Source organism: Kitasatospora sp. NPDC088861 (genome assembly GCF_044750105.1).
In the GTDB taxonomy this organism is placed as follows: domain Bacteria; phylum Actinomycetota; class Actinomycetes; order Streptomycetales; family Streptomycetaceae; genus Kitasatospora.
This window is the reverse complement of the sequence record NZ_JBIVJF010000002.1, coordinates 339,061-396,731: the sequence shown is the minus strand read 5'-3', so window position 1 is coordinate 396,731 and position 57,671 is coordinate 339,061. Positions and strand designations below refer to the sequence as shown.

Sequence of the window (57,671 nt, the reverse complement as noted above, 5' to 3'; positions counted from 1 at the left end):
CTACGCCCACCGCGCCAGCCGGCCGTTCCTCGCCTGGATCCTCAACCGCGAGCCGTACCGCAAGTTCCACGAGTGGCTGGGCCACGGCGAACTCCTCGCCGAGACCCACCGCCTCTGGGCGGCCGGCGACCCGGAGGGCGCCCAGAAGGCGCTGCCCGACGAGGTCGTCGACGGGCTGTTCATCAGCGGCTCGCCGGAGGAGTGCCGGGAGCGCATCCTCGCCTACCACCGCCCCGGCGTCACCACCATCCAGCTGTACGTGTCGCTGCCGCCCGAGGTGTTCGTCAGCCGCGCCAAGCTGCTCGACACCCTGGCCCGGCTCGGGCCGGCCGCCCTCTGACCGTCGCGCCCCACCCGTCCCCATCCCCTGCCACCCTCACGACGCTCACGACCGGAGGAGAGCCGTGCCACTCGAAATCCGCGGCGGGGTCCGCGCCGCACCCGTTCCCGGCCACACCGCGCAGGAACGCCAGGCCCTGCGCTGGGCCCCCGACGGCCGCGACCGCACCGCCGACCCCGCGTACGTCGCCCGCACCGCGCGGGAGAACGAGGAGGACGGGCTGGACAGCGCCCTGGTGGTGCAGTCCAGTTCGTGGCCCGACCCGTGGCTGGTGGCCTCCTGGGCCCTGGCCGCCACCACACGGCTCCGCATCGCGGTCGCCCACCGGGTCGGCACCACCGCGCCGACCGTCGCCGCCCGCTCCCTCGCGACCCTGGACCGCCTCTCCGGCGGGCGGGCGGCGGCCCACGTCATCATCGGCTCCAGCGACCACGACACGGCCCGCGACGGCGACCTCCTGGACAAGCAGGAGCGCTACCGCAGGGCCGACGAGTACCTCGACCTGTTCACCCGCTACCTCGCCGCCGACCAGGACATCGACCACAAGGGCGAGTTCTACACCGTGTCCGCCGCCCGGCCCGGCCTGCACCCCAGACCCGGCGGCGAGCTGCTCTCCTTCGGCGGCTCGTCACCGCAGGGCCTCGACCTGGCGGCCCGCTACGCGGAGGTCTACGCCGTCAGCCCGCTGCCGCTGCCGGACACCCGTCGGCGGATAGCCCAGGTCCGCACCGCCGCCGCCGCGCACGGCCGGACCCTGCGGATCTGGCGGCACGTCACCGTCGTCCTCGCCGACACCGACGAGGCGGCCCGCGACCGCGTCCGCCGGCTGCGCCGCGACGCCCTCCGCCTCACCTCCGGCGGCGGCGGACCCTGGACGGAAGCCGTCCAGCTCGACCGCGACCGCGAGCGCGGCCGCTCCGACCCCTCCCGGGGCGACGAGCAGGTCGCCGCCTACATCCGCCGCTCGCTCACCGCCGCCTACGCCGGCTCCCCCGCCACCGTCGCCGCCCGCATCGGCCTGCTCCGCTCGGCCGGCGTGGACATCGTCCAGCTCGACCTCCCCGTCGAGACCGACCAGGACCGCGAGCTGCGGCGCAGCCTCGTCCGCCACCTCCGCACCGGCCTGGGCACCCCCGCCGACCGCCGCGTCTGGTGACCGGCGCCCCCCGTTCGGCCGGGGCCGAGGCGATCACCGCCTCGACCCCGGCCACGCCGGTCCCCGGACAGGGCCCAGATGTCTAGATGTTGGGGTTGATCGGACGGTCGCTGTCGGAGTGGTGCCAGTCGAACTCCTGGGTCTGCCCCATGCTCGCGTTCCGCCCCAGCGTCCAGAGTCCGTAGGAGTTCCGCGGGCCCTGGTTGCCGACGTAGGTCAGGCAGGCACCGACGGCGTTGCACACGCCGCGGTCGGTGCCGAACGTCCAACGCTGCTTCGGGTCGCCCCCGTTGCACCCCACCGCCGTGGCGCCCGGGCTGTCGGACGGGCCGCTCGGGACGTGGCCCGACAGACAGCGGCCGTCGTTGGTGCTGTGGATGAGGCCGTCCTCCGAGACGAACCAGAACTGGTTCCAGGAGCCGTCGCACGGGCGCAGGACGACCGGCCGGCCGTCGCCGTTGGTCTGCCGGTACTCGTCCATGCAGTAGTAGGTGCCGTTGGGGCCGCCGCTGGCCGGGCGGGCGAGCGCGGCGAGGTAACCGTAGGCGTAGGGCTGCGGATTGGCGGGGTCGGCCTGCGCGGCGGCGACGGGCAACGAGACGCTCAGGCCGATCGCGAGTGCCAGGGCTGAGACGATCTTTCGGGCGGACTTCATGAGGTCCGACACCTCCCTCTCTGACGTCGTGTCACTGCGGAATGCGGCCATCCTGGCAGCGGAGTTGAGGGCCTGGGCAGCTTTCCGAACGATCCCGAACAAACGGGAGTGTATGGATTTCGCCATTTGATTCACCTCAGTTGACAGGAACCCCCGGCGCGAAGAGGCTGTTCACGCAGGCCCGGCGGGGGGAGGACAGAGCGTTGACCTGGTCACCTATGCGCACCACGGCGGCCCCGTGCTCCTGCCGGGCCGCCGAGGTCAACTCCGCTGCGACGCTAGCCCGTTCGCACTCCTTGGACGCGCTCGCCGAGTCCCTCACCCTGCTCAGGCAGGAGGCCGGCAGCCCCTCCTACTCGACCATCGTCCGGCGGATCAGCTCCGTCCGGGCAGCCCGCGGCGTCCCGGCCGGGGAACGCACACCCGGGCGGATCACCGTCTACGACTGCTTCCGCAGCGGACGCCAACGCCTGGACGTCGAACTGCTCTCCGACATCGTCCAGGCCCTCGGCGCGGACCCGGACCCCTGGCGCCGCGCCTACCGCGCCGCCTCCCGGTGACCGCCGGCTATCCGCGGTCCGGACGCGGAGCGGCCGGTCCCGACGGGGTCGCCTCGGGCTTCGCGTGGAGGATCTCGCGGGCCTGCTCCGCCGCGCGGACGATGCTCTCGGAGACGAAGTCGACGAAACGAGCGATGTTCTCCAGGCGGGTGGCGGCCGGGGTCTGCGGGCCGAGGACGCCGACGCCCTGCCGCGCGACCTCGACGAGGTGGGCGGTGGCGCGGGCACTGGCCATCATCGACTGGTACCAGACGTCGTCGTCGACGACGTAGCGCTCGCGGCGGCGCTCGTCGCGCTCCCGGCGGACGAGGCCCTGACCGTCGAGGAACGCGATCGCCTTGGAGATCGACGGCGGGCTGACCTGGAGGTGCCGGGCGAGTTCGGACGCGGTGAGGCTGCCGCTGTCGGTGAGGGTGAGGCAGGCCAGCACCCGGGCCGTCATCTTGGGCATGCCGGAGGCCATCAGGACGGTGGTGTACGTCTCCTGGTACTCGCGCACGGCCTCGGCATCGCGCCCGTGGGCCTGCGGGGGCGCCTCCGGCCCCCGGGGCGCGGCCGGCCTGCGCCGCTGGGCGCGGCGGCGTTCGGTCGCCCGGTGGGCCAGGTCGGCACGGTAGGCAGTGGGGCCGCCGTTGCGCATCACCTCGCGCGTGACCGTCGAGGTGGGGCGGTCGAGACGCCTGGCGATCTCCGCGTAGGCGAGGCCGTCGGCCATCCCCAGCGCGATCTGCTGGCGTTCCTGCTGAGTGAGCCTGCCTCCCGGCACCGCGATTCTCCCTTCACGCTTCCCCGAATGCCCTCACCATAGCGTTCACTCCCATTCCAGTGCAACGAACACGGTGGCTGACGTTGCGTTAAATTCAAGGCCACTGCAACGATAATCGCGTCTTCACCTGCACCAATGCTGATTACGAGCAACGAACTGGTTGCCGCCATCCGTGAAGGCAACGTAGCGTTTCCATCATCAGAAACAACGAACCGCAGCAGAGCGGCCCTCGGCAACCCGCCACCCCCGCATCCGCACCCGGAAGAAGGCACACCATGACCATCGAGCAGCCCGCCTGGACCGGCATGGTCTCCGTCGACGACACCGCCCTGGCCGTGACCGACACCGGCGGGCCCGGCCGTCCCGTGGTCTACCTCAACGGCTCCTACGCCGACCAGTCGCACTGGCGGCGCGTCATCGCCGACCTCGGCGACGACTACCGGCACATCACCTTCGACGAGCGCGCCCGTGGCAAGTCGAAGCGCTCGGCGGACTACTCGTTCGAAGCGTGCCTGCGCGACGTCGACGCCGTCCTCGCCGCGAGGGGCGTGGACCGGCCGATCCTGGTGGGCTGGTCCTACGGCGCGATGCTCGCGGTGCACTGGGCCGCCCGGCACCCGGACCGCGTCCTCGGGGCGGTGTCCGTGGACGGCGCGTTCCCGCACGAGTGGCTCGACGACGCCACCCGGGAGCAGGTCCGCAAGCTGTTCCGCCGGCTGAGCCCGCTGTTCCCGATCGCCCGCCGACTCGGCATGGCCGCGCGGATGAGCGCCGAGCAGCACGCCGAGATCAACCTCGAAATCAACGAGCTCTGCGCGCCCGCCGCCCTCGACCCGGTCTTCGACCGGGTGACCGCACCGGTCCGGTACGTGGTCGCCTCGGGCGGCAACCTGGGCGGCGAGGCGAAGCTGATGGAACAGATCCGCACCAACCTCGACCCGGTGCTCGCCCGCAACCCGAACATCCGGGTCAGCACGAAGGTCGCGAGCAACCACTCCAAGATCCTGCGCAAGGACTTCCACGCCATCGCCGACACGGTCCGCGACCTCGCCGCCACCCCCGCGAGCGTGACCGGCTGAGCCTCGCACCGACCCTGCGGGGTCACCGCCCCTGCGGGGTCACCGCGACGCGCTCGCACGGCGGGGCGGCCGTTCGGGCGAACTTCCCTCGGAATTACCGCATTCGGGTGACTCGCGGCCGGCCTCGCCCGCCGGGGTCGTTAGCGTGACTGACCGTCATCGGCCGTCCGGTCGGGCGGAGCTGCGCGCAGCTCGGGGGTTCAGGGAAAGCCGGGGGCGCAGGCCTTCGCGGATTCCCTATGCGCCTCCACGCGCCGCTCGCCGTCCGGGGCCGATCCCGACACCGTGCTCCACCAGCTGGGAGGTTCTCCGCCATGCCCGTGTCGAGTCGGTACCTGAACGCCTGGGAGGGCTTCTGGCGCGACGCACCGGCGGAGGCCGGCGCGGTGATCTGGGACGCGGAGCCGGCGCTCACCGCGAGCGTGCACCTCGCGCTGTTCGACCCCTACCTCGCCGACCCGGCGCTGCCCGTCGTCGACGTCGGCTGCGGCAACGGCACCCAGACCCGCTTCCTCGCCGAGCGCTTCGGCCGCGTCCTCGGGGTCGACCTGTCCACCGCCGCCGTGGAGCTCGCCCGCACCCAGCATCCGGACGGGCGGGCCGAGTTCACCCAGCTCGATGCCACCGACGGGCCGGGCGTCCGGGAGCTGCACGCCCGGCTCGGCGATGCCAACGTGTATGTGCGCGGCCTGATCCACCAGTCCGAACCGGCCGACCGCCAGCCGGTCGCCGACGCCATCGCCACCCTGGTCGGGGATCGCGGCCGGGCGTTCGTCGTCGAGCTGTCCGCGTCGGCGAAGGCCGTCCTGGCCGGCCTCGCCCAGAGCCCGCAGGGCCCTCCCCCGAAGCTGCGCCCCGTCTTCGAGCACGGCCTCGCCCCCGCCGAGGTCGTCGACTCGGATTTCGGCGAGCTGTTCCGCACCGCCGGGCTCACCGTCCTCGCCTCCGGCGAACTGCCCTTGTTCCTCACCGAGTTCGCGCCCGACGGCAGCCGGATCGACCTTCCGTCCCACTGGCTGGTGGTGGGCGCGGACGGCGCCGCACCCCAAAGGTGACCTGGTGGGGGCGGTCGGTGGAGTTCCACCGACCGCCCCCACCAGGCGGTGTCAGCCGGCGATCCGGGCGCTTTCGGCCGCCTTGTACAGCGGCTTCGTGATCGCGGAGGTGAACTGCGGGCCGACCAGGTGCCGGGTGCAGGAGGTGTCGCCGAAGTCGCAGACCCGGCCCGAGGAGTCGAAGGACGGGCCCTGGGTGTTGTCGCCCACCACGGTGCCGATCCCCGAGGACGGGTCGAAGTCGGCGATCCGGGGGCCGCCGCTGGAACCGCCGCCCATCACGCAGGGGGCGCCCCACTCACCCGGGGGCACCGGGTGGCCAGGGAAGCCGGGGTGCTCGCGGGTCTGCCCCGCGCAGTAGGCGAGCCGGGCCCCGGTGTATTCGGGCAGGCCCTGGCGCGCCGGATCGCCCGACGCCGCACGCGGGTAGCCGAACTCGTGGACCTTCGCGCTGCCCGGCCGGTCGAAGCCGATGCGCTGCGCGGCGCCGACGGCGTCCTGGACCCGCTTGCCCTCGGCGTTGCCGTTCAGGACCAGGAACGCCTGGTCGTAGGCGGAGTACTTGCCGTCCTGCTGGTCGTTGAGGAGCCAGGTGGCGTGGACGACCCCGGTGCGGGCGACGAACGTGCCGTACGGGGCGGTGCCGTCGTGGTAGCCGGGGACGAACATCGAGTTCGTCAGCCACTCGTTGTTCTCACCGAGCAGGTCGGTGTTGTTGACGCAGTGCGCCGCCGTGACGACGGTGCTGCGGTTGGCGCTGCCGACGACGGTCGCGGTGCAGCTCCCGTCCTCGCCGTGGTCGGTGAAGAAGAGCCGGCCCACCGTCTTGCTCAGGGTGGCGGAGCCGGTCCACGGAGCCCCATCGGGGCCGCTCTTGGGTGGGTTGCCGGAGGACGGCTGGGTCAGGGCGGCCATCCGCTCCGGGGTCCAGTAGTCCAGGACGGCCTGCTGCTGCGCGGGCGTGACCGCCTCCGGGTGGACGGCCACCTGGCTGGTGGCGGCCCCGTCCTGCGGCGCGGCCCCTGCGGGCGCCGCCAGCGCGAGGCCGGCGGCCACCACGAGGGCGGTCAGGAGGACTCGGCCGCGCGCTCGGCCGCGGGCCCGGTCGTGGTTCCGGTTGTGCTGACTGCTGGTCTGGCCATAGGTAGGTGGCATGCGTCGCACGGTAGGAGCGGGATGTCAGGTTCCTGTCGAGGAGGCGTTTCATCCGTCCATCGGTCACGTCAGGTTCCCGTGTGGAGCGCGTCTCATCCGTGTATCGGCCATGAGGATCTCAGGCCCCGTCACCGCTGGGCGGGGTGGAATCATCGCTGGGCCCGGCGGAAGTCGCCCGGGGTGCGGCCGGTCTCGCGGGCGAAGAACTTGCCGAAGTTGGTGGCCTCGGTGAAACCGAGCGCGCGACCGATCGCGGCCACGGGCAGGTCGGTGTGGGCGAGCAGCCGCTGTGCCTGTAGGGCGACGCGGGCGTCGGCGAGTTGCTTGGCGCTGCGGCCGGTGGCGGCCAGGCAGGCGCGGGTCAGGGTGCGCGGGGAGTAGCCGAGCCGCGCGGCGTAGTCCTCGACGGAGCGGGTGGCGGCGAAGGAGCGTTCCAGTTCGCGGCGGAAGGCGGGGTAGACCCCGGCACCGGGTGGGGAGAGGGCGGGGCGTCCGGCCGGGTCCGGGAGGCGCACCATGCGGATGAGCAGCGCGCCGAGGAGCTGGCGCAGCAGCACTCCGGTCAGCTCGGCATCGACATCAGCATCGGCATCGGCATCGGCATCGGCATCGGCATCGACGGGCGCTGTCGGGCCGGGGGCCTGCCCGTCCCGCAGCCTCCGGTACTCCGTGTCCAGTTCCGTCACGGCGCGGTCGAAGGCGTCGAGCTCGGCCGGCGGCAGGAGCCGTGCGACGGGGCCGAACCCGTCGAGCATCTGCTGCGTCGCGGGCAGCGGCGGCGGGAAGTCGGCGGTGAACAGCAGCAGGACGGCGTCAAGGTCCGCGGGGCGGCCGTTCGCGTCCGAGGGCAGGCGCTGCACCTGGCCGGGCCGCAGGTGCAGCAGTGTGCCGCGGGTGCACGGGTAGGTGACGAAATCGACCATGGCGGTGCCCTCGCCTCCGCGCACCAGGATGAGCTGGTGGAAGTCCAGGCGGCTCGGCCGGCGGGCGACCGCGCTCTTCAGGCGCGGTTTCAGCGCGTCGAAGGTCAGCACCTCGATGCCGGTCCGCAAGCGGTCGGGGTTGTCGTAGGCGATGTCGACGACGTCGCGCTGTCCACTTTCGACCATGTCGAGTCCCGACTCTACCTCGCCCGAGGGGTGGCTGCGGCGGCATCGTGGAGTCACGGCCGAACGGCGGGCACCGCAGCGAACACCGCAGCGGGCGCCGCACCGGGCGCACGCCCGGCAGCACAGCGAGCACCACACCGGGCGCCGCGCCGAAGGGCCGTCACCACCACCCGTTCCCGACCTGAGGACCCCTCACCATGCTCCCTGTCATCACCGACCCCACGCAGCTGCCGACCGTGTTCCAGGACGCGCTGAACGCCGGCGACGTCGACCACGTGCTGGCCCTGTTCGCCGAAGGTGCCGCCATGCGCACGGTGGCCGGCGAGCTCCTCACCGGCGTCGAGGCACTGCGTGCGGAGATCGGCGGAACCGTCGCCGCCCGCGGCAGGCTGACGAACGTCCCGCGGCACAAGGTCATCGGCGCGGACACGGCCCTCCTGGTCACCGACTGGACCCTGGAGATCGACGGCCCCGACGGCGATCGGATCGCCCCCACCGGCACCACCGCCAACATCGCCCGCCGCGACGCCGACGGCGGCTGGCGCTTCACCGTCCTCAACCCGCGCGGCATCGCCTGAGCCGTGCCGCCCCGCAACCTGGCGGCCCCCGGCGCCGGGTGAGCGCTTCGGGGGGCGGCAGGCCCGCCGCCCCCCGACCTGTGGGTGCGTCAGTTCCGTGGTGGGGCGGTCTGCCAGACTCCGGGAATGAGACATCAGCGAATCCTGGACCAGTTCGCGGCTCGGGGGCCCGTCCGAGGGCAGGCGGGATGACCGGCGCCGGACCGGACCTGCCCGCGGGTGCGCGCCGGGTCCCCTACCGCGATCCCGGGGTGCCGGACCACCGGAGTCCGCTGCGCTTCCTCTGGTGGCTGGTGCGCAGGCAGCGCGGCCGCGTACTGCTCGGCGCGACCTGGGGCAGCCTGTGGATGTGCGCCCTGATGCTGCCGCCCTACCTGATGTCCAGGACGATCGACGAGGGCCTCCGGGCCCGCGACAGCGGCGCGCTGGTCTTCTGGGTGTCGGCCGTCCTCGCGGTCGGCGCGCTCATCGCCGTCCTCGGGATCCTGCGGCACCGCACCATGACCTTCATCCGGGTGGACGCCGCGTACCGCACCGTCCAGGTCATCGCCCGGCACGTCAACCGGCTGGGGACGACGCTGCCGCGCCAGGTGTCGGCCGGCGAGCTGACCCACCTCCAGGCCGGCGACATCGGCCGGATCGCGCAGACACTGACCATCACCGGGCCCGGCGTCGGCGCGGTCATCGCCTACCTCGCCACCGCCGTCCTGCTGGTCCGGATCTCCGTCCTGCTCGCGGCGGTGATCCTCCTCGGGGTGCCGCTGCTGGCCCTCACCGTCGGCCCGCTGCTGGGGAAGCTGCACGGCGCCGAGGGAAGCTACCGCGAGCAGCAGGGGGAGCTGACGGCCCTGGCCGGCGACCTGGTCGCCGGGCTGGGCGTGCTGAACGGCATCGGCGGCAAGCCGATGTTCGCCCGGCGCTACCGGGAGCGCTCGCAGGCCCTCGTGCCGCTCGGCTACCGGGTGGCCTCGTTCACCAGTTGGGTGCAGGCGCTCGGCGCCTGCCTGCCGGTGGTCTTCCTGGCCGTGGTGACCTGGCTCAGCGCCCGGATGGCGGCCGCCGGTTCGATCACGGTCGGTGAACTCGTCTCCGTCTACGGCTACGTGGCGGCCCTGCTGGTGCCCGTCTCCGCCTTCATCGAGGGCGCGGACGACCTGCCGCGCGGGCTGGTCTCCGCCCGCCGGGTCACCGACATCCTGGCGCTGCGGCCGGATTCGACGCGCAGCCGGACACTGACGGACCCGCCGGAAGCGCCGGCGGTGCTGAGCGACCCCGACTCCGGCCTGCTGCTGCGGCCCGGGCGGCTCACCGCGCTGGCCGCCGCCCGGCCCGAGGAGGCCCGGGCCGTCGTCGAACGGCTGGCCGGCTACACCGACTCGGACGCCACCTGGGGCGACACCAGGCTGTCCGACTGGGTGCCCGCCGAGCTGCGGCGCCACGTCCTGGTGTCGGACGACGACGCGTACCTGTTCGGCGGCACGCTCCGTTCCGCGGTGTCGATCCGCGGCGACCGCATCGAGGAGGAACTGCGGCGCGCCCTGCACGCCGCCGCGGCCGAGGACATCGTCGACGCCCTGCCGGGCGGCCTGGACGCGCCGCTCGACGACCGCGCCGGCAACGTCTCGGGCGGGCAGCGCCAACGGCTGCGGCTGGCCCGCGCGCTGCTGGCCGATCCCGAGATACTGCTGCTGGTCGAGCCCACCTCGGCGCTGGACGCGCTCACCGAGGCGGCTGTGGCGGCCCGGATCGGCGCCGTACGCGGCGGCCGGACCACCCTGGTCGTCAGCACCTCCCCCCTGGTACTCGGCCGCGCCGACGAGGTGGTCCACCTGGTGGACGGCAAGGTCCGGGCCACCGGCACCCACGGCGAGCTGCTGGCCCGCGACCCCGGCTACGCGGCGCTGGTGTTCCGCGGCAGCACCGGCGCCCGCCCGGCGGGCGCCGCGACCGACGACCGCCCGCGGACCATCCCGGCAGGCGCCGACCGCCCCGCGAGCGTCACGACCGACGACCACCCGCGGAGCGTCGCCGCGGGCACCGAGGAAGGACTGGCCCGATGAGCGACCCCGACGGCCCCGACGGCCCCGACGACCGCCACGCCCCCCACCGCCTCCCGGTCGCCGACACCGCGACGGTGCGCCGGGCCAGTTGGCGCCTGCTGGCGGACGACGGCCGGGCGATGGGCGCGATCGTCGCCCTCACCTGCCTCGCCGCCCTCGCGGGCGTCGCCGGGCCGTGGCTGCTGGGCCGCATCGTCACCCGGGTCGAGAACGGCGAGCTGACGGTCGGCCAGGTGGACGGCTTCGCCGCGGCGGTCCTGGGGTTCGCCCTCGCCCAGCTGGTGCTCACCCGCTACGCCCGCCGCCTCTCCCACCGGTTCGGCGAACGCGCCCTGGCCCGGCTCCGCGAGGAGGTCGTCGAGCGGACGCTCGCGCTGCCCGGGCGGTACGCGGAACGGGTCGGCGCCGGTGACCTGGTGACCCGCTCCTCGCTGGACGTGGGCACCGTGGCCGCCACCCTGCGCAACGCGGCCCCGGACGTCTTCATCGCCGTCGTCCAGGTGCTGGTCATCCTCACCGCGACGTTCCTGCTCGACCCGCTGATCGGGCTCTGCGCCCTGGTGGGCCTGCCGATCGTCTGGGCGGTGAGCCGCTGGTACCTGTCCCGGGCCCGGGAGGCCTACCTCGCCGAGGGGGCCGCGGCGGGCGGGGTCACCGAGGTCCTCAACTCCACCGCCCACGGCGCCCGGACCATCGAGGCGTACGGGGTCGGGGCGCGCCAGGACGGCGTGGTCGACCGGGCCGTCGACACCGCCTACCGGGCCCGGGTGCGCACCCTGTTCCTGCGGACCGTGCTGTTCCCGGTCACCGAGTTCGCGCACGCGCTGCCGACGGCCCTCATCCTGCTGGTGGGCGGCCTCGGCTACCTCCACGGCTCGGTGACGCTGGGCGCGGTGGTGGCGGGCGGCCTCTACATGTGGCAGCTCGTCGACCCGCTGGACCGGGCGCTCAACTGGGTCGAGCAACTGCAGAGCAGCGGTGCGTCGTTCGCCCGCATCAAGGGCGTCGGCCTGGTGTCGCAGGAGCCGCCGGCCACCGGCCCGCGCCCCGCCGACGACCGGATCGAGGCCGTCGGCGTGCGGTACTCCTACACCGGCTCGCACGACGTGCTGACGGACGTCGACCTGGTGGTCCGGCCGGGCGAGCGGCTGGCCGTGGTCGGCCCGTCCGGCGCCGGCAAGTCGACCCTCGGCAAGCTGCTCGCCGGCGTCGACGCCCCGGACGCGGGGCGGATCCTGGTCGGCGGCGTGCCGGTCGCGGACCTCGCCGCGGCGGGCGAGCTGGGCAACCGCGTCGTCCTCATCACCCAGCAGCACCACGTCTTCATGGGAACGCTCCGGGAGAACATGACGCTGGCCGCCCCGGACGCCGAGGACGCGGCGGTCCTGGCCGCGCTCGCCCTGGTGGAGGCGGACTGGGTGCGCGACCTCCCGGACGGGCTGGACTCGCTCCTGGGCACCGGCGGGACCGAACTCGGCGCCGCGCAGGCCCAGCAGCTCACCCTGGCCCGGGTCCAGCTGGCCGATCCGCACACCCTGATCCTGGACGAGGCGACCTCCCTGCTCGACCCGACCACGGCCCGGCAGGCGGAGCGGGCGATGGCGGCCGTGCGCTCCGACCGCACGGTCATCTCCATCGCCCACCGGCTCCAGACCGCGCACGACGCGGACCGGGTCGCCGTCATGGAGGCGGGCCGCATCGTCGAGCTGGGCACCCACGACGAGCTGGTCGCCGCCGGCGGGCGGTACGCGGCGCTCTGGCGGTCGTGGAGCGGGGAGTCCTGACCGGCCCGGCGGCGGTGCCACCGGGCCGCGCCCGCGGTCAGGGGGTATCGGTGCGCTTTTCGAGCCGGGTGCCGTGGCGCAGGGTGAGCGACATCAGGTCGCTGGGGCCGTCGAGTTCGAGGCGGTGCCAGCGGCCCCGGGGGACGACCACGGCGCTGCCGGCGGGCAGCGGCACCATCTCGTCGGCACCTCCCCCCGCGCCGCGCCCGTCCCCGTCCGCGGGGCGGAGGTGGAGCTGCGCGCCGCCGGTGAGGCAGCACACCGCCTCGTCGGCCTCCGGGTGCATCTCCCAGTGGTCGGCGTGGACGTCGGCGTCGGTCTCCACGTGGAAGGCGCCGAGGTGCCAGATGCCCGGCGCGCCGCCGGCCATCTGCCGCCCGGCGGCTCGGACTTCGCCGTCGGGGTGGAAGTGCAGGGCCGAGGCGAACAGGTCGACGACGGTGGGCGTCATGGTGGCGTTCCTTCCGGTCAGCAATTTCTATACGCGTAAGAAAACTAACCCCGCACGACCGCCGCTGTCGACCCCTGGGGAATGATGGACCCATGCCGACCGCACCGCGCAGGACCTCGGGCCGACCGCCCCGCATCTCCCGTGAGCAGGTCGTCGAGGCGGCCCGCCGGATCGTGGCCGAGGAGGGCGTGGACCGGCTGACCATGCGCCGCCTCGCCTCCGAGGTCGGCAGTACGCCGATGGCGCTCTACCACCACGTGCGCGACAAGGAGGAACTGCTCGTCCTGCTGCTGGACGACTACGCGGCGCGGACACTGCGCCGGCCCGAGCTGCCCACCGACCCGCGCGACCGCGTCGTCGGGTCAGCCGCCGCGATCCACGAGGCGCTGGCCGGCTGCCCCTGGATCGTCGAGGTGCTGACCGCCGACGACCTGATGTCCGCGTCCGCGCTGTGGTTCGTCGAGCAGATCGTCGACGGCCTCACCGCGTGCGGCCTCACACCGGAACGCGCCGTCCAGGGGTACCGCACGATCTGGTACTACACCGCCGGCGAGCTGGTGGTCCGGGCGGCGGCGGCCCGGCGGCGCGCGGACGACGAGCGCGCCACCTACCGGGAGCAGGTTTTCGGCGGCCTCGACCCGGACGAACTCCCCCGCCTCGCACAGGTCGCGGACCGCTGGGCCCCGCTGACCACCGACGACACCTACCTGGACGGCCTGCGGGCCCTGGTGGACGGCCTCGTCGCCGCCCGTTGACGCCCCGGCCCGCAGGCCCCGGCGCGCCTCAGGTCCGTTCCGGGAAGCGGGGCTTGGACTTGCCGTCGCCGAACGGGCCGGTCGAGTGCTGGAGCGAGTGCAGGATGGCGAGGCCCTGGCTGACGATGCCCGCCGCCATCTGGTTGACCCCGTCGCTGCCGTTGAGGACGGTGAGCTCCGCTCCCGACATGCCACGGGCCGCCGCGTCGGCGAGGGCCGGCAGGTTCTCCACGATCCGGTTGGCCGCGATGAGCTCCTGGTTGCCGCCGCGCAGGGAGTCGGCCCGGGCGGTGTTGGCGTCCGCCTGCGCCTGGGCGAGCGCCCGCTCGCTGTAGGCGCTGCCGTCCGCCTCGAACTTCACCCGGTCACGGGCGGCCTCGGCCAGCGTCCGCTGCCGGTAGGCCTCGGCGTCCGCCGGGCGCCGCACCTCGGCCTCCAGTTGCTGGGCGGCCAGCGCGGCCCGGCGCTGGGCGAGCGAGGTCTGCTCCTCGATGACGTCCTGGGAGGCCCGGGCCTCGGCGAGCGGCCCGGCCTGGGCGGCCCGGGCCCTGGACTGCTCGGTCTCGGCGAGGAACCCGGCCCGTTTGATCGCGGTGTTCCGCTCGTACTCGGCCTTCAGCGCGGCCGCCTGCTGCTCCCGCTCGGTGGCCTCCTGGTCCGCCTTGGCCTGGGCGATCCGGGCCTGGCTGGCGACCGCCGCCGCGTGCGGCGCGGCCAGGTTGTCGATGTACCCGGTCGAGTCCTCGATCTCCTGGATCTGCAGCGCGTCGACCACGATGCCGAGCTTCTCCATCTCGCCGTGGCTGCCCGCCATCACCTCCTGGGCGACCCGGCTGCGCTCCCGGATGATCTGCTCGACGGTCAGCCCGCCGATGATCGAGCGCAGGTGGCCGGCGAAGATCCGGCCGACGAGCTCCTCCATCTGGTCCTGTTCCGAGAGGAAGCGGCGGGCCGCGTTGGCGATCGACACGGCGTCGTCCCCGACCTTGAACACGCAGACCGCGCGCACGGTGAGCCGGATCCCCTGCTGGGTCACGCAGTCCTCGGCGATCTCCGCCTCCCGCAGGGCCAGGGAGAGCATGCGGACCTTCTGCTTGACCGGCAGGACGAGGCTGCCGTGCCCGGTGACGATGCGGAACTGGGTGTCCTGCGCCTGGTGCTTGGACCCGGAGATGAGCATCGCCTCGTTGGGTGCGGGAACGTGCCAGAAGAACATGACCGACCACCTGACCAGCTGGGATCCGAAACCGCGGTTAGGGCGGCAGCAGCTCGACGATCACCGAGCGGGCCGAGATCGCGTCCACCACGACCACCCGGACGTCCCGGCCGACCGGCTCCGAGCACCAAGCCGCGAACACCTCCGAACCACCCCGGAGGGCGACCAGGACCTCGCCCGGGCCGCCCGCCGGAATGGGCACCGTCACCTTGCCGACGGCTCCGACCGGGCTCTGCCGGGAGTCGTCGACCGCGGGCATGCTCTCTCGCGCCACCGGCGCCTCCGGTCCCCGCGTCGCACCACGTCGCACCACGTCCGCCGCACCTGCACCGTGGACGGTCACCGGCCACCACCGCCTCCGAAAGGCCCGGGCCGCCGGGCTCGCCACGGGTCGAGGACACCTGCGGCAACCGCCGGCGGCGGCGGTGCCTCGACCCCTCCCACGGTACTCCGGCAACCGGTCCGCCACCGGCCGACGCCGGAGCGGGCCGGACCGCCGCCGAAGCGGGCCGGACCGCCGGACCGGCGCCGGTCAGGGCACGGCCAGGGCGACCGCGAAGCCGTGGTCCGGAATGTCGAGGAAGCGCCGGTTGAACCGGACGAAGGGCTCGATGAGCAGGTCCACGAAGACCAGGAAGGCCACCGTGCCGATGCCCACCGGGCCTCCCAGCAGCCAGCCGCAGAGCAGCAGCACCCCTTCGATCAGCCCCTTCGCGCACCAGAACGGCCAGGTCCAGCGGTGCCGGATGGTGATCGCCAGCAAGTCGATGGCCCGGATGCCGAAGCCGCTCATGATGATCAGCGCCGAGGCGTAGGCGCACAGCAGCGCGCCGAGCAGCATCAGCGGGTAGCTGCTCAGCCCCAACCAGGCGGCAGGCCGCAGCCATTGGAAGAGGTCGATCAGGCTGCCGCACAGGAAGAAGGTCACGAAGGGCGAGACCACCGGGCGCTTGCGGTTCCACGCCGCCCACGCGCCGATGCACACCACCGCGACGGCCGCCTGGCACAGGCCGATGGTGAGCGGCAGGTGCTTGAGCACGCCCAGCGAGAAGACGTCGAGCGGGTCGGTGCCCAGATCGGACTGGATGAAGAAGTGGGCGCCCGTCGAGAAGACCACGCAGCCGGCCAGGTACACCAGCGCCCTGGGCAGTAACTCCCCCAGCCGCCAAGGCTTTCCGTTCGGATCGACGCCAGGGGGACGGTGGGACGCCATCGGTTCCTCCAGGGGGACGGGCGTCCGGCCCGCTGCCGTCCCCGAGGTGCGGAGGCAGGCGGCGGCGCGGACACCGGGCTGTTCGGAAGCCGGGGCACGCCACCGAACTCCCGTCACACAGCTGGGAGTTCGGCGAAGGACCTCGGTCAGCCGCCGCCCGACGCCGTCACCGCGGCCGGTTCAGGCGAGCGACTGGTAGGCCAGGAAGCCGCCGAAGAGGATGACCCCGATCCCGGCGACCAGGTCGACGCCCTTCAGCAGCCGGGCGCTGAAGCGCCGGCGGAACACCACCACGCCCGTGCTCAGCAGGGTGAACCACAGGAGCGTGCCGCAGCCGACGCCGACCAGCATGGACACCGAGGCGGGCAGCGTCCCGGTGACGTTCGCCGCCGTGGCCGCGGCGAAGGCGGCGGCCCAGTAGCCGATCGTCGCCGGGTTGGAGGCGGTGGCCGCCAGCGCCGTGCGGAACGCCGCCAGCGGGCGGACCACTTCGGGGTTCCGCTCGTCCTCGGTGGCCGCCCGGACCCGGAAGGCGGAGCGCAGCGAGCGCGCGCCGATGTACACCAGCACGGCGGCCCCGGCCAGCCCCAGGGCCGTGCGCAGCGCGGGGACGTCCAGCAGCCTGCCGACCCCGGCGAGGCCCAGGCCGGCGTAGGCGATGTCCACCAGGGCCGCGCCCAGGCCGATCGCCCAGCCGGTCGGGAAGCCGTCGCGCAGGACGCTGCGCACGCACAGCAGGCCGATGGGGCCGAGGGGCAGGGCGACCAGGAAGCCGAGGCTGAGCCCGGCGAACCACGCGGGGAGGATGTTCACCGCGGTCCCCCGCAGGTCACCGCGATCATTCCGGTCCGGTGGAAGTCCGGGCGGAAGTCCCCACGAAAGCCCCGGTGGAAGTCCCGGCTCAAGGCCCGGCGGAAGGCCTGGTGCGAGCACGTGCGCGACAATTCGCTCTGCCCCTCGTCACAACACCCGCCGATCAGGTCACTCGACGAGCTCCGATATGCCGAACCGTACCTCATCCCCTTCGGCGGGACTGAGATCTTCCGGCGCGTAGAACAGCTCGTACACATTGGTCGACAACAACTGACCGAGCCTGGTCAGCGCATACACGTCCGTGCCCCGTTCCTCCAGCCATCCCTTGTCGACGAGCTGCTCGATCTCCGCCCCGAAGACGGCCTCCATGGTGACGCCGAACCGGTCGTGGAAGTCCGGCCGGTTGACCTCGCACATCTTGAGGCCGCGGATCATGACGCGGCGCATTTCCTGTTCCTTGGTGAGGTACGTGGCGAAATCCAGCGGGATTTGACCACTTCCAACCATCTCGTAGTACTTCTTGAGCGGCTTGACGTTGACGAACAGCCGGTCGTGGATCACGCTCTTCGACGAGACGCCGAATCCGATCATCGGCCAGGTCCGCCAGTAGTACTCCAGGAAGCGCGAGTAGTCGGCGCAGCGGTCGGGGTGGTAGTACCCGGTCGAGCTGCGTCGGGCGAAGCCCGCCGCCTCCAGCGCGTCGATGGCGTACTCGTACATCCGGCGCTCGTCCTGCGCCGAGGGGAGCGCCATCTTCCCGGACGTGATGAGCGAGTGGAACGCCGTCTTGGGCCAGATCTCCAGGCCGTAGGCCGTGATGCAGGCCGGTTCGAGTTCGATGGCCCGGTCGACGCTGCGCTTCCAGTCGTCCACGGACTGGCCGGGCAGCGGGAAGATCAGGTCGATGTTGGTGTGCGTGAAACCGCCGTCGACGACGGTGCGGAAGGCGCGTTCGGCAGTGGCGAGGTCGTGCGAGCGGTTGCAGATCTCCAGCAGCCGGTCGTCGAAGGCCTGGACCCCGACGCTGAGCCGGGTGAATCCGGCCTCCCGCATGCGCGCGATCTTGGCCTCGTCGACCGTCGAGGGGTCGAATTCCAGGCCGATCTCCGCGCCCTCGTTGAATTCGAACGATTCCCGGCAGGCGTCCAGCAGCCGGGCCGTCTGGTCGCCGGTGAGGATGCCCGGCGTACCGCCGCCGAAATACACCGCGTCGACCCGGAACGCGGGGAAGGCCCGATTGGCGGCGAAGGCGCGGATCTCGCGTTCGAGCACGTCGACGTACTGGGCGAAGTGCTGCTCGTTCCGGTTGATGTAGACGGTGTAGTCGCAGAATCCGCACTTGGTGATGCAGAACGGGACGTGCAGGTAGAGCACCGCGTTCTCGGGGCGGAAGTACTCGTCGTACTCGTGGTGCCGGTATTTGAACGGGTACGTGTGGATGTTCCGTCGGATGATCTTCTCGGCCATCTGCTGTCGCTCCTTCGTCGGGGCCGGCCTGGCGTGGTGGTGGACGGGTCCGGGGGCGGAGGCCGTCAGCAGAGGACCTGGAACGGACGGACGTCGGCGGACGCGTCGAGGTCCGGCCGGTCGTTGGGGACCACCGGGCGCCCGCACGAGACGAAGAGGTCGTCGTAGCGCGCCCGCGACCGCTCGCGGTAGTCGGCGGCGGAGCGGGCCAGCATCTTGACGACCTCCTCCGCGAGCATCAACTGGTACTGGCAGGACTCGGTGTTGAGGACGTTCACGTCGCCCGAGGCCACGTGGTTCTCCTGCCGGCAGCCCCCGCCGCACAGGTAGCGGGCCCAGCAGGACCCGCACACCCGGTGCTCGTCGACGGTGCGCCGCCACTCGGGGTGGTCCCGGGTGAGGCCCTCGGCCCCGGTGCCCACGTCGAAGCCCTGGTCGCCGACCAGGCGGTGGCAGGGGCTGACGCTGCCGTCCGGGGAGTGCGTGTAGTACGTCCGGCCGCCCGAGCAGAACGCCAGCGCCGCCGCGCCCTCGGTGACCATCTGCACGGCCCGCTCGTACTCCAGCACGCCCTTGAACCGGTTGTCGGGGGCGAACAGCCGCGGGTAGTGGACCAGGAAGTCCTTGAACTGCTCCACGATGCCGGGCTGGAGGAAGTGGTTGATGTACTGGATGCCCTTCGGTTCGGACAGCTTCCGGTCCCCCAGCGTGAGGGCGATCGGCACCGTCGTGCCCTGCTCCACCGGGTAGACGCCCGGATAGATCTGGAAGTAGTCGAAGAGGTCGAGCCCCCACAGGTCGAGCACGCTCTCGGTGAGGCTGGGCTGCGCCGTCGCGATGGTCATCCGGGCCACCAGGGTGACGTCGTCGCCGCACGCCTCGCGCAGCCGGAACAGGTTGCGGATGATCCGGTCGTAGGAGCCCTTCCCGTTCTTGGACGGGCGGTTGGCGTCCTGGACCTCGCGGCCGCCGTCGATCGAGACCGAGACGATGAACCGGTGGTCGCGGAACAGCTCCTCGACGCCCTGGGGCATCAGGGTGAGGTTGGTCGAGATCCGGTGGACGAACTCGGTGCCCGAGCGCCCGGCGAGGTCGCGGGCGCGTTCGCAGATCTTGCGGATCACCGTGAAGTTCGCCAGCGGCTCCCCGCCGAAGAACTCGAAGCGGACCCGCTGCCCGGGCGCGGCGTAACGGTGGATGAAGTCGAAGATCCAGGCGATCGAGTGCTCGCCCATCGCCTCGGTGATCCGGCCGTAGTCCCCGCCCTCGGCGAAGCAGTACGTGCAGGCGAGGTTGCACACGTTCGTCAGGTTGACGTTGACCGCGAAGTCGGCGCCGTCGGACAGCGCGCTCTCCCGGAGCCGGATGCGGTTGGCCTCCCGGCCGGTGGCGGCGCCGGCCTGCAACCGCTCCCACGCCCGCCGCTCGTCCAGCCGCAGGTGGTCGACGCCGGAGGCCAGCCGCTCGGCGGTGTCCGCCGGGGCGAGCAGCAGCCGGTGGCTCCCGGTGATGAGGACGGCCGACAGGTCGTCGCTGAACGGCAGGACGCGGTAGTCGGTCCCGTGCCGCATCGGACCCGCCTGCTCCGTCGCGCTCGCGGGCCCGGTCATGACCTGGCGCGGGGCTGGAAGAGCGGCAGCGGCGAGACGTCCTCGTTCAGCGTTCCGGCGGAGGCCTCCACGGTCGGGAAGTGCGCGCGGTCGAAGACCTGGTGGAGGCTGGAGGTGCACTGCGGAGGTACGGCCACCTGGACGCCGACCTCGCCCGCCGTGCTCTTGGCCGCGATGTACCGGAAGCTCTCCTGCGGGGCCAGGTCGATGACCTGCCAGCCCTGCTCCGCGGCCGGGTCGCCGTAGCGGCGGTGGTAGGCCCGAACCGGCGCGGCGGAGGTGTTGCGCACCTGGACGTGCAGGGCGCGGACGTCGCCGTGCCAGTCGAAGCGGGCCAGGTCCAGGCCCTCGGCGGCGGGGAGTTCCGGCACCCGGGCGCGCGGGCGGACGTCGGGCAGCAGGACGATCGGCGAGCGGGCGCCGCAGCCGATGCAGGCGCCGGCCGCGTCCAGGCCGACCAGGTCGGCGTTCAGGCCGTAGCGGGTGATCTGGAGCTGCCCGCACCGGTGGCACCAGGTGTTGGTCGACTCCGTGTCGTACACGTTCCCCAGGTAGACGTGGTTGAGCCCCATGTCCATGGCGACCTTGCGGGCCCGTTCCAGCCGGTCGACGGGGGTGCGGATGGTGTTGGTCATCTTGTAGTCCGGGTGGAAGCGCACGAAGTGCGTGGGCACGTCCGGGCTGAGCCGCTCGCCGACGAACCTCGCCATGTCCCGGGCGGTCGCCTCGTCGTCGCTGAGGTCGGTGACCATCAGCGTGGAGACCTCGACGTGCTTCCCGGCCCGGAACACCTGCTCGGTGCCCTCCAGGACCGGTTCCAGCCAGCCCTTGGTGATCTTCCGGTAGTACTTCGGGTCCAGGGACTTGATCGACACCGAGAAGATGTCGATCACCGGGATCAGTTCCTCGATCGCCTCGCCGCTGATGAAGAACGCGGACTTGTAGAGGTTGACGATTCCCGCCGCCTTGGCGAGGGCGGCCGTCTCCACCACGAACTCGTGCCACACCACCGGGTCGTTGTAGGTCCAGGAGATCACCTTCACGCCGTGCCGGACGGCGATGTCCACGACCTCCTCGGGCGTGTAGTGGTAGACGTCCTTGTCCTCCACGTGGCGCGCCTGCGACGTCTTCCAGTTGTGGCAGTAGTCGCAGTTGAGCATGCAGCCGACGTTCCCCATCGAGAGGATCCGGGCGCCGGGCGCGTAGTGGAACACCGCCTCGGTCTCGATGGTCTCCTCGGTTGCGTGGACCGAGCGCCCGTAGTTCAGGGTCACCAGGCGGCCGTCCCGGTTGGCCCGGACCATGCAGAATCCGTGCTGGCCGGGGCGGATCCGGCAGTTCCGGGGGCTGAGATGACATCGGACCACGCCGTCGTCCAGGCGTTCCTCCAGCCTGGCGGGGCGCGGTTCCTTGTCCCAGGTGTTCTGCGACATGGCTGTTCCTTCCGTGCGGTGGTACGGACACGGTGGTACGGAGGCGGTGGTGCGGCGGTGGTGGTACGGCGGCGACGGGTCGGTCCCGGACGGGCAGGGGCGGACGGGCAGGGGCGGGCGGCCCGGTGCGGTCGTCCGCGCCGGGCGGGGCCCTCCGGATCAGGCCGTCGCCGGAGGAGGTGCGGTCACGTGCGCGGGGCACGCCGGGACGGGGCGCGCCGGGGCGGCGCGGTCAGGAAACCCGAATTCCCGCACTGTGGTGTGGAATTCGACATCGGCCCGCCCGTACATCCGCCCGTGGTCCGGAACGCCACTGTCCCGATGTCTCGCTTTCACCGGGCGGGCCGGTTCCGCGCGGGTTTCCGCGGTCACGAACGTCAAGCGGATCTCACTTTCCCTCATGACGAAGCCACTGCTGAGAAAAACGCCTCGTGAAGAGGCCGAAGCGGAGCGGGAGTTCGGTGAGAAATTCGCCAACTGCGATGAGCTTCGGCGTACGGGCTCCCGCCTGTCAAGAAGTCCGCGTGCCGCCCGATCCGGCCAACACCGGGAAGCGGACAGCGCCCTCCGGTCGCGGCGGGGAGCAGGTTAGGCAAGCCTCACAAACGGTGATCTCGCGCCTGCCCAGCGGGTTCCCGGGCCGGGGAACGGCGGGGGCCGATCCGGCGGGGCGGCGCGGCCGGGATCGCCCGGTGCGGGAGGAGGGCCGAAAATCGCCGCCGATCGGTGGAATACCTGCCGCCACAGGGCCGATCGGCCGTCCCACCCGCCGCTCGCCGAGCACCGGTAAAGGCGGTCCCGAGGGGGGGCGTGTGGAGCGGCCGGGGCAACGAGGGGCGGCTGCTGGGAATTCAGGGGGCGGTGGGGCCGGACGGGGAGAGGATCCGGGAGAGGCCGAACTCGAAGCGCTCGGTGAAGGCGGCGTCCTCCAGGTGCGGGGCGACCCGGGCGAGCGCCGGGTAGTCGCCGCCGGCGATGGCCGGGCCGAGGGTGTGCACGCCGTCCTGGGCGGCCAGGGCCTGCTCCTCCTGGGCCAGGCCGAGGGTCAGGTACTGGATGGTCCAGAACACCCAGGACGCGTGGCGCTCGTCCAGTCCGCCGTCGAGGAGCGCGGCGATCATGGCGTCGGTGAAGCGCAGGGTGCCGGGCTCGGCGGCGTAGGTGCCGGCGACGATGACCGCGCCGTCGCGGTGGGCCAGCAGGCACCGGCGGTAGCGGTGGGCGAGCTCGCGGGCCCGTTCGCGCCAGGGCGCGGGCAGGTCGTCGAGCGGGATCTCACCGACGATCGCGTCCGCCATGAGTTCCAGCAGGCGGCCTTTGGTCTTGGCGTGCCAGAGCACGGTGTTCATCCGGACGCCGAGCCGTTCGGCGACGCCGCGCACGGAGACGGCGGCGGCGCCCTTGTCGTCCAGCAGGTCGAGGGCGGCGCGGACCACCGTGTCGGAGTCGAGTCGGGTCCGGGGGGCGTCCGGGGCTTGCTTCTTGGTCACTGACCTAGTCTACTGGAGCAAGTCATTGGTCACCGACCAAGAGAGGGATGAGTCATGGAACAGGTCGTCATCGCCGGCGGGGGCCCGGTCGGGCTCTGGCTCGCCGCCGAACTCCGGCTGCAGGGCATCGAGGTCACCGTGCTGGAGAGCCGCACCGAACCCGACCCGCACTCGCGGGCCACCACCGTGCACCCGCGCACCCTGGAACTGCTGGCCTGCCGCGGCCTGGTGGAGCCCTTCCTCGCCGAGGGCGTCCGAATCCCCGGCGGGCACTTCGCCGCACTGCCGCCCCGGTTGGACTTCAGCCGGCTGGACACGCCGTACCCGTTCACGCTCGCACTCCCCCAGGTGCGCACCGAGGCACTGCTGGCCGAACACCTCCGCTCGACCGGCGCCCGGCTGCTGCGCGGACACCGCGTCACCGGGCTGGACCAAGGCGACGACGCGGTCACCGTCCACGTCCACGGCCCGGACGGCCCCCACCGGCTGCGCACCGCCTACCTGGTCGGCTGCGACGGCACCCGCAGCACCGTGCGCGAGGCGGCGGGCATCGGCTTCCCCGGCACCCCGGCCACCGCCTGGGCCTGGATGGCGGACGCCGTGCTCGACGCACCACCGCACTGGCGCTCCGTCTCCAACGAGCAGGGCACCGTGATGGTCTTCCCGCTGCCCGGCGGGGTGCACCGGGTGGTCGGCAACGACACGGCGACCGTCCACACCAAGCCCGGCCCGCTGACCTTCGAGCAGCTGCGCGCCAAGGTCCGCGGGATCACCGGGACGGACTTCGGGATGCGCGAGGCCGGCTGGATCTCGACCTTCGGCAACGCCTCCCGCCAGGCCGACCGGTACCGGCACGGGCGGGTCCTGGTGGCGGGCGACGCCGCGCACTCGCACTTCCCGGCCGGCGGGCCCGGACTCAACGTCGGCATGCAGGACGCCGCCAACCTCGGCTGGAAGCTCGCCCGCACCATCACCGGCGCCGCCCCCGACGGCCTGCTCGACAGCTACCACGCCGAGCGCCACCCGGTCGGCGTGGAGCTGCTGCGCTCCACCCACGCCCAGTCCGGGCTGATGACCGACCACTCGCGGACGACACTGGCCCTGCGCGGCCTGCTCGCCGAACTCATCACCGGCGTCGACGAGTTCTCGGACGAACTGGCCGGTCGCGCGGCCGGCCTCACGACCGCCTACCCGGCCGACCCCGCCGGCGGGGCGCACCCGCTGACCGGCTCCCGGGCGCCCGACCTGAGGCCCGCCGGGCCCGCGGACGGCACCGGCCTGTTCACGCTGCTGCGCCCGGGCCGCCACGTCCTGCTCGACCTCACCGGCCGGGCCGGCACCGAGTTCGCCGCCCTCGCCCACGCCACCAGCCCGGGCGTGACGGTACACAGCGCGCCGCTCGCCGCGTCGCGGCCCGCCTGGCTCGGCGTCACCGCCGCCCTGGTCCGGCCCGACGGGCACCTGGCCTGGCTCACCGAGGAGCAGCACCTCCCCGCACTGGTCACGGCCGCGCACGCGGCCGTCACGGCGACGACCGCCCACCCTTCCGCCGCGATCCCTCTACGCTGAGGACCGATCGGCCCACGGGCGCCCCCTCCGGAGCCCCGAGGGCCGGCGGCAGCCGCTCGCGCAGGTCCGCGGCGCCCTGCCGGCCGCCGACCTGATGCCGCTCACCACCACCCCGGCCACCCGCCGAGCCCGCACCGGAGCCGCCCGATGACCACCCTCCACCTCGGCGTCGACGCCGGCGGCAGCCACACCCGCGCCGTCCTCCTGGACGCCGCGGGCGCCGTCCGGGGCCGCGGCGAGAGCCCCGGCGCCAACCCCGCCGGAGAGGGCCCGGAGCCGGCGCTCGACCGGCTGGCGGCGGCGGTCACGGCCGCCCTCGACACCCGCGGCCCGGACCGCATCGCCGCCTGCCTGATCGGCCTCGCCGGGTACCGCTCCCTACCGGACCCGGACGCGTTCGCCGAGCGCTGCCGGGCCGCCCTCGGCCTGCGCCACCCGGTACGACTCGTCCCCGACACCGTCCCGGCCCTGGCCTCCGGCGGCGTCACCGACGGCCACGGCACCGTCCTGATCGCGGGCACGGGCGCGATCTGCGTCCGGCTCGCCGGTGCCCGCACGCTCGCGCACACCGGCGGGCTCGGCTGGCTGCTCGGCGACGAGGGCGGCGGCTTCTGGCTCGGCCGCGAGGCCCTGCGCCACGCCCACGCCGACCCGGCCGGCCCGCTCGGCACCGCCATCCGCGCCCGCTGCGCCGCCGACTCCCCCGACGCCCTGCTCCGCTGGGCCTACGCCGGCCCGCCCCGCCGGCTCGCCACCCTCGCCCCGCTGGTCTCCCGGCTCGCCGCGCAGGGCGACCCGGCCGCCCGCGCCATCGCCGACACCGCCGCCGACCACCTGGCCGCCCTCGCCCGCGCCACCGCCGCCCCCACCGAACCCCTGGTCCTCACCGGCTCGGTGGCCACCGCCCCCGGCCCGATCCGCGAGCGCCTCCACCACCTCCTCGCCGACCTCCACCCCCGCCTCCCCCGCACCGACCCCGCCACCGCCGCCGCCCACCTCGCCACCCGCCTCGCCACCGGGCGGTAGACGGCCCGGACGGATCACCAACCCGGCCGCGCCCCACCGGAAATGGCATGCACGCCACTAGCCAACCGGTCAGTAACGCCCCTACCGTCGAGCTCCCGTGGCTTCGACGGAGGAGCTCCCCTTGCGCCTACGCCCCCACCCCCTGCGCTTCCCGGCCGCCGCCGTCGCGTCGGCCCTGCTCGTCACCGCCGCCCTGACCACCACCCCCACCGCCGCCGCCCCCGCCGCCCCGACCGCCACCGCGGCCGACTACTGCGGCGGCCACTGCCGGGACATCCTGCCGCCCGGCGAGAACGGCAACGCCACGCTCGCCGAGATCCTGCTCAACCGGATGTTCGGCAGCCGCCCCGCCCACACCGACGACCAGCTCGGCCCGTACGCCGCCCTCGCCTCCGGCTACCCGGGCCTGACCGAGGCCAAGCTGCGCGACTTCTTCAACGACGCCTCCTTCGGCGTCCCCGCCGACCAGGTGGCCAGCACCATCAGCCCGCGCGCCGACGTCACCATCGTCCGCGACAAGGCCACCGGCGTCCCGCACATCACCGGCACCACCCGCTACGGCACCGAGTACGGCGCGGGCTACGCCGCCGCCCAGGACCGGCTGTGGGTGATGGACCTGTTCCGACACGTGGGCCGCGGCCAGCTGTCCGGCTTCGCCGGCGGCGCCGCCGCCAACCGCCAGCTGGAGCAGAGCTTCTGGCAGGCCGCGCCGTACACCGAGGCGGAACTGCAACAGCAGATCGACGCCCTGGCGGCCCGCGGCGGCCGGGCCGCCCAGGCCCTCACCGACGCGAACGCCTACCTCGACGGCATCAACCAGTACGCCAAGGAGTCCTACAACGCCCGCACCTTCCCCGGCGAGTACGACCTGACCGGGCACATCGACCCGATCACCAACGCCGGGTCGATCGAACCGTTCAAGCTGACCGACCTGGTCGCCCTGGCCTCCGTGGTCGGCGCCCTGTTCGGCTCCGGCGGCGGCGGTGAACTCGCCTCCGCCCAGGTCAAGTCGGCCGCCGAGGCCCGCTACGGCAAGGACGCCGGGGACGCGGTCTGGAAGTCGCTGCGCGAGGCCGACGACCCGGAGGCCGTCCAGACCCTGCACGACGGCCAGCGCTTCCCCTACGCCCCGGTCCCCGACGCCCCGCAGGGCGAGGCACTGCCCGACCCCGGCTCGGTGGTGCCCGAGCGGATGATCTACGACGCCACCGGCACGGGCGCCGGCGCCGCGAGGACGGCCGCCCCTGGCGTGCTGCCCGGCAGCCTGCTCACCGCCAAGCACGGCATGTCCAACGCCCTGCTGGTCTCCGGCGCCCACACCGACGACGGCCACCCGGTCGCCGTGTTCGGCCCGCAGACCGGCTACTTCGCCCCGCAGCTGCTGATGCTGGAGGAGATCCAGGGCCCCGGCATCAGCGCGCGCGGCGCGGCCTTCGCCGGCCTGAGCTTCTACGTGCAGCTAGGCCGCGGCCAGGACTACGCCTGGAGCGCCACCTCCGCCGGGCAGGACATCACCGACACCTACGCCGTCCCGCTCTGCACCACCGACGGCTCCCCGGCCACCACCGCCGCCGACTCCTACCTCTGGCACGGCCAGTGCGTCCCCTTCGACCGGCTGGAACGCAAGAACACCTGGAACCCGACCACCGCCGACTCCACCGCCGCCGGCTCCTACACCCTGGTCATGTACCGCAGCAGGTACGGCCTGGTGACCGCCCGCGGCACGGTCGGCGGCGCCCCCGTGGCCTTCACCTCGCTGCGCTCCACCTACCGGCACGAGGCGGACTCCATCATCGGCTTCCAGGAGCTCAACGACCCGGGCGCGGTGCACGACGCCGCGAGCTTCCAGCAGGCGGCGCAGGACATCAACTACACCTTCAACTGGTTCTACGCCGACTCCCGCGACATCGCGTACTACAACTCCGGCAGCAACCCGGTGCGCGCCCCCGGGGTCGACGCCGGCCTGCCGCTGCGCGCCGAACCGGCCTACGAGTGGGCCGACTTCGACCCCGCGACCAACACCGCCCGGTACACCCCGGCGGCCGAGCACCCGCAGTCCGTCAACCAGGACTACTACATCTCCTGGAACAACAAGCAGGCCGACGGCTTCACCTCGGCCGGGTTCGGCAACGGCTCGGTGCACCGCGGCAACCTGCTCGACGACCGGGTCAAGGCGCTGCTGCGCAACGGCGGCAAGGCGAGCCGGGTCTCGCTCACCCAGGCCATGGCGAGCGCCGCCCTGGCCGACCTGCGCGCCGAGGACGTCCTGCCGGACCTGATCCGGGTGCTGCGCAGCGCCCCCGTCACCGATCCGGCCGCCGCCACCGCGCTCCAGCAGTTGGAGGCCTGGCTGGCGGACGGCGCCCAGCGGAAGGAGACGTCGCCCGGCAGCCACGGCTACGCGGACGCCGCCGCGATCCGCGTCCTGGACGCCTGGTGGCCGCTGGTCGCGGAGGGCGTCATGCGGCCCGGCCTCGGGGACCAGCTGTTCACGGCCCTGACCGGCGCCCTGCAGATCAACGAGTCACCCTCCGGCGGCCAGACCGGTCCCGGCAGCGGCGGCCCGGTGAGCGCCAACGAGGCGATCCCGCACAAGGGTTCGGCCTTCCAGTACGGCTGGTGGAGCTACCTGGACAAGGACCTGCGGTCCGTCCTGGGAGACCAGGTGGCCGGCCCGCTGGCCCGCCCGTACTGCGGCGGGGGCGATCTGGCGGCCTGCCGGGGCGTGCTGCTGGACACCCTGAAGCGGGCGGCCGCCCAGACCCCGGCCCAGGTCTACCCGGGCGACGCGGACTGCTCCGTCGGCGACCAGTGGTGCGCCGACACGATCATCCAGCGCCCGCTCGGCGGTGTCACGGACGACAAGACCACCTGGCAGAACCGTCCGACCTACCAGCAGGTGGTGCAGTTCCCGAGCCACCGCTGAGCCCGTGCCCTGAAACGGCCGCGGGTGCCCCCGTCCACCCGGGCGGGGGCACCCGCGTGGAAGACAGCGGCCCGGGCCCGACGGGCGGGGACGGGGCGCAGCACCTAGCGTGGTCCGGGGCCGACCCAGGCGTCAGCGGCCCCCTAGGACCCCCGCGATTCCCCGGAGAGGCCCCAAACACGCCCAGGAGGTAAGCCGACCATGACCGTCTCCCTGTCCGAGCTCACCGGGGACTACGTCCTCGACCCCGCCCACACCCGGATCGGCTTCGTGGCGCGCCACGCCATGGTGACCAAGGTCCGCGGCTCCTTCACCGCCTTCGAGGGCAGCGCCCACCTGGACGGCGCCGACCCGGGCCGTTCCACCGCCCGGGTGACGATCCGGACGGAGAGCATCGACACCGGCGTCGAGCAGCGCGACCAGCACCTGCGCACCAACGACTTCCTGGACGTGCCGAACTTCCCGACCATCGCCTTCGCCACGACGGCGGTCGAGCCGCGCGGGGACGGCGAGTTCCGGGTGACGGGCGACCTCACCGTCAAGGACGTCACCCGCCCGGTCACCATCGACGTCGAGTACACGGGCAACGCCGTCGACCCCTACGGCAACCTGCGGGTGGGCCTGGAGGGCTCGGTGACGATCAGCCGCAAGGACTTCGGGGTGACCTGGAACGCGGCCCTGGAGGGCGGCGGCGTCCTGGTCGGCGACAAGGTCGTCCTGGAGTTCGACGTCTCGGCCGTCCGACAGGCCCAGTAGCGGCCGCAGGAGCCAGGAGCGGCCCGCCGGAGCCCCTGGGGCGCGGCAGCCCCAGCCACGGGCCCCGGAATCCGCCGGACCGGGCGGCGCAGGCCCGGTTAGGCTCCTGACATGGCGACAGACGGCTCCCTCGCAACCGGCCAGCGCTCCCTCGGCGACCCCACCCTCGACTACCCGTTGTGGCCCCCGCTCACCGCGGGCTGTCCCCGCACCGGCACCGAGGACGTCTCCTACCCCGTCGAGGTCGACTACGCCTACCGCGAGGCCGACGCGGCCGCCCTGTTCGCCCCGGGCGCGGACGCCGGGGCGCCGCGCGGCGGGCTGGAGCGGTGGGCCCCGCTGCTGCCGCCGCTGCTCGCGCCGGGCCTGGGCGAGGGCGGCACGCCGCTGGTCGAGCTCGAGCCCGGGGTGTACGTCAAGGACGAGGCCCGCAACCCGACCTGGAGCCACAAGGACCGGCTGAACCGCTGCACCACCAGCGCCGCCGTGGGCGTCGGCGCGCCCGGGATCGCGGTGGCCTCCTCCGGCAACCACGGCGCGTCCGCCGCCGCCTACGCCGCCCGTGCCGGGCTGCGCTGCGTGGTGTTCACCGGGCCCGACCTGCCGCCGGCCGTCGACGCGTTCCTCAACGCCTACGGCGCCGTCGTGCTGCCGGTGCCGTGGGAGGCCCGCTGGCCACTGCTGCGGCAGGTCGTGGACCGGCTGGGCCTGCACCCGGTCAGCAACCTCACCACCACCCACACCGGCCACGCGTACGGCCCCGAGGGCTACAAGACCGTCGCGTACGAGATCTTCCGGGACATCGGCGTGCCCGCCGCGGTGTTCGTGCCCACCGGCTACGGGGAGCTGCTCTTCGGCGTCTGGAAGGGCTTCAGCGAACTGCACCGGCTCGGGCTGGCCGACCGGGTGCCGCGCATCGTCGCCTGCGAGTCCGCGTCCGGTGCGCCGCTCGCCCTGGCCGTCCGCCAGGGCCTGCCGGCGGCCCGGGTGACGGTGGGGCCGAGCGAGGCGTACTCGATCGCCTCCCCGGTCGGCGGTTACCGGGGCGTGGTCGCGGTCCGCGAGAGCGGCGGCCGGGTGCTGGCCCTGGACGACGGCCAACTCGCGGCCGCCCAGGCCGAACTGGCCCGCTCCGGGCTCTGGACGGAGCTGTCCGCGGCGGCCGGGCTCGCCGGGCTGCGCAGCCTCGGCGGCGTCGAGGGCCTCGGGGAGGCCGAGGGGCCGGTGGTGTGCGTGTCGACGTCCAGCGGTTTCAAGGACCGGGGCGTCGGCGCGCGGTCGACCGCGCCGGTCACCCCGGAGTGGGAGGAGGTCCGCCGCCGGCTGCACGCGGCCGGAATCCGCGGCTAGCGGGACTCCCCCCGACTCACGCCCGGCGTTGGAGGCCTGCTGTTCGCCGTCCGGTTCTCCGGCGTAGGGTTGGCGTTCGCCGCGGCCGCCCAGGCTGGTCCGGATCCGCACCGCCCCCGCTCCTCTCCGTGCGTCGAAGGGCTGTCACCGTGTCCCGTTCCCCCCGCCGTCTGCTCCCGCTGGCCGTCGCCGTCGCGGCGGTGCCCGTACTCGCCCTGCCGGTGGTCCCGGCCACCGCGGCCTCGTACGGCACTCCGACGATCACCTTCTCGGCCGGCTACCTGTCCGGCGCGGTCGGCGCCACCGGCGATCCGACGGTGTCCGTTGCGGTGGCGCAGAGCGGGGCCGCGGCCTCGGCGCTGACCGTCGCCGCCTCGGCGAGCACCCGCAGTGCCGTCGCGCGGACCGGCGACGTGGCGGTGACGGGCACCGGCGGCACCCGCACCCTGGCGGTCGCCGCGCAGGGCGTCGGCTACACCGACCTCACCATCAAGGTGACCGGCCTGGGCGGCAAGACCGCGACCCGCACCCTGCACTACGCGGCCTCCCCCGCCGTCCGGTTCCCGGCCGCCAGCCGCTACCTGACCGGTTCCAGCGACGCCTCCGCCGCGGTGGACGCGGGCGGCGGCTACATCCTGGTCGGCGACGACGAGTCCAACGTGCTGCGGCTGTACGACCGCAACGCCTCCGGCGCGCCGGTCCGCACCTGGGACTTCAGCTCCGCGCTCGGCGTCTCCAAGGAGATCGACATCGAGGCCGCGGCCCGGGTCGGCGACACGATCTACTGGACGGGCTCGCTCGGCAACAACAAGGACGGCAAGGTCAAGCCGGACCGGCACACCGTGTTCACCACGAAGGTCACCGGCTCGGGCGCCGACACCCAGCTCTCGCTGGCCGGTTCGTACCACGGCCTGCGCGACGACCTGATCGCCTGGGACGGCGCCCACGGCGACCGCTACGGCTTCGCGGCGGGCGCGGCGGACGGGCAGGCGCCCAAGCAGATCGACGGATTCAACGTCGAGGGGCTGGAGTTCGCCCCGGGCAGCACCACCACCGCGTACATCGGCTTCCGCGCGCCGCTGACCCCGGCGGTCACCGGCGGCCGCGCGCTGCTCGTCCCGGTCACCAACCTCCCGTCGCTGCTGTCCGGTTCGGCCTCGCACGCGACCTTCGGCGAGCCGGTCGAGCTGGACCTCGGCGGTCTCTCCATCCGCGACCTGCGCCGCAACGACCTCGGCCAGTACCTGATCGTGGCCGGCTCCTGGTCCGCCGAGGACAACTCCGCCCCGTACGCCCTCTACCGCTGGAACGGGCAGTCGGGCTCACAGCCGGTCAAGCTGGTCGACCTGCCGACCAGCGACGCCGGCGCCTGGGAGGCCGTCCCGGACGTACCGAACCTGGACGCCCCCGGCGCCCGGGCCCAGCTGATCACCGACGACGGCTCCGCCGACCTGTACGGCGACGGCACCGCTGCCAAGGACCTCGCCCAGCCGGAGTGGAAGAAGTCCCGCTCCACCTGGTTCACCCTGAACTGACCTGCGCGCCGCCGGGGCGGGCACACGAACCGCCCGCCCCGGCCGGGCCCCGCCGACCGCCCGGCTCAGAGTTCGACGAGCACCTTGCCCCGGCTCGCGGAGCGGTCCACGTACAGGCTGCGGTAGGCGGCCGGGATGTTGTCGAAGCCCCGGTGGACGGTCTGCTGGTAGCCCAGGTCCCCGCTGCGGACGAGGGCGCCCAGCTCCTGCCGCAGCGCCGACCAGTTCTCCTCGGTGAACCACTCCAGCGAGAAGATGCCGCGGATGGTGGTGCGCGGGAACATGATCATCGGCAGCAGCCGCGGGCCCGTCCAGTCGCCGCCGACCTGGCTGCCCCACTGCCAGCAGACCGCGACCCGGCTGTCCACGGCGAGCAGGGAGAAGACCGCGTCGGTGAGCGCCCCGCCGAGGCTGTCGAAGTAGCGGTCGATGCCGGCCGGGGCGAGCTTGGCGAGTTCCTCCCGCAGCCGCTCGGGGTCGTCGCCGTCGCGGTAGAGCAGGACCGCGTCGAAGCCCAGCTCACGCAGCCGGGCGGCCTTGGCCGGGGTGGCCGTGGTGCCGATGACCCGGGCCCCCCGGTGCCGGGCCAGCTGTCCGACCACCGAACCGACCGCCCCGGACGCCCCGCTGACCAGCACGGTGTCCCCCGGCCGGACCTCCAGGAACTTCTCGACCGTGCCCCAGGCGGTCATCCCCGGGCCGCCGAGGACACCGAGGGCGGTGGAGATCGGCAGGGCGTCGTCGTAGTCGCTCCGGTCCAGCCGCCGGTAGGCGGGGAAGACCATCGGGAAGGTGCCGGTCTGCCAGAACGCCGGGGCGCCGTTGCTGATCACGTGGGTGCGCCAGCCGCCGAAGCCCTGCACGAGGTCGCCGACGGCGAAGGCGGCGTCCGGCCCGGCCTCCACCACCTCCATGATGGAGTCCGCGCCCATGTGGTCGCCGATCGGGGTGTCCAGGGCGATCCCCTGGAGGTACGGGTCGACCGAGACGTACCTGGTCCGCAGCAGCATCTCGTCCGCGGCGAGGCGGACGTCCACCTCCTCGACCACCTTCCGGTACATCCGTTCGACGTCCGGCACGCCGTCCACGTGCTCGCGGACGACCCACTTCTCGACCCTCATGAGGTGACTCCAAACCGCCGGTCGGCGGGCCCGACCGGTTCGATGACCAGGGTGGGCGGCGGCGCGCTGTCGTCCACGGCGGCGGTGAACGGCCGGCCGTCGTCGCGGCAGATGAACTGGACGACGTGCCGGCCGGCGGCGGCCGCCCGGATCAGTCCCCCCGTGGTCGCCCACACGCCGGAGAGGTAGAAGTTCGCCAGGCCGGGCAGCCCGGGCCCGTTGCGCTTGATCTCGTCCTCCAGGGTCTCGCCGCTCTCCACGAACGGCTGCCAGCCGAGCACCGTGCCGTCGTAGTTGCCGGTGTAGCGGACCTGGGTGAGCGGGGTGGACACGTCCTTGACGGCGACGGCGTCCCTCAGACCGGGGTGGTGCCCGTCCAGGAACTCCACGATGGCGTCCCGCACCCGGCGCTTCTCGCGCTGGTACTCGCGCCCGCGCCCCACCGGCAGGGTGTGCAGTTCCTCGCCCCGCCGCAACCGTGGCGCCTGCTCCGGGCCGGTGCTCAACTCCCGCCAGGGGGCGATGTCGCAGAAGTAGCTGGCGTAGACGACGGTCGTCGCGGCGGGCGACAGCTCGGGGTAGTGGCGGCTGCGGAACTGGACGTTGATGCTGGGGTGGCGGATGCCGGTGAGCCGGTCGGCGACCTCGTCCTCCAGCAGGTAGGTGGTGCACGGGTCCCCGGCCGGGAAGGGGCGGCGCAGGCCGAGGAAGACGGTGAGGTAGCCGGGGAAGACCATGCCGGGCTCGGTGATGGTCCGGGTGTACAGCCGGCGGTAGGTGTCGTTCAGGTAGCGGCCCTTGAGCAGGTCCAGCATGGTGGTGCGTCCGTCGCAGGCGGCGACCACGATGTCCGCCCGGATCTCCCGGCCGTCGCTCAGCCGCACCCCGACGGCCCGGTCCTGCTCGACCAGGATCTCGGCCACCTTGGTGTTGTAGCTGATCTCGCCGCCGAGCCGCCGGTAGCGCTGCTCGATCGAGCGGGCCAGCCCGAGCGAACCGCCCTCCGGCACCCCGGCCGACTGCCCGGCGTGCGAGGCGAGTTGGAAGTAGGTGGGCAGCACCGGGAAGTTGGGGTGCTTCTCGTAGAGCACGAAGTTGAACGCCTCGCGCAGCAGCGGGCTCCGGAAGCGCGCCGAGTAGTCGCTCATCAGCACCGTGATCGAGCGCCGGATGACGTTGAAGTACGGCAGGAACGAGGCGAGCATCCGCCAGCGCTCGGCCCGGCCCATCAGTCCGACCGGCTTGAGGAAGGGGTAACGGACCAGGGCGCGGCGGAACTTGCGCAGCCCCTCGCAGAACTGCCGGATCCGCCGGGCGTCCTCCGGGGCGAGGTCGAGCAGGTGCGCTTCCAGGCGGTCGGGGTCGGAGTAGAAGTAGACGGCGCGCCCGTCCCGGGTGCGCACCACGTTGAAGACGTCGAAGTTGCGCATCACCTTGCCCTGCAACGCGCCGAGTTCGAGCCAGATCTGGTGCATCTCGTTGCCGGGGCCGCTGCCGAGCAGCCAGCTCACGCAGCAGTCGAAGGTGAACTCGCCGCGGTCCCAGGCCGTGCAGCAGCCGCCGGGGAGTTCGTGCATCTCCAGGACGGTGGTGCGGTAGCCGTTCATCTGTGCGTAGCAGCCGGTCGACAGGCCGCCCAGCCCGCCCCCGACGATCACCATGGTCTGCCTGCTGGTACTCATTCCGGTCATTCCGGCACTCCCACGGTGGCCCGGTCGAGTTGCGGCAGTTTGCCCAACTTGCCCGCATGCCAAGGTTCCTGGTTGTCACTGGGCCAGGCCCGGAACGGCCGGCCGAGCTCCCGGCAGAGGTACTGCGCGGCGTACCGGCCGCTGGTGGCGGCGCGGATCAGACCGCCGAGGCCGGCCCACTGCCCGGCCATCGAGAAGCCGCGCAGACCGGGCAGCCGCATCCGGTCCCGGTTGACCAGCCGGTTGGCGGCGTCCTCGGCCTCGGAGAAGGCCTGCCAGGCGAGGATGCTGCCGTAGGTGTTGCCGGTGAACCGCTCGGTGGTCACCGGGGAGGCGACGTCCACGACTTCGATCCGGCGGCCGAGCCCCGGGTACGTCCGCTCCAGGAACTCCCGGACGAACGCGGCGACTTCCTGCTTGCGCGCCCGGTAGGCGCGGCGGTCGCGGACCCGCAGGTCCTTCCAGGAGCGGTAGTCGCTGAAGTAGGTGCAGTGCAGCACCGACTTGCCGGGCGGCGCGAAGCCCTCCGCGTAGTCCGAGCGCAGTTGGACGACCAGGCTGTGCTGGAGCGAGCCGGGCAGCCGGGCGCCCTGCTCGGGCGACAGCAGGTAGGTGGTGCTGTGCGGTTCGCCCTCGGGCAGCGGGCCGTCCACGCCGACGAAGGCCGAGACCACGGCCGGGTACAGGTTGCCGGGCTTGTCCAGCAGCTCGCCGTACAGCCGGTCGGTGGCGGGGCTGGACCAGCGGCCTTCGAGCAGCCGGTCGAGCACCGTCGGCCCGTCGCAGGCGGCCACCACGTGGTCGGCGAAGTGCCGGGAGCCGTCCCGGAGTTGGACGCCAACGGCGCGGTCCCCCTCGACCAGGATCCGCTCCACCCGGCAGCGGTAGCCGACCACCCCGCCGAGCGAGGTGTAGCGCTCCTCCACCGACCGGGCCAGCCCGAGCGAACCGCCCTGCGGGAAGCCAGTGTTGCCGTTGTGCGCGGCGGCCAGGGTGTACAGGTACGGCAGCAGCGGGAAGCCGGCCGGCTCCTGGAGGAACATGTTGGGCAGCGCCCGCCGCAGCAGAGGGTCCTGGAAGCGCTCGGCGAAGCCGCTCATCGGGGTCGTCGCGGTCCGCCAGAAGAGCCGGAACGCGGGCAGCACGGTGCGCAGGGTGCGCAGCCGCTCGGCCGGGCCGCGCAGCGGCGGCGGGGTGAGGTCCCAGGGCAGGTCGATGGCGGCGAAGCGGCGCAGGTCCCGGCAGAAGGCGCGGATCGGCTTGGCGTCGCCGGGGGCGGTGGCCAGCAGGTGCTGTTCCAGCCGGTCCGGGTCCCCGTAGAAGGTGACGGCGCGGCCGTGTTCGTCGACGACGCGGTTGAAGACGTCGAAGCGGGTGATCGACTTGCCGTCGAGGGCGCCGAGTTCGCGCCACACCTGGTTCGCCCCGGTGCCCTCGGCGGTGCCGATCAGCCAGTCGATGCAGTAGTCGAACAGGTAGCCGTGCCGGGACCACGCGGTGCAGCAGCCGCCCGGCAGCACGTGCTTCTCGAAGATCCGGGTCTCCAGCCCGCTCATCTGCGCGTAGCAGCCGGTGGAGAGCCCGCCGATGCCCGCGCCGATCACGATGACCCGGGGCGGGCCGCCGGGGGCCCGCTCCCGGCTCGACCAGTCCGGCCCGCGCTCAGACCCGGCCATCGGCGGTGCCTCCGGCCAGGATGGCGCCCGCCAGTTCGGCGTTGCGGGCGGCGAACTCGGCGTCCAGCATCTCGGCGTGGCTGCCGTGCCCGGCGTGGACGGCCGTTCCGGCGCTGGAGGCGCCGTGCCAGGAGCCGTGCTCGCCGCCCGCGTGCAGCGCCAGCCGGTCCCGTTCGCACACCACGTTGAGCGGGGCCTTCAGGACTCCCAGGTTGGGGGTCCTGCTGCAGAACGCCAGGTAGTCCCGGGCCTGTTCGAGGGTCTCCTGGGCGACGATCCGGGAGCCGGTGTGCCGGTGCAGGTGCTCGTGGAGTTCGCGTTCGAAGACGGCCAGGTGCTCCTCGCCGAGCTCGAAGGGCTCGGGGATCCGGTAGGAGTCCACCACCAGGACGGAACTGACCGTACGGCCTCGGCGTTCGAGCTCCCGGGCCACCTCGAAGGCGAGGTTGCCGCCGAGCGAGTAGCCGAGCAGGACGTACGGCCCCGCCTCCTCCAGGTCCTCGACCAGGTCGGCGTAGCGGGCGGTCTTGTCGTCGCCGGTGAGGTAGTTGAAGGCGGCGAGCCGGTGGTCGGGCAGGTGGGCGGCGAGCTGGCGGTAGACCAGGCCGTGGCCGCCGGCCGGCGGGAAGCAGAACACCGTCCGCCCCTCGGGCGCCCCGGGGTTGAACCAGAGGTACGGCTGGCCGCCGGCGACCTCGCCGGTGATGATCTGCTCCAGCGTGCGGGCCATCCCGTGCAGGGTGGTCACCTTGAACAGCAGGCCGACCGGGATGCTGATGTTGAACTCGGTCTGCAGGTGGTGGATCAGCTCGATCAGCCGGATGGAGCTGCCGCCGAGCTCGAAGAAGTCGTGCTGGAGGCCGACCTCCGCCACGCCGAGCAGGTTGCTCCAGTGCTCGGCGGTGCGGATCTCGTAGAGGGTGACGGGCGGTTCGTGCTGCGCGCCGCCGGTGTCGATCCGGGGCTCGGGCAGGGCTGCCAGGTCGACCTTGCCGTTGGGGGTGAGCGGCAGGGCGGGCAGTTCGGTGAGGTGGGAGGGGATCATCACGGTGGGCAGGTGCTCGGCCAGGTGGCGGCGCAGTTCCCGGCGGTCCAGGGTGGTCCCCTCGGCGGGGACCAGGTAGGCGGCCAGCACGGCTTCGCCGGTGGAATCCTCACGGACCGTCACACAGGCCTGGGCGAGTTCGGGGCGGGCGGTGAGGTGGGCCTCGATCTCGCCGATCTCGATCCGGTGGCCGCGCACCTTGACCTGGTTGTCGATCCGCCCGAGCAGGTGGGCGGTGCCGTGGGCGTCCCAGTGGCCGAGGTCGCCGGTGCGGTAGAGCCGGACGGGCGGGCCGTCGAGCTCCAGGGTGGTGAAGCGCCGGGTGGTCTGCTCCGGGTCGTTCGGGTAGCCGGCGGCGACACCGGCGCCGCCGATCCACAGCTCGCCGGGCACGCCGGGCGGTACCGGCTCGCCGTAGTGGTCGAGGATGTACAGCGCGCTGTTGGGGAAGGGTCGGCCGATCGGCACCATCCGGCCGGGCTCCAGGGCGTCCGCGCCGCCCTCGTAGTAGCTGGTGTCGATGGTGGCCTCGGTCAGGCCGTAGGAGTTGACCAGCCGGGTGTCCGGCCCGCACAGGGCGCGCAGCCGCCGGTGCTCGGCGGCCTTCCAGGAGTCGGAGCCGACGACCAGCAGCCGCAGGAAGTCCAGCCGCAGGCCCTCGCGTTCGCAGTGGGCCAGCAGGCCGCGGGCGACGGCGGGCACGAACTCGCCGCAGTCGACGGCTTCCTCGCGCATGGTGCGGTACAGCCGGGCGGTGTCGAACAGCAGGTCGCGGTCGACCAGGACGAGGGTGCCGCCGGTGCTCAGCGCCCGGGCGAGGTCGCCGGAGAACACGTCGAAGGCGGTCCCGGCCATCTGGAGGTGCACCCGGGCCTCGGTGTCGAGGCGGTACTCGGCGCGCCAGCCCGCGGTGACGGCGGCGAGGTTGCGGTGGTCGACCCGCACGGCCTTCGGGCGGCCGGTGGAGCCGGAGGTGTGGATGACGTAGGCGGGGCGGTCCGGGTCGGCGGCGGGCAGCGGGCCGCTCTCGGCGGCGGGCCGGTCGAGCTCGTCCAGGGTGACGGGGCGGACGGGCGGTTCGGTGCCGAACGGGTTCCGCTCCGCGACCACGACGAGGGCCGCTCCGGCGTCGGTCACCTGGTAGGCGAGCCGGTCGGCCGGGTGTCCGGGGTCGAGCGGCAGGTAGGCGGCGCCGGCCCGCCAGATCGCCAGCAGGACGACGATCAGCTCGGGTGACTTGTCCAGGCAGACCGCGACCACCGAGCCTTCGCCGACACCCAGTTCGCGCAGCCGCAGGGCCGTCCGCTGGGCCCGCCGGTCGAGTTCGCCGTAGGTGAGGCGGCGGGCGCCGTCCGGGCGGGGGGCCGTGACGGCGACGGCCTCGGGGTGTTCGGCGGCGGCCTTGGCGACGAGTTCGGGCACCGGGGTGTCGTGGTCCGCCCGCCGGTCGGCGCCGCTGAAGCCGGTGAGGATGCGGCGGCGTTCGGCCTCGTCGAGCATCCGCAGCCGGCCGACCGGGCGGTCGGCGCCGGCGCTGGTCATGGCGTCCAGCAGGTTGCGGTAGTGCGCGGCCAGCCGCTCGACGGTGGCGGCGTCGAAGAGGTCGGAGTTGTACTTGAACACGCAGTGGAAGCAGCCGTCCGCGCGGTCCTCGTAGGCGGACAGCGTCAGGTCGAACTGCCCTTCCTCCTCGGGGAGTTCGATGTACTCCAGGCGGTAGCCGAAGCGTTCCACGGCGACCTTGTGGGTGAGCAGGATGAACATCGCCTGGAACACCGCCGAGCGGCTGGGGTCGTGCTGGAGCCCCAACTGCTCGACCAGCAGCGGGAACGGGTACTCCTGGTTGTCCAGGCCGCCGAGCACGCTCTCCCGCACCCGGGCCAGCAGCTCGGACACGGTCGGCTCCCCGGCCAGGCTGACGTGCAGCGGCAGCGGGTTGACGAAGTAGCCGTAGACGGAGGCGAACTCCTCCTGGGTGCGGCCGGTGACGGGGCTGCCGACCACGATGTCCTGCTGGCCCGACCAGCGGTGCAGCAGCAGGTAGTAGGCGCTGAGCAGCACCATGAACGGGGTGGCGTGGTGCGCGCGGGCCAGCTCGTGGACGCGGGCGGTCAGGTCGGCGTCGAGCCGGAAGAACGCCGAGGCGCCGTTGTGGGTCTGCACGGCCGGCCGGGGCCGGTCGGTGGGCAGGGCGAGGACGGGCATCTCGGCCGGCAGGTGGCCGCGCCAGTAGTCGAGCATCCGCCGGGCGTCGGGGCCGGCCAGGAAGCGGTTCTGGTGGTTGAGGAAGTCGAGGTAGCGGGCGGCCACGGCGGGGAGTTCGGGGGTGCGGCCGTGGCGCAGCGCCTCGTAGACCTCGAACAGCTCCTCGATGAAGGTGAAGGTGGAGATCGCGTCCGAGACGATGTGGTGGACGGCCTTCATCAGGACCCAGCGGTCCGGTCCGCGCCGGAACAGTCGCAGCCTGACCAGCGGGTCGTTCGCGAGGTCGTACGGCCGCCGGTACTCGGCGACGATCAGCGCGTGGATCTCCTCCCAGGGGCGGCCCTCGACGTCGAACAGTCCGGTGTCGGCCACCGCCTCCGGGCGGATCCGCTGGACCGGTCGGCCCTCCTCGGCGGTGAAGGCGGCCCGCAGCCCGGGGTGCCGGGCGACCAGCGCGCGGAAGGCGGCGAAGACCAGCTCGGGGTCGAGCTCGGCGCGCACCTCCACCGCGCCGCCGATGTTGTAGGCGAAGCCGTCCGGGTGCAGCTGGCGCAGGAACCACAGCGCCTGCTGGTTGTGGGTGAGCGGGTAGCGGGCCTCGTCGGTGTGCAGCTCGACCTCGGCCTGCTCGGGGCCGCCCTCGGCGTCGAGCCGCTCGGCCAGGCCGGCGACGAGCAGGTCGACCAGGTCGCCGACGGTGCCGTTGCTGAGCAGCGCCACCACCGGCAGGGCGACGCCCAGTTCGCCGTGCACCCGGGCGCGCAGCTCCATCGCGAGCAGCGAGTCCAGGCCGTGCGCGCCGAGCCTGGTGTCCGGGGCGATCCGCTCGGCGCCGATCCGCAGCACGGCCGCGGCGGCGGCGGTGAACCGCTCGGTGACCAGCCGGTGCCGGGTCGGCGGATCCGCCGTGCGGTAGGCGTCCAGGAAGCCGCCGGTCTCGGCCGGGGCCTGCTCGGCGGCGCCGGCGGCCAGGTCGGCGACCAGCGGCGGCGGCGCGGGGTACCAGGCAAGGAAGGTCGGCCAGTCGACCACGGTGGCGACCAGCAGCTGGGCGCGGTCCTGGCCGAGGACGCGTTCCAGCACGGCCGTGCCGGCGTCCGGCGGGAGCGAGCTCATGCCGCGGGCGTCGCGGTAGTGGGCGACCAGGCCCAGTTCCTCGATCATGCCGGTGGCCCAGGGGCCCCAGTCGAGGCTGAGCGCGGGCAGGCCGGCGGCCCGGCGGTGGTGGGCGAGGGCGTCCAGGAAGGCGTTGCCGGCCGCGTAGTTGGTCTGCCCGGCGGTGGTGAGCAGCGAGGCGACGGAGGCGAACAGCACGAAGTGGTCGAGCGGTTCGTCGCGCAGCAGCCGGTGCAGCAGGTGGCCGCCGACCACCTTGGGGGCGTATCCGGCGTCGAAGGCGGCTCGGTCCATCTGCGGCACCAGCACGTCCTTGACCTGTCCGGCGAGGTGGAACACCCCGCGGATGGGCGGGCGTTGGCGTTGCCGGTAGTCGGCGAGCCAGGCGGCGAGGGCGGTCTCGTCGGTGACGTCGACGGGGGCGAGCAGCGGTTCGGCGCCGAGCGCCTGGAGTTCGCGCAGGAAGGCGATCCGCTCCCCGGCCGGGCTGGCGGGGTCGGTCCGGTACCACTGGTCGCGCTCGGGCAGCACGGTACGGCCGACCAGGATCAGCCGCCGGGCGCCGCGCCGGACCAGGGTGCGGCAGAGCAGCCGGCCGAGCGCGCCGAACGCGCCGGTGACCAGGTAGCTGCCGTCGGGGCGCAGGACCGGCGGCAGCGGGCGGGTGAGGCCCTCGGCCCGGCGGAGCCGGCTGGTGCGGCGGTGGCCGGCCCGCAGGGCGATCTCCTGCTCGTCCCGGGAGGTGAGTTCGGCGAGCAGCGCCTCGGCCTGGTCGAGCGGCTCGGCGGCGGGGTCGAGGTCGATCAGGGTGCCGCGCTGGGCGACGAGTTCCTGCTGCCAGAGCACCCGTCCGATGCCCCAGGCGGGTGCGCCGAGCGGTTCGACCCGGTCGTCGGGGGCGGCGGCCTGGGTGCCCCGGGTGACGATGTGCAGCCGGGCGTCCGGGAGGGCGGCGGGCAGGGCCTGGGCGAGGGCGATCAGCGCGTAGCCGCCGAGGGTGGCGAGCTGGTCGAGCCGGTCGGCCGTGGTGGTGTCGAGGGCGGGCTGGTCGAGGTTCCACAGCTGGACGACGGTGCGGTAGCCGGGGCCGAGGTCGGTGAGGAGCCGGGTGAGGTCCTCGGCGGAGTCCGGGCGGACGGTCGAGCGCCCGTCGCCGGGCCGGTAGTCGGTGCCGGGCCGGACCAGGTGGCAGCGGGCGCCGCGTTCGGCGGCCAGCGCGGCGAGGCGTTCGGCGAGGCCGCCGGCGTCGGCGAACAGCAGCAGGTCGCCGAGGTCCTGGTCGGCGGGCGCGGCCGGGGCGTCCGTCCAGGCGAGTTCGGTGAGCCAGCCGTCGATGGTGGCGAGGCCGACCGAGGCGGGGGCCTGCGCGACGTCGGCGACCCGGAAGCCGGTGATCCGGCCGACCGGGGTGCCGTCCTCGGTGTACAGGGCGAGGTCGCCGACGAGTTCGCCGCCGCCCTCGCGGGTGACGGTGGCGTGCGCCCACAGCGGCCGGTCGCCGGCCTGGTCGAGCCGGACCTCCTCGATGGACACCGGCAGCCGGACGCCGCCGTCCTCGGGTGTGAGCAGCCGGGTGGCCAGCAGGGTCTGGAAGCAGGCGTCGAGCAGCACCGGGTGCAGCTGGTGGTCGGCCGCCTCGGGGCCGAGCCGGTCGGTCGGGCTGATCCGGGCCAGTGCCTCGCCAGGGCTCGTCCACACCTCCTGGACGGCCTGGAAGGCGGGCCCGTAGTCGTAGCCGCGGGCGGCCAGGAGCCGGTAGCAGTCGGGGCCGTCGAAGCGCTGTCCGCGGGAGCGGATCGCCTCGGCGTCCAGCGCCGGCCCGTGGGCGCGGCGCTGGCCGGTGCGGACCCGGCCGCCGGCGTGCACCACCGGTTCGCCGCCGACCGGGGTGGAGGCGATGGTGAAGCGGGCGTCCTCCGGGGCGTAGCCGAGCTGGACGGGGGTGGGCTCGGTGTCGGAGAGGAACAGGGCCCGGTTCAGCTCGATCTCGGCGAGCACCACCTCGGTGCCGCCGGTGAGGGCGCGGACGGCCTGGGCGGCCATCTCCAGGTACCCGGCCGCCGGGAAGACCATCTGGCCCTCGATCCGGTGGTCGGCCAGGTAGGGCAGCCGCTCGGGGTCGAGTGCGGTGGTCCAGGCGGGTTGGGCACTCGCGGTGCGGCGGCCGAGCAACGGGTGGTCGACCTCGCCGAGCCGGACCTGCCGGACGGCGCTCGGCTCGACCCAGTACCGGTCGCGCCGCCACGGGTAGCCGGGCAGCGGCACCGGGCGGCCGGCCGGGTGCAGTGCGCGCCAGTCCGGTTCGACGCCCAGGGTGTGCAGTTCGGCGAGCGACCGGGTGAAGCAGGCGGGCTCGTCGGCGTGCCGGCGGATGGACGGCAGGGCGTGCGCGCCGTCGACGCACTCGCGGATCGCGTGGCCGAGCACCGGGTGCGGGCCGATCTCCAGGAACAGGCCGTGCCCGTCCTGGGCCATCCGTTCGACGGCGGCGCGGAAACGCACCGGGTTGCGGACGTTGTGCCACCAGTACCCGGCGTCGAGTTCGGGGCCGCGGGCGAGGCCCTCGCGGGCGGTGAGGTAGAGCGGCAGCCGGGCCTCGTTGGGCTTGAGCGCGGCGAGCGCTGCGGTCAGCTCGTCCCGGATCGGGTCCATCCGCACGCTGTGGTAGGGGACTTCGACCTCCAGGAAGCGGGTGAACACCTCCTGTCCGCGCAGTTCCTCGGCGAGTTCGCGCAGCGCGTCGGTGTCGCCGGCCAGGGTGACGGTGGAGGGGCTGTTGACGGCCGCCAGCGAGACCCGGGCTCGGTACGGGCGGATCCGGCGCTCCGCCTCGGCCTCCGGGAGGCCGACGGCGAGCATGGTGCCGGTGCCGGCCAGCCGCTGCTGGAGGCGGCTGCGGGCCAGCACCACCCGGACGGCGTCGGCCAGGTCGTACACTCCGGCCTCGTAGAACGCGGCGACTTCGCCGGTGCTGTGCCCGACCACCGCGTCGGGGCGCAGGCCGTGGCTGCGCCAGAGCGCGGACAGGCCCAGCTGGACGGCGAAGTTGGCGGGCTGGGCGAGCCAGGTCTCGGCCATCCGGGAGTCGGCCTCGTCGCGGTGCAGTTCGTCGAGCAGGGACCAGCCGGCCTGCTCGCGGATCTCCCGGTCGCAGGCCTGGACGGCCGCCCGGTAGACCGGTTCGTTCTCGTACAGGCCCCGGCCCATGCCCCACCACTGCGGGCCCATGCCGGTGAACACCCAGGCGAGACGGCGCTGTTGGCGCTCCCGGGCGCGGCCCTGGAGCACCCGGGGGTGAGCCTCGCCGCGCTCGTGGGCGGCCAGCGCCTCGTCCAGGTCGTCCCGAGTGGAGTAGGCCACCGCGAGCCGCTCGGGCAGGTGCTGGCGCCGGTGCGCCAGGGTGTGGCCGAGGTCGTCGAGCGGCACCCCGGCAGCGAGCTCCCGACGGATTCCGGCGGCGAGTTCGGGCAGCCCGGCGGCGTCCTTGGCGCTCAGCGGCAGCACGGTGCAGGCCGGCTGCGGGGCCGGGGCGGCGGGCCCGGTGCTCGGCGGCTCCTCCAGCAGGACGTGCGCGTTGGTGCCGCCGAAGCCGAAGGAGTTGACGCCGGCCCGGGCCGGTCCGTCGTGCTCGGGCCAGTCGATCGGGGCGGTCGGGATGTCGAAGGGCAGCGCGGCCAGGTCGATGCCGGGGTTGGGCCGTTCCAGGTTGAGGTGCGGCGGGATCCGCCGGTGCTTGAGGGCCAGGGCGGTCTTGATCAGCCCGGCGACGCCGGCGGCGGCCTCGGTGTGCCCGATGTTGGTCTTGACCGAGCCGACGTAGCAGCGGTCGCCCGGGCGGCGGCCGATGCCCAGCACCCGGCCGAGCGCGGCCGCCTCGATCGGGTCGCCGACCGGGGTGGAGGTTCCGTGCGCCTCGACGTACTGGAGGCTGCCGGGCAGCACCCCGGCCTCGGCGCAGACCCGTTCGATCAGGGTGACCTGGGCGTCCGCGCTGGGGACGGTGATGCCGTTGGTGCGCCCGTCCTGGTTGACGCCGCTGCCGAGGATGACGGCGTGCACCGGGTCGCCGTCGCGCAGCGCGTCCGACAGCCGCTTGAGGACGACCACGCCGACCCCCTCGGCCCGGACGTAGCCGTCGGCGGAGGCGTCGAAGGCGCGTGAGCGGCCGTCGGCGGACAGGAAGCCGCCCTTGGTCTCGGCGATCGTGTACTGCGGCGCCATGTGCAGCAACGCGCCGCCCGCCAGGGCGAGTTCGGTCTCGCCGCGGAGCAGGCTCTGGCAGGCGAGGTGCACCGCGACCAGGGAGGAGCTGCAGGCGGTGTCGATCGAGACGCTGGGGCCGCGGAAGTCGAAGCAGTGCGAGATCCGGTTGGACACCATCGTCATCATGGTGCCGGTGGCGGTGTGCGCGGCGAGCGTGCGGAAGTCGAGGTCGGCGAACTGGAGGATCTTGTAGTCGAGGGTGAAGGCCCCCATGTAGACGCCGACGTCGCGGCCGGCCAGCTCGCCGGGGCGCAGGCCGCCGTCCTCCAGGGCCTCCCAGCTGACCTCCAGGAGCTTGCGCTGCTGCGGGTCCATGTGCTCGGCCTCGCGCGGGCTGATGCCGAAGAAGTCCGGGTCGAAGGTGTCGAAGCCGTCGATGTAGCCGCCCCGGCCGCCGACCAGGCGGCCCGGTTTGGACCGGTCCCGACTGCCGAGCGTGCCGGTGTCGTAGCGGTCGGCGGGTGTCGCGGTGAGGCAGTCCCGACCCTCGACGAGGTTGCGCCAGTAGGTCCGGTGGTCGTTGGCGTGTCCCGGCAGGCGGCAGCCGATGCCGGTGATCGCGATCCGGTCGCAGGGCACGGCGAAGGGCGAGGTGTTCATGATCCAATCCGAGGGTGATGGCGTGGCGGCGCGGACACGGGCGGAGGAAGAGCGGCCTCGCGGGCAGGGTCAGACGGACGGCTCGGTGGTCTTCACCTGGCGCCAGGGGTGCAGCAGGGTGGCACCCACTTCGCCGGTGGCCGGGAAGGCGGCCGGATCGGCGAGGCCGACGGCGGTGGGCACCCGGCCGGGGCGCCAGGTGAAGCTGCCGAACACGTGGTCCCACAGCGAGAGGTCGGAGGCGTAGTGCCCGGCCTCAGCGAGGTCGGTGCTGTGGTGCAGTCGGTGGAGCTCGGGACCGGCCAGCAGGTGGCCGAGGAACCCGAGGCGGACGTCGATGTTCGCGTGAACGAAATACCCCTGCGCAAGAATGAATATTCCGACCACGAACACGGATTCCGCCGAGAAGCCGATCAGCGACAGCAGGAGTTGCACCACGGACTGCGCGACGAACACGTCGAGAATATGGTTCACACCGTTGTTCGCGACATTCACCTTGTCCGGCACATGGTGGACGCCGTGCAGGCGCCAGAGCCACCGGTTGTGGTGGGACCAGCGGTGGACGAGGTAGTCGCCGAGCGATCCGATCAGCAGCGCGAGCGGGATCTCCAGGGCGAACGGGAGCACCGGATGGGCCGCCCCGAGCACCTGCACCAGCGCCGTCACCAGCCCCTGGGCGAGCGCACCACCGGCCATACTCAGCACGAAGTACACGGTGTACCAGCGCAGTTCACGCCCACTCGGATGCCAGTCGGTCCGGTACGGGATCACTCGCTCCAGTACGGCCAGGTACCCGAGGACGCCGACCAGCACGAGGGGGGAGACCCGGTCGGGCTCCCAGTGGAAGTGCAGTGTGGCGACGGCCGTGCACAGCACCCCCAGGAGCAGAAGCGGATGAGCGAGCCGGCGTGCAATGGCGGACAGCACGCGCCCCCTTGGTTATTCGCGAACTAATGACTGGAAACGTCAGAGACTCTAGCTGGAGAGGTCAGCTACGGCAGTCATTCGACGTGTTAACGCCATAAATAACCCGATCGGAGGAAGATCTGCGCACGAAGTTGACACCAGACCGGCGCGAAAGGGGCGCGTTTGTTCGCAGGCGCTGGAGAAACCGGAGCGCAGCGGGGTCGAGCCCACGCCGGGCGAGGTCGCACGCCCCCTGACACAGGGGGCGGTCCGGACCCGGATCCGGCCCCCGGTCCGGCGAGGGCGGCGCGGGTGGCACCGGGCAAGCGCGAGCCGGGCGCGAGGGCGCGGGCCGTGCGGGTGGCGCCGCCCGTCAGGACCCCGCCAGCTCCGCCAGCCGCCACGCCGCCTCCGGCCGGTACGCCGCGAGGCGGTCGCGCAGGCCGCGCAGCTCGTACCCGACCAGGGCCGGCAGGGCCGCCGCCGGGGCGGTCTCCAGGGCGGGCCCGAGCAGTTGGACGGCCGTCTGCGGGTCGTGCGCGCAGGCGTGGCAGTCCGCCACCCGGACGGTGAAGAGGAGACGGCTGGAGGGGAGCTGGGCCGGGCCGAGCAGGCCGAGCGCGGTCTCGGCCGCGGTCAGCGCCCGGCGGGCCAGCCGGGGGTCGCCGACGACCGCGGCGAGGTCGCGCAGCGCGGCGGCCGCGCCGGACTCCACCCGCAGCCGCATCGAGGCGATGGAGAGCCAGGGCGCGTCGTCCTCGTCCCGGGCGCCGATGTGGTCCAGGTGCAGCCGGGCGCGGCCGAGGTGGCGAATGGTGGCCCGGACGTCGCCGGTGAGGGCGTGCGCACGGGCCTGGCCGATCTGGCCCATCGCGCCGGCCCAGTGCCGGCCGGGGGCGGCGCGGCCGGTCTCCCGGGCGTAGCCGAGGGCGGCGGCCGGGTCACCGTCCATCCGGGCGAGGGTGCTCATGTCGCTCAGCGCGGCGACCTGGGTGGCCTGGTCCCCGGCGAGCTCCGCCCAGGCGAGCGCGCGGTCGAAGCAGGCCATCGCGGTGGCGTTGCGGCCGTCCTGCATCCGCAGCGCGCCCGCGGCGTGCGCGTGCTCGGCGGCCAGTCGGGCGAGCGGGCGGCGCTGCGCGGCGGGGGCGGCGGCGAGCCGGGCGAGCACGGCCTGCAAGGTGCGTTCGACGGCGGCGGCCAGGCCGGGCAGGCCGCCGGCCTCGCCGGAGCGCAGGTGGGCGGCGAGCAGCCCGGTGAGGGCGTGTGCGGTGGCGGCGTCCAGGGGTGGCGCGCCGGCCGGGTTCGCGGCGCAGAACTCGGCGTGCAGCGCGGCGAGTTCGACCGGGTCGGGGACGTCGCAGCCGTCGGCGCCGTGCAGCGGGCAGAGCAGGCCGTAGTCGGGCAGCCGGGGCGGCGGCTGGGCGGGGGCGCTCCAGCGGGCCGGGCCGCCGGGCCCGTTCGCGGCCGCGGTGGGCAGCGGGGGCCGCAGCAGGGCGGGCGCGAGGGGCGCCAGGGAGGGCAGTTCGGCGGTCTCGGCCCGCTGGCAGGCGGCCCGCAACTCACCGCCCGCGCCGAGGAGTTCGTCGATCCTGTCAGCGATCCGAGGGGTGACCCGGCGGGCGCCGTGCTCGATCTTGCTCACCGCGGTGTGGTCGTAGCCGATTCCGGCGCCGAGTTGGGCCTGGGTGAGGCCGGCCCGGCGCCGCCAGTGGCGCAGCCGGGCGCCGAAGTCCCGCCAGGCGCCCAACTCCTGGGCGGGCGGGGCGACGGGTGGGGACGGAGGTGCGGACGCCGGTTCCACGGCCACGCGGTTCCGGTGCACGGCTGCCTCCTCCGGTCGCTTCCCCCGGGCCCCTCGCCAACCTTCCGACCATCAGGACGGTACTCGATGACACCCGGTCCGTACATGAGGTGGTCTCAACCACTCGGGCAAAAGCCCAGCTTGACGGAATTTGCCAACCCTATGCATCGCGTGCACCAGCCATTGACCAGAGCATGACGCCGTGTGAGGGTTCCGGCACCCGAGCGCGGACGGCCCGCACGGCCGTCCCCCAGACACGGCCCTGCGGTGGGCCACCAGCCCTGCCGTCCGCGGTCGAGGACCCCCACATGCGAGGAGCCTCGATGCAACGCAGAGTTTCCACAGGACGGTTGCTGACCACGGCGACCACCCTGACCGTGCTGGCCGGCATGATCGCCGCCACGGCCGGGCCGGCCACCGCCGCGCCCACCCCCTCTCCCGCACCACCCAGCGCCCTCGCGGCAGCCGTCAACGCCGCCGACGCGGCCGCGGCCGCCGGCCTGGACGCACTGGCCAAGGGCCCCGGCGAGACCTACGAGCGCCGGGCCGTCACCCCCTGGCTCGGCGGCCTCTACTCCGTCGCGTACGACCGCAGCTACCGCGGCCTGCCGGTGGTCGGTGGCGACGCCGTGGTGCTCGCCGACGGCCAGGGCAAGGTCCGCGGCCTCCAGTCGGCCGCCACCGGGCCGGTCGGCGGCTCGATAACCCCGCAGGTCAGCGCGGCGAACGCGGAGAAGACCGCGCGCACCAAGCTGGCCGCGGTGGACTCGGTGGCCGAGCGCCGCCTGGTCGTCCGGGTCAAGGACGGTGCGAGCCGGCTCGCCTGGGAGACCGTCCTCAAGGGCCGTACCGAGAGCGCGCCGAGCACGTTGCACGTCTTCGTGGACGCCGCCAGCGGCGAGGTGATCGACAGCTACGACGATGTCCGCGCCGGCACCATCAACAGCAAGTGGAACGGCCCCGGCCCGCTGACCATCAGCACCACCAACTCCGGCGGCTCGTACTCGCTGCGCGACCCGAACCGGCCCGGCCTGACCTGTTCCGACTACAGCAGCGGCCAGGTGTTCAGCAAGTCCTCCGACTCCTGGGGCACCGGCAACCCCTCCAGCAAGGAGACCGGCTGCGCCGACGCCATGTGGGCGGCCCAGAAGGAATGGGACATGCTCCGCGACTGGCTCGGTCGCAACGGCCACAACGGCAACGGCGGCAGCTGGCCGGTCAAGGTCGGCCTCAACGACGTCAACGCCTACTGGGACGGCAGCTCCGTCTCCATCGGCCACAACCAGAACAACGAGTGGATCGCCGCCCAGGACGTCGTCGGCCACGAGTTCGGCCACGGCATCGACCAGTACACCCCCGGCGGCGCCAACAACGAGAACGGCCTGGGCGAGGGCACCGGCGACATCTTCGGCGCGCTCACCAAGGAGTACGCCAACCAGCCCGCGCCCTACGACTACCCCGACTACCAGGTCGGCCGGCAGGTCAACCTGGTCGGCCAGGGGCCGATCCGCAACCTCTACCAGCCCTCACTGGTCAACAACGACCCGAACTGCTACTCCTCCTCCATCCCCAGCACCGAGGTGCACGCGGCGGCCGGCCCGCTGAACCACTGGTTCTACCTCCTGTCGATGGGCTCCAACCCGGGCGGCGGCAAGCCGTCCAGCCCCACCTGCAACAACTCCTCGGTCACCGGCATCGGCGTCAAGCAGGCCGGCCAGGTCTTCTACGGCGGCATGCTGCTCAAGACCAGCGGCATGACCTACAAGCGGTACCGCACCACCACCCTGACCGCCGCCAAGAACCTCGACCCGACCTGCAACTACTTCAACCGGACCAAGGCCGCCTGGGACGCGATCAGCGTGCCCGCGCAGAGCGGCGACCCGACCTGCACCCCGTCCGGCAACAACGACTTCTCGCTCGCGCTCGGCCCGGCCTCCGGCTCGGTCCAGCCCGGCGCCTCGACCACGGCTACGGTCTCCACCGCCGTCACCTCGGGCACCGCGCAGACCGTCAACCTGACCGCCTCGGGCGCCCCGACCGGGGTCACCGCGACGCTCAGCCCCTCCTCCGTGCAGACGGGTTCGTCCGCGACGCTGACCCTGTCGGCCTCCTCGGGCGCCCCGGCCGGGACGTACGTGATCACCGTCACCGGCACCGCCGGCGCGGCCACCCACACCGCCCAGTACACCCTGACCGTCGGCGGCGGGGGCACCCCCGGCGGGCCCGCGCCCGACATCGACGTCGCCAAGGTCCAGGCCCACCTGACCCAGCTGAACACCATCGCCAGCCAGAACGGCGGCAACCGCCGGGCCGGCAGCGCCGGGCACAGCCAGTCCGTGGCGTACATCAAGGGCAAGCTGCAGGCCGCCGGCTACACCGTGACCGAGCAGACCTGCACCTCCTGCACCTACCAGTCCAACAACCTGATCGCCGACTGGCCCGGCGGCCCCGCCGACCAGGTCACCATGTTCGGCGCCCACCTGGACAGCGTCTCGGCCGGCCCCGGCATCAACGACAACGGCTCCGGCTCGGCCACCCTGCTGGAGAACGCCCTCGTCCTCGCCCAGCAGAACCCCACCCTGACCCGGCACGTCCGGTTCGCCTGGTGGACCGGTGAGGAGCAGGGCCTCCAGGGCTCGCAGTCCTACGTCGGCCAGCTCAGCTCCACCCAGCGCTCCGCGATCAAGTCCTACTACAACTTCGACATGGTCGGATCGCCCAACGCCGGCTACTTCATCAACAACATCACCTCCGCCGCCGCCGCGCCGATGAAGGCCTACTGGGACTCCCTCAACCTCCAGCCGGAGGAGAACGTCGAGGGCCAGGGCCGCTCGGACGACTACTCCTTCCAGCAGGCCGGCATCCCCACCTCCGGCTACGCGGCCGGTGCCGACGCCGTCAAGACCTCCGGCCAGGCGACCAAGTGGGGCGGCAGCGCGGGCCGTTCGTACGACTCCTGCTACCACCAGTCCTGCGACACCACCAGCAACATCGACCCGACCGCGCTGAACCGCAGCGCCGACGGCGTGGCCTACACCATCTGGAAGACCTCCGTCGGCGGCACCACCCCCGCCAACGACTTCTCCCTCGCGGTGAACCCGGCCACCGCCACCGTCAACCCCGGCGACTCGGCCACCGCGACGGTCTCCACCGCCACCACCTCCGGCTCCGCCCAGACGGTCAACCTGACCGCCTCCGGCGCCCCGGCGGGCGTCACGGTCTCCTTCAGCCCGTCCTCGGTGCAGTCCGGCGCCTCGGCCTCGCTGACCATCGCGACCGCCGCGAACACGGCGGCCGGCACCTACAGCATCACGCTCACCGGCACCGGCTCCGCCACCCACAGCACCAGCTTCTCGCTGGTCGTGGGCAACGGCCCGACCAACCCCGGCGGCACCTGGACGCCCGGCACCACCTACCAGGCGGGCGACGTCGTGACCTACAACGGGGTCAGCTACCGCTGCCTCCAGGGTCACACCGCCCAGGTCGGCTGGGAGCCGCCGATCGTCCCCGCCCTGTGGCAGGCCGTGTGACCCGCAGGTCACCTGCCTGACACCCCGTAAGCCGCTGCGCCGCGGTCCGTCGAGGGGGACGGATCGCGGCGCAGCCGTGTGCCGGGCGCACCCCCGGGTCACCGGGCGTAACCGGGCCGCCACTCGGCTGACGTACAGTCGGCTGCGGGGCGGGCCGCCCGCCCACGACGGCCGACCCCCGAGGAGACTCCTGGTGACCACCGACACCCGCCCCGTACCGGAGCTGGCCGCCGAGGCCGTCGAGCAGTGGCGCAGCGAGGAGGCCGACCTCGTCGACCTGCTCGCCCGGGCGCAGCGGGGCATCGGCGGCATCGCCGCCTTCCGGCTCGGCCCCACGCCCACCGTGCTGGTCACCGACCCGGCCGCCGTGCAGCACGTGCTCGGCCGCCACCCCGACCGCTACGTCAAGCGCTCGCACCGCGCGCGGATGCTGGTCGGCGACGGCGTGCTCTCCGCCACCGGGGACGCCTGGAAGCGCCAACGGCGGCTGCTGCAATCCCAGTTCACCGGCACCGGGATGCGCCGCTACGAGCAGCGGATCGCCGCCGCCGCCCGCCGGACGGCCGACCGCTGGGAGGGGTACGCGCGCAGCGGCGAGACCTTCGACCTCGGCGAGGAGATGCGCGGATTCGCCCTCGACACCGTCTGGCGGGCCCTCACCGGGCTGCCGCTGGACGACCGCACCGACCATGAACTCCGTTCTGTGGAACGGGTGGTGGCGGCCATGCCGACCCTGCCCACGGACGCCGGGGACGCCCGGGACGCCGTCGCCGCCGACCTCGCCCGGATCGACGCCGTCGCGCTGGCCGCCATCGACGCGGCGCGCTCGGCGACCGACGCCGAGGAGCCCGGCGTGCTGCGGGTCCTGCTCGACGCCTCGGCCCAACACCCCGAGTACACCGACCGGTTGATCCGCGACGAACTCGTCACCCTGCTCGTCGCCGGGCACGAGACCACCGCCACCACCCTGACCTGGCTCTTCCTCCTCCTCGACCGCCACCCCGAGGCGCGCGGCGCGGACCCGCAGGCCCTGGTCAGCGAGGCCCTGCGGCTCTACCCCCCGGCCTGGCTGCTCCCCCGGCACGCCGTCGAGGACGACGTGATCGACGGCCACCGCATCGCCGCCGGCACCGACGTCCTGGTCTGCCCCTACCTCACCCACCGCGACCCGGCCCTGTGGCCCGACCCCGAACGCTTCGACCCCTCCCGCTTCACCGCCACCGGCGCCCGCCCCGCCCAGCTCGGCGCGTACCTCCCCTTCGGCCTCGGCGCCCGCGCCTGCCTCGGCACCCAGTTCGCCGTCCGCGAGACCACCGCGCTGCTCGAACTCCTGCTGCCCGCCCACACCGTGCGGTTCCGATCCGTCCCGACCGGCTCCGCCTACAGCATCACCGTCCGCCCCGACGGGCCGACGCCGGCGGTGCTGGGCTGACCGATCCCGGTCGCGGTCCCGGTCGCCGGCGGGAGGAAGTCGTCGGCCAGTTCCTCGCCGGCGAGGGCGGCGTCGACGCGGGCGTGGATGTGCGCGTGGGTGACCGGGCAGTCCAGCGGGCGGTCGCGGTGGCAGTCGAGCATGTGGGTCAGGACGGCCGCGGCGCGCTCCAGACGGCGGGCGCGGGCCGTCATCTCGTCCCGCTGCGCCGCCAGCAGCGCCTTCCGCTCCGCCGCCTGCTCGCTCGCCATCACGGCGGCTTCCTCGCCCCCGTCCTCGCCGCCGCCCGCACCGACCAGCGGCCGCACCTCCTGGCCGTGGTGGCCGTCTGCGTCCTCTGCCTGCTCGGCGTCATGCTCGCCCCGGCCGCCGGTGCTCCGCTCTGGGCTGGCATCCTCGGCATCGGCATCGGCATCGGTATGGGCGCCGGCCGCGACGCCCGGCCGTAACCGGCGTGGCACTCCTCGGTGCCCGTACGTGCCCCTCGATACTCCGGTAGACCCCTGTACGAGAGGACACCGATGGAATTCCTGGTCGACATGGTGACCACCGTCCCGGACGGAACCACCGAGGACGCGGTCGCCGACATCCGGGCCCGCGAGGCCCAGCGGTCGCGCGAACTCGCCGCCCAGGGTGCCCTGTTGCGGCTCTGGCGCCCGCCGCTCGCCCCCGGCGAATGGCGCACCTGGGGCCTCTTCAGCGCCCCCGACGAGACGCGGCTGGAACAGGCGCTCGCCTCCATGCCCCTGCGGGTATGGCGCCAGGACACCGTCACCCCGCTCGCCCCGCACCCCAACGACCCCGGCACGGGAGGCGCCCGATGAGCGACGAAGCCGTGCTGCGCGGCGTCCTCAACCGCTGGAAGGCCGCCGTCGACGCCCACGAACCCGAGCAGGCAGCCGACTGCTTCACCGAGGACGCGATCTTCCAGGGCCTCCACCCGTACACTGTCGGGCGGGCCGGCATCAGTGCCTACTACGCCTCCCAGCCCCCCGGCATGACGGCCGACTACCGCATCCTGGAGTCCCGGCGGCTCACCCCGACTCTCCTCCTCGGCTACCACAGCGTCGACTTCGCCTTCTCCGACCGCCCCACCCTTACCGTCAACCTCGGCGTCCTGCTGCGGCGCTCCGACGACGGCTGGTCCATCGCCCACTACCAGGTCTCGCTGCTGCCCTGAACTGCGCCGACACATCCCATCGCCGCGATCCGTCGCACACCACGTCGTGAACCCGGCCCGCCGAGCACCCAGCTCGGCGGGCTGACGGGGGAGGTGGCCCCGGGGGACATCGGACGTTGCCCTGGCGTACCTTCCGCCGGAGGTGCGGGGTCGAACAGACTGGGAGGGACTGTCGACGATCCCTCGAAGGGGCCTTACCTGTGCGTGCCCATGACTCCGGTAGTGCGTTTGCCACCGACCGACGACCGGGCCGTACCAGTCGGCCCACGGCTCCCGCCCGGCTGCCCTCCGGTGCCCGGGCCGTGACGCCGGCGGCGCTCACCGCCACGCAACGGGCCGTGGGCAATGCCGCGGTGAGCCGGATGCTGGAGCAGGAACAGGAGCAGCACGAGCACGCTGCGGCCGACGTGCAGCGCTCGGCCGTCCACGAGGTGCTGCGGAGCCCCGGCACACCGATGGCCGACGGGCTCCGGGCCGAGATGGAGACCCGGCTCGGCGCGGACTTCTCCGATGTCCGGCTGCACACGGGTGCGACCGCCCGGGAGTCGGCGGCGGGGATCGGCGCCCGCGCGTACACCTCGGGCAGCCACATCGTCCTCGGTGATGGAGGGGGCGACAAGCACACGCTCGCGCACGAGTTGACCCACGTCATCCAGCAGCGCAGCGGCCCCGTCGCGGGCACCGACAACGGGAGCGGGCTGCGGGTCAGCGACCCCTCGGACCGCTACGAGCGCGAGGCCGAGGCGAACGCCTCCCGGGTGCTGTCCCGGCCGCTCGCCCGGGAGTCCGAAGCGGAGCACGCGGCCCACGCGCACGGCACGCAGGCCGGCGAGCCCTCGGTGCAGCGGCGCCCCACGGCGAAGCCCGCCGAGGAGGAGGGCGACCACACCCACGTCGACGCCGACTATCCGGGCATGCGGCTCATCCTGGACCAGAAGCTGACCGACGAGCACTACGAGAAGATCTACCAGCTCGCGGGCTCCGAGGAACGCGTGATCTTCGACGAGGACGGCAGCTACGGGTACATCAAGGTCGACGACGGCCTGGAGACCTACTACAAGCTCGTCAACATGGAGGTCGGCCCCGAGCAGGCGCAGGCGGACCTGAGCGGCCACGTCAACCGGCAGCGGGACTCCAGCTACCACGTCCGGGCCGGTGCCGGGACTTTCGAGGGCGCACAGATCGACCAGTTGCAGGACTTCGCCGCGCAGGGCGTGCGTCCCGGCCAACTGGTCGAGGTGAGCGTCGCGTTGCTGCGGCAGGCCAGCGGTCGTGCGCAGACGGTGGCGGGCGGGCTCGACGAGAAGCGGCTCAGTGCCGCCGTCACCGGCATGAAGAACAGCGCCGCGCTCGAACCGATCAAGATCCGGGTCGACGGGGGCGGCATCAGCATCCAGGACGGGAACCACCGCCTGGGCGCGGCCGTTCAGCTGGGCGCCGCGTACGCGCCCTGCAAGATCGTCTGACCGCCCGTTCCGCTGCCGACCTCGCTGGTGATCCCGGCGAGGTCGGCAGCGGTGGCGTCTCAGTGGCGGTGGTGGTTGTCGGGTTGGGCCGGGTCGCCGGGGTGCTCCAATCCCTCGACGAGGGTGAGGCGTCGGGCGCGCTCGTGGTCGAGCCAGCGGACGAAGGCGGCGCGGCGGGCGGCCTCGGTGAGGTCGGCGGTGGGGTCGTGCTCCTCTGTGACGGTGTGCACGGAGCGGAGCGCGGCCCTCCAGGGGCCGGCGGTGACCCAGGTGCCGGGCGGAGCCTCGCGGAGGGCTTCGGCGAGGGCGGTCGGGAGGGTGTCGGGGTTGGCGTCGAGTTCGCCGTCGGGCAGGGCGAGGTGCCAGACGGCCGACGGCGGGCGGGTGGTCAGGGTGCGGTAGTGGGCGACGTCGGCGGCGGAGGGTTCGACGTCGGCGGTGACCGCCGCGTAGACGGCTCGGACGGCTGGGCTGCCCTCGTAGGCGGCGGCGGTGATGGAGCCGAGTTCGACGGCGGCCTGCTGGTCCAGGCGGGCCGGGCCGGTGGACCGTACGGGCAGGTCGCGCTCGGTGGCGACCGCCTCGCACAACGCCTCGGTCAGCAGCACCTGGGCGACCCAGCGGCTGAGCTGGCGGTCCTCCGAACTGCCGGGCTGGGGCAGGGCGGTGGAGCGCGGGCCGGTGCGGAGGGCGGCGAGGCGGTGGTCGAGGGCGGCGCGCGGGAGGGGCTTTCCGTCGAGCAGACCGAGGGTCATGCCTCCACCTCCAGGGCGACGGTCGGGGAGTACTGGCAGCGGCCGAACCACATGACCTTGGCCAGCGCCCAGTACGCGCCGGGGTCGGTGGATTCGGGGGCGGCGATCTCGAAGGCCACGGTCGAGGACGATCCGGCCGGGACGGCGAAGCCGCGGACCGGGTCGGCGATGGCGTCCCAGGTGCCCCAGGGGGAGACGAGTTGGAGTTCGCCGCGGATCTCGCCGCGGGTGCGGTTGGTGAGGGTGAGGCCGAGGGTGGTGCGGCCCCCCGGGGTGACGCGCAGGGTCTCCTCGGAGACGGCGACGTCCAGGCCGGTGTCGCGGCCGGTGGTGGCCTTGGTGCCCTGGGCGATCGTCCAGTCCTCGGGGGCGTCGCCGGGGACGGGCAGCAGGTTGGGGAGGTCGCCGACGGCGATGGTCACGACGTCCTCGATCTCCTGGCCGTCGTGCACGATCCGGACGGCGGCGAAGTGCAGGCCGGGCAGGACTTCGGCGGGCGGGGTGAGGGTGACCGGGAAGCGCAGGTGGCCGCCGGGCTCCAGCCGGTAGGGGCGGCTGCCGAGGCTGGTCTGCCAGCCCTCGGGCGGCAGGACGACGGCCGTGCCCTCGACCGCCGCGTCGCGCAGTTGCGAGGACAGGGCGACGGAGAGTTCGACCGCCTCGCCGTCCGTCCGCAGCAGGCCGGGCGAGGCGCCGACGGAGACCGGCAGGTAGCCGAGCGGCGCCGGACCCCGGTTGTGCAGCCAGTAGCGGGCGTGGACGGGTTGCGCGGGTTCGGCGACCGGGCCGAGGACCGGGCCGCCGGGCTCGGCGGCGACGCCCGGGGCGGCGAGCAGGGTGGCGATCTGCGAGCCGGCGAGGTCGACGCGTTCGACGGCCTCGCCGAGGGGGCGTTCCAGCAGGTCGGCGGGCCGCAGGTGGCTCAGCCCGAGTGCGCCGCCGAATTCCGCCGTGCGTCCGAGTCCGGTCGACTCGAC

General features: G+C 73.5%; 43 protein-coding genes (2 of these 43 only partly in view). 21 read left to right on the top strand and 22 right to left on the bottom strand.

The window, feature by feature from the left end; translation table 11 throughout:
- On the top strand, nt 1-340 hold the end of the coding sequence (locus tag ACIP37_RS05580) for an LLM class F420-dependent oxidoreductase (protein WP_363581882.1). 722 nt of this gene lie to the left of the window's left edge; only the last 340 of its 1,062 coding nucleotides appear in the window; its start codon lies beyond the left edge, outside the window; it ends in the stop codon at nt 338-340.
- A gap of 64 nt (nt 341-404) precedes the next feature.
- The gene (locus tag ACIP37_RS05575; protein ID WP_363624725.1) at nt 405-1,496 is read left to right on the top strand and encodes an LLM class flavin-dependent oxidoreductase; all 1,092 of its coding nucleotides are present in this window, start codon (nt 405-407) and stop codon (nt 1,494-1,496) included.
- A gap of 82 nt (nt 1,497-1,578) precedes the next feature.
- Here the strand turns inward: ACIP37_RS05575 and ACIP37_RS05570 are convergent, their stop codons facing one another.
- Complete coding sequence (locus ACIP37_RS05570; RefSeq protein ID WP_363581878.1) at nt 1,579-2,151, bottom strand: RICIN domain-containing protein; 573 nt, start codon at nt 2,149-2,151, stop codon at nt 1,579-1,581.
- Nucleotides 2,152-2,354: 203 nt separating this feature from the next.
- Here ACIP37_RS05570 and ACIP37_RS05565 point away from each other — a divergent pair, with 203 nt between their 5' ends.
- Nucleotides 2,355-2,711 carry a hypothetical protein gene (locus ACIP37_RS05565; RefSeq protein ID WP_400803039.1) on the top strand — a complete coding sequence of 119 codons (357 nt, stop codon included), beginning with the start codon at nt 2,355-2,357 and terminating at the stop codon, nt 2,709-2,711.
- 7 nt (nt 2,712-2,718) lie between these two features.
- Here the strand turns inward: ACIP37_RS05565 and ACIP37_RS05560 are convergent, their stop codons facing one another.
- Nucleotides 2,719-3,477, bottom strand: coding sequence for a helix-turn-helix domain-containing protein (locus ACIP37_RS05560; RefSeq protein ID WP_400803042.1), 759 nt, complete (start codon nt 3,475-3,477; stop codon nt 2,719-2,721).
- 275 nt (nt 3,478-3,752) lie between these two features.
- On the opposite strand from ACIP37_RS05560, the gene ACIP37_RS05555 reads away from it, so the two are divergent.
- Both ACIP37_RS05555 and ACIP37_RS05550 read left to right on the top strand, forming a co-directional pair.
- The gene (locus tag ACIP37_RS05555) at nt 3,753-4,556 is read left to right on the top strand and encodes an alpha/beta hydrolase (RefSeq protein WP_363581872.1); all 804 of its coding nucleotides are present in this window, start codon (nt 3,753-3,755) and stop codon (nt 4,554-4,556) included.
- A 314-nt stretch (nt 4,557-4,870) separates the two neighbouring features.
- Nucleotides 4,871-5,611, top strand: a complete 741-nt coding sequence (locus ACIP37_RS05550; protein ID WP_400803045.1) for a class I SAM-dependent methyltransferase — start codon at nt 4,871-4,873, stop codon at nt 5,609-5,611.
- A gap of 51 nt (nt 5,612-5,662) precedes the next feature.
- Here the strand turns inward: ACIP37_RS05550 and ACIP37_RS05545 are convergent, their stop codons facing one another.
- Together ACIP37_RS05545 and ACIP37_RS05540 are read right to left on the bottom strand one after the other, a co-directional pair.
- Entirely contained in the window at nt 5,663-6,766 is a 1,104-nt protein-coding gene (locus ACIP37_RS05545; protein WP_400803048.1) for a trypsin-like serine peptidase, read from the bottom strand.
- A gap of 149 nt (nt 6,767-6,915) precedes the next feature.
- Nucleotides 6,916-7,875, bottom strand: a complete 960-nt coding sequence (locus tag ACIP37_RS05540; protein WP_400803051.1) for an AraC family transcriptional regulator — start codon at nt 7,873-7,875, stop codon at nt 6,916-6,918.
- 197 nt (nt 7,876-8,072) lie between these two features.
- Here ACIP37_RS05540 and ACIP37_RS05535 point away from each other — a divergent pair, with 197 nt between their 5' ends.
- The 3 genes from ACIP37_RS05535 to ACIP37_RS05525 all read left to right on the top strand — a co-directional run bounded on the left by ACIP37_RS05535 (nt 8,073) and on the right by ACIP37_RS05525 (nt 12,297).
- Complete coding sequence (locus ACIP37_RS05535; RefSeq protein ID WP_400803054.1) at nt 8,073-8,453, top strand: YybH family protein; 381 nt, start codon at nt 8,073-8,075, stop codon at nt 8,451-8,453.
- Between the two features lie 188 nt (nt 8,454-8,641).
- Nucleotides 8,642-10,513, top strand: a complete 1,872-nt coding sequence (locus ACIP37_RS05530; protein WP_400803055.1) for an ABC transporter transmembrane domain-containing protein — start codon at nt 8,642-8,644, stop codon at nt 10,511-10,513.
- Nucleotides 10,510-12,297, top strand: a complete 1,788-nt coding sequence (locus ACIP37_RS05525; RefSeq protein ID WP_400843322.1) for an ABC transporter ATP-binding protein — start codon at nt 10,510-10,512, stop codon at nt 12,295-12,297. The genes ACIP37_RS05530 and ACIP37_RS05525 overlap by 4 nt, the downstream gene beginning before the upstream one ends.
- A 37-nt stretch (nt 12,298-12,334) precedes the next feature.
- On the opposite strand, the gene ACIP37_RS05520 is transcribed toward ACIP37_RS05525, so the two are convergent.
- Nucleotides 12,335-12,748, bottom strand: a complete 414-nt coding sequence (locus tag ACIP37_RS05520; RefSeq protein WP_400803061.1) for a cupin — start codon at nt 12,746-12,748, stop codon at nt 12,335-12,337.
- 92 nt (nt 12,749-12,840) lie between these two features.
- On the opposite strand from ACIP37_RS05520, the gene ACIP37_RS05515 reads away from it, so the two are divergent.
- The gene (locus ACIP37_RS05515) at nt 12,841-13,503 is read left to right on the top strand and encodes a TetR/AcrR family transcriptional regulator (RefSeq protein ID WP_400803063.1); all 663 of its coding nucleotides are present in this window, start codon (nt 12,841-12,843) and stop codon (nt 13,501-13,503) included.
- Nucleotides 13,504-13,531: 28 nt separating this feature from the next.
- On the opposite strand, the gene ACIP37_RS05510 is transcribed toward ACIP37_RS05515, so the two are convergent.
- The 8 genes from ACIP37_RS05510 to ACIP37_RS05475 form a co-directional block, all read right to left on the bottom strand.
- A complete protein-coding gene (locus tag ACIP37_RS05510) occupies nt 13,532-14,719 on the bottom strand; it encodes an SPFH domain-containing protein (protein ID WP_363581854.1) in 1,188 nt (395 codons plus the stop codon).
- A 37-nt stretch (nt 14,720-14,756) separates the two neighbouring features.
- Complete coding sequence (locus ACIP37_RS05505; RefSeq protein ID WP_350880803.1) at nt 14,757-14,993, bottom strand: hypothetical protein; 237 nt, start codon at nt 14,991-14,993, stop codon at nt 14,757-14,759.
- A 258-nt stretch (nt 14,994-15,251) separates the two neighbouring features.
- Entirely contained in the window at nt 15,252-15,932 is a 681-nt protein-coding gene (locus ACIP37_RS05500; RefSeq protein ID WP_208869047.1) for a YitT family protein, read from the bottom strand.
- Between the two features lie 180 nt (nt 15,933-16,112).
- Nucleotides 16,113-16,745: a LysE family transporter gene (locus ACIP37_RS05495; RefSeq protein WP_363624704.1), complete on the bottom strand. Its 633-nt coding sequence runs from the start codon at nt 16,743-16,745 to the stop codon at nt 16,113-16,115.
- A 168-nt stretch (nt 16,746-16,913) separates the two neighbouring features.
- The gene (locus tag ACIP37_RS05490; RefSeq protein ID WP_363624702.1) at nt 16,914-18,212 is read right to left on the bottom strand and encodes a coproporphyrinogen-III oxidase family protein; all 1,299 of its coding nucleotides are present in this window, start codon (nt 18,210-18,212) and stop codon (nt 16,914-16,916) included.
- A gap of 65 nt (nt 18,213-18,277) precedes the next feature.
- On the bottom strand, nt 18,278-19,783 hold the full coding sequence (locus ACIP37_RS05485; protein ID WP_400803068.1) for a radical SAM protein: 1,506 nt from the start codon (nt 19,781-19,783) through the stop codon (nt 18,278-18,280).
- A gap of 35 nt (nt 19,784-19,818) precedes the next feature.
- Complete coding sequence (gene amrS / locus ACIP37_RS05480; protein WP_400843319.1) at nt 19,819-21,255, bottom strand: AmmeMemoRadiSam system radical SAM enzyme; 1,437 nt, start codon at nt 21,253-21,255, stop codon at nt 19,819-19,821.
- Nucleotides 21,256-22,106: 851 nt separating this feature from the next.
- Entirely contained in the window at nt 22,107-22,745 is a 639-nt protein-coding gene (locus ACIP37_RS05475) for a TetR/AcrR family transcriptional regulator C-terminal domain-containing protein (protein ID WP_363628399.1), read from the bottom strand.
- A 54-nt stretch (nt 22,746-22,799) separates the two neighbouring features.
- On the opposite strand from ACIP37_RS05475, the gene ACIP37_RS05470 reads away from it, so the two are divergent.
- The 6 genes from ACIP37_RS05470 to ACIP37_RS05445 all read left to right on the top strand — a co-directional run bounded on the left by ACIP37_RS05470 (nt 22,800) and on the right by ACIP37_RS05445 (nt 31,907).
- The gene (locus tag ACIP37_RS05470) at nt 22,800-24,314 is read left to right on the top strand and encodes an FAD-dependent monooxygenase (RefSeq protein WP_363628397.1); all 1,515 of its coding nucleotides are present in this window, start codon (nt 22,800-22,802) and stop codon (nt 24,312-24,314) included.
- Nucleotides 24,315-24,461: 147 nt separating this feature from the next.
- Nucleotides 24,462-25,340, top strand: a complete 879-nt coding sequence (locus ACIP37_RS05465) for a BadF/BadG/BcrA/BcrD ATPase family protein (protein ID WP_363628395.1) — start codon at nt 24,462-24,464, stop codon at nt 25,338-25,340.
- A 121-nt stretch (nt 25,341-25,461) separates the two neighbouring features.
- Entirely contained in the window at nt 25,462-28,266 is a 2,805-nt protein-coding gene (locus tag ACIP37_RS05460) for a penicillin acylase family protein (RefSeq protein ID WP_400803073.1), read from the top strand.
- A 201-nt stretch (nt 28,267-28,467) separates the two neighbouring features.
- A complete protein-coding gene (locus ACIP37_RS05455) occupies nt 28,468-29,022 on the top strand; it encodes a YceI family protein (protein ID WP_350880788.1) in 555 nt (184 codons plus the stop codon).
- 111 nt (nt 29,023-29,133) lie between these two features.
- Nucleotides 29,134-30,372 (top strand): pyridoxal-phosphate dependent enzyme, encoded by a 1,239-nt coding sequence (locus ACIP37_RS05450; protein WP_400803076.1) that lies wholly within the window; start codon nt 29,134-29,136, stop codon nt 30,370-30,372.
- A 149-nt stretch (nt 30,373-30,521) separates the two neighbouring features.
- The gene (locus ACIP37_RS05445) at nt 30,522-31,907 is read left to right on the top strand and encodes a hypothetical protein (RefSeq protein WP_400803078.1); all 1,386 of its coding nucleotides are present in this window, start codon (nt 30,522-30,524) and stop codon (nt 31,905-31,907) included.
- Between the two features lie 65 nt (nt 31,908-31,972).
- Here the strand turns inward: ACIP37_RS05445 and ACIP37_RS05440 are convergent, their stop codons facing one another.
- The 6 genes from ACIP37_RS05440 to ACIP37_RS05415 form a co-directional block, all read right to left on the bottom strand.
- Complete coding sequence (locus ACIP37_RS05440) at nt 31,973-33,028, bottom strand: NADP-dependent oxidoreductase (RefSeq protein WP_363628389.1); 1,056 nt, start codon at nt 33,026-33,028, stop codon at nt 31,973-31,975.
- Complete coding sequence (locus ACIP37_RS05435) at nt 33,025-34,710, bottom strand: phytoene desaturase family protein (RefSeq protein WP_400328666.1); 1,686 nt, start codon at nt 34,708-34,710, stop codon at nt 33,025-33,027. Before ACIP37_RS05435 ends, ACIP37_RS05440 begins: the two co-directional genes overlap by 4 nt.
- 5 nt (nt 34,711-34,715) lie before the next feature.
- Entirely contained in the window at nt 34,716-36,395 is a 1,680-nt protein-coding gene (locus ACIP37_RS05430) for an NAD(P)/FAD-dependent oxidoreductase (RefSeq protein WP_363581834.1), read from the bottom strand.
- Entirely contained in the window at nt 36,382-45,624 is a 9,243-nt protein-coding gene (locus tag ACIP37_RS05425; RefSeq protein WP_400803082.1) for an amino acid adenylation domain-containing protein, read from the bottom strand. Before ACIP37_RS05425 ends, ACIP37_RS05430 begins: the two co-directional genes overlap by 14 nt.
- Nucleotides 45,625-45,693: 69 nt before the next feature.
- The gene (locus ACIP37_RS05420) at nt 45,694-46,551 is read right to left on the bottom strand and encodes a sterol desaturase family protein (RefSeq protein WP_400803085.1); all 858 of its coding nucleotides are present in this window, start codon (nt 46,549-46,551) and stop codon (nt 45,694-45,696) included.
- A gap of 352 nt (nt 46,552-46,903) precedes the next feature.
- Entirely contained in the window at nt 46,904-48,352 is a 1,449-nt protein-coding gene (locus ACIP37_RS05415) for a helix-turn-helix domain-containing protein (protein WP_400803088.1), read from the bottom strand.
- Between the two features lie 302 nt (nt 48,353-48,654).
- On the opposite strand from ACIP37_RS05415, the gene ACIP37_RS05410 reads away from it, so the two are divergent.
- Nucleotides 48,655-51,861, top strand: coding sequence for a M28 family peptidase (locus tag ACIP37_RS05410; RefSeq protein ID WP_400803090.1), 3,207 nt, complete (start codon nt 48,655-48,657; stop codon nt 51,859-51,861).
- Between the two features lie 193 nt (nt 51,862-52,054).
- Nucleotides 52,055-53,293 carry a cytochrome P450 gene (locus tag ACIP37_RS05405; protein WP_400803093.1) on the top strand — a complete coding sequence of 413 codons (1,239 nt, stop codon included), beginning with the start codon at nt 52,055-52,057 and terminating at the stop codon, nt 53,291-53,293.
- Here the strand turns inward: ACIP37_RS05405 and ACIP37_RS05400 are convergent.
- Nucleotides 53,242-53,601 carry a hypothetical protein gene (locus tag ACIP37_RS05400; protein WP_400803096.1) on the bottom strand — a complete coding sequence of 120 codons (360 nt, stop codon included), beginning with the start codon at nt 53,599-53,601 and terminating at the stop codon, nt 53,242-53,244. The two genes, ACIP37_RS05405 and ACIP37_RS05400, sit on opposite strands and share 52 nt — an antisense overlap.
- A gap of 12 nt (nt 53,602-53,613) precedes the next feature.
- Between ACIP37_RS05400 and ACIP37_RS05395 the strand changes: the two genes are divergently transcribed.
- The 4 genes from ACIP37_RS05395 to ACIP37_RS05380 all read left to right on the top strand — a co-directional run bounded on the left by ACIP37_RS05395 (nt 53,614) and on the right by ACIP37_RS05380 (nt 55,939).
- Nucleotides 53,614-53,742, top strand: a complete 129-nt coding sequence (locus ACIP37_RS05395) for a hypothetical protein (RefSeq protein ID WP_400803098.1) — start codon at nt 53,614-53,616, stop codon at nt 53,740-53,742.
- Between the two features lie 72 nt (nt 53,743-53,814).
- Nucleotides 53,815-54,117: a muconolactone Delta-isomerase family protein gene (locus tag ACIP37_RS05390; protein ID WP_363581822.1), complete on the top strand. Its 303-nt coding sequence runs from the start codon at nt 53,815-53,817 to the stop codon at nt 54,115-54,117.
- Entirely contained in the window at nt 54,114-54,473 is a 360-nt protein-coding gene (locus tag ACIP37_RS05385) for a YybH family protein (RefSeq protein WP_400803101.1), read from the top strand. The genes ACIP37_RS05390 and ACIP37_RS05385 overlap by 4 nt, the downstream gene beginning before the upstream one ends.
- Before the next feature lie 362 nt (nt 54,474-54,835).
- Entirely contained in the window at nt 54,836-55,939 is a 1,104-nt protein-coding gene (locus ACIP37_RS05380) for a DUF4157 domain-containing protein (RefSeq protein ID WP_400843316.1), read from the top strand.
- A gap of 59 nt (nt 55,940-55,998) precedes the next feature.
- On the opposite strand, the gene ACIP37_RS05375 is transcribed toward ACIP37_RS05380, so the two are convergent.
- A complete protein-coding gene (locus ACIP37_RS05375; protein WP_400803106.1) occupies nt 55,999-56,694 on the bottom strand; it encodes a hypothetical protein in 696 nt (231 codons plus the stop codon).
- Nucleotides 56,691-57,671: the 3' end of an NEW3 domain-containing protein gene (locus tag ACIP37_RS05370; RefSeq protein WP_400803109.1), read on the bottom strand. It continues 3,240 nt past the right edge of the window; the window shows 981 of its 4,221 coding nt (coding positions 3,241-4,221); its start codon lies beyond the right edge, outside the window; its stop codon occupies nt 56,691-56,693. Before ACIP37_RS05370 ends, ACIP37_RS05375 begins: the two co-directional genes overlap by 4 nt.

Bases quoted from the DNA above. Each gene is read 5' to 3' on its own strand.
- ACIP37_RS05535 (WP_400803054.1), top strand. From the start codon at position 8,073: ATGCTCCCTGTCATCACCGACCCCACGCAGCTGCCGACCGTGTTCCAG.
- ACIP37_RS05525 (WP_400843322.1), top strand. From the start codon at position 10,510: ATGAGCGACCCCGACGGCCCCGACGGCCCCGACGACCGCCACGCCCCC.
- ACIP37_RS05450 (WP_400803076.1), top strand. From the start codon at position 29,134: ATGGCGACAGACGGCTCCCTCGCAACCGGCCAGCGCTCCCTCGGCGAC.
- ACIP37_RS05385 (WP_400803101.1), top strand. From the start codon at position 54,114: ATGAGCGACGAAGCCGTGCTGCGCGGCGTCCTCAACCGCTGGAAGGCC.
- ACIP37_RS05570 (WP_363581878.1), bottom strand. From the start codon at position 2,151: ATGAAGTCCGCCCGAAAGATCGTCTCAGCCCTGGCACTCGCGATCGGC.
- amrS (WP_400843319.1), bottom strand. From the start codon at position 21,255: ATGTCGCAGAACACCTGGGACAAGGAACCGCGCCCCGCCAGGCTGGAG.
- ACIP37_RS05530 (WP_400803055.1), top strand. From the start codon at position 8,642: ATGACCGGCGCCGGACCGGACCTGCCCGCGGGTGCGCGCCGGGTCCCC.
- ACIP37_RS05470 (WP_363628397.1), top strand. From the start codon at position 22,800: ATGGAACAGGTCGTCATCGCCGGCGGGGGCCCGGTCGGGCTCTGGCTC.
- ACIP37_RS05510 (WP_363581854.1), bottom strand. From the start codon at position 14,719: ATGTTCTTCTGGCACGTTCCCGCACCCAACGAGGCGATGCTCATCTCC.
- ACIP37_RS05430 (WP_363581834.1), bottom strand. From the start codon at position 36,395: ATGGCCGGGTCTGAGCGCGGGCCGGACTGGTCGAGCCGGGAGCGGGCC.
- ACIP37_RS05550 (WP_400803045.1), top strand. From the start codon at position 4,871: ATGCCCGTGTCGAGTCGGTACCTGAACGCCTGGGAGGGCTTCTGGCGC.
- ACIP37_RS05380 (WP_400843316.1), top strand. From the start codon at position 54,836: ATGCTGGAGCAGGAACAGGAGCAGCACGAGCACGCTGCGGCCGACGTG.
- ACIP37_RS05490 (WP_363624702.1), bottom strand. From the start codon at position 18,212: ATGGCCGAGAAGATCATCCGACGGAACATCCACACGTACCCGTTCAAA.
- ACIP37_RS05435 (WP_400328666.1), bottom strand. From the start codon at position 34,710: ATGAGTACCAGCAGGCAGACCATGGTGATCGTCGGGGGCGGGCTGGGC.
- ACIP37_RS05440 (WP_363628389.1), bottom strand. From the start codon at position 33,028: ATGAGGGTCGAGAAGTGGGTCGTCCGCGAGCACGTGGACGGCGTGCCG.
- ACIP37_RS05485 (WP_400803068.1), bottom strand. From the start codon at position 19,783: ATGCGGCACGGGACCGACTACCGCGTCCTGCCGTTCAGCGACGACCTG.
- ACIP37_RS05455 (WP_350880788.1), top strand. From the start codon at position 28,468: ATGACCGTCTCCCTGTCCGAGCTCACCGGGGACTACGTCCTCGACCCC.
- ACIP37_RS05555 (WP_363581872.1), top strand. From the start codon at position 3,753: ATGACCATCGAGCAGCCCGCCTGGACCGGCATGGTCTCCGTCGACGAC.
- ACIP37_RS05465 (WP_363628395.1), top strand. From the start codon at position 24,462: ATGACCACCCTCCACCTCGGCGTCGACGCCGGCGGCAGCCACACCCGC.
- ACIP37_RS05375 (WP_400803106.1), bottom strand. From the start codon at position 56,694: ATGACCCTCGGTCTGCTCGACGGAAAGCCCCTCCCGCGCGCCGCCCTC.
- ACIP37_RS05540 (WP_400803051.1), bottom strand. From the start codon at position 7,875: ATGGTCGAAAGTGGACAGCGCGACGTCGTCGACATCGCCTACGACAAC.
- ACIP37_RS05520 (WP_400803061.1), bottom strand. From the start codon at position 12,748: ATGACGCCCACCGTCGTCGACCTGTTCGCCTCGGCCCTGCACTTCCAC.
- ACIP37_RS05425 (WP_400803082.1), bottom strand. From the start codon at position 45,624: ATGAACACCTCGCCCTTCGCCGTGCCCTGCGACCGGATCGCGATCACC.
- ACIP37_RS05390 (WP_363581822.1), top strand. From the start codon at position 53,815: ATGGAATTCCTGGTCGACATGGTGACCACCGTCCCGGACGGAACCACC.
- ACIP37_RS05545 (WP_400803048.1), bottom strand. From the start codon at position 6,766: ATGCCACCTACCTATGGCCAGACCAGCAGTCAGCACAACCGGAACCAC.
- ACIP37_RS05515 (WP_400803063.1), top strand. From the start codon at position 12,841: ATGCCGACCGCACCGCGCAGGACCTCGGGCCGACCGCCCCGCATCTCC.
- ACIP37_RS05410 (WP_400803090.1), top strand. From the start codon at position 48,655: ATGCAACGCAGAGTTTCCACAGGACGGTTGCTGACCACGGCGACCACC.
- ACIP37_RS05500 (WP_208869047.1), bottom strand. From the start codon at position 15,932: ATGGCGTCCCACCGTCCCCCTGGCGTCGATCCGAACGGAAAGCCTTGG.